Annotated in this window: 45 protein-coding genes (2 of these 45 cut by a window edge); 20 read left to right on the top strand and 25 right to left on the bottom strand. The window is 57.1% G+C overall.

Translation table 11 applies throughout. The features are described from left to right. The 3 genes from DD597_RS18160 to DD597_RS18150 all read left to right on the top strand — a co-directional run. Positions 1-129 carry the final stretch of a transketolase gene (locus tag DD597_RS18160; protein WP_022651707.1) on the top strand. 717 nt of this gene lie to the left of the window's left edge, so the window shows 129 of its 846 coding nt (coding positions 718-846); the start codon falls outside the window, past its left edge; its stop codon occupies positions 127-129. Further along, positions 129-1,127, top strand: a complete 999-nt coding sequence (locus tag DD597_RS18155; protein ID WP_045346167.1) for a transketolase family protein — start codon at positions 129-131, stop codon at positions 1,125-1,127. The genes DD597_RS18160 and DD597_RS18155 overlap by 1 nt, the downstream gene beginning before the upstream one ends. A gap of 74 nt (positions 1,128-1,201) precedes the next feature. Next, positions 1,202-1,933, top strand: a complete 732-nt coding sequence (locus DD597_RS18150) for a bifunctional 2-polyprenyl-6-hydroxyphenol methylase/3-demethylubiquinol 3-O-methyltransferase UbiG (protein ID WP_023314697.1) — start codon at positions 1,202-1,204, stop codon at positions 1,931-1,933. On the opposite strand, the gene DD597_RS18145 is transcribed toward DD597_RS18150, so the two are convergent. Next, positions 1,930-2,532: a short chain dehydrogenase gene (locus DD597_RS18145; protein WP_023314696.1), complete on the bottom strand. Its 603-nt coding sequence runs from the start codon at positions 2,530-2,532 to the stop codon at positions 1,930-1,932. The two genes, DD597_RS18150 and DD597_RS18145, sit on opposite strands and share 4 nt — an antisense overlap. A 97-nt stretch (positions 2,533-2,629) precedes the next feature. On the opposite strand from DD597_RS18145, the gene DD597_RS18140 reads away from it, so the two are divergent. Beyond that, positions 2,630-3,517: a LysR substrate-binding domain-containing protein gene (locus DD597_RS18140; protein ID WP_048241982.1), complete on the top strand. Its 888-nt coding sequence runs from the start codon at positions 2,630-2,632 to the stop codon at positions 3,515-3,517. Between the two features lie 20 nt (positions 3,518-3,537). Next, complete coding sequence (locus DD597_RS18135; RefSeq protein ID WP_022651702.1) at positions 3,538-4,719, top strand: PLP-dependent aminotransferase family protein; 1,182 nt, start codon at positions 3,538-3,540, stop codon at positions 4,717-4,719. A gap of 75 nt (positions 4,720-4,794) precedes the next feature. On the opposite strand, the gene DD597_RS18130 is transcribed toward DD597_RS18135, so the two are convergent. The 7 genes from DD597_RS18130 to DD597_RS18100 form a co-directional block, all read right to left on the bottom strand. After that, the gene (locus tag DD597_RS18130) at positions 4,795-5,142 is read right to left on the bottom strand and encodes a HigA family addiction module antitoxin (RefSeq protein WP_022651701.1); all 348 of its coding nucleotides are present in this window, start codon (positions 5,140-5,142) and stop codon (positions 4,795-4,797) included. A gap of 10 nt (positions 5,143-5,152) precedes the next feature. Further along, on the bottom strand, positions 5,153-5,452 hold the full coding sequence (locus DD597_RS18125) for a type II toxin-antitoxin system RelE/ParE family toxin (RefSeq protein ID WP_032627934.1): 300 nt from the start codon (positions 5,450-5,452) through the stop codon (positions 5,153-5,155). A gap of 250 nt (positions 5,453-5,702) precedes the next feature. Then, positions 5,703-6,902, bottom strand: coding sequence for an HlyD family efflux transporter periplasmic adaptor subunit (locus tag DD597_RS18120; RefSeq protein WP_032609982.1), 1,200 nt, complete (start codon positions 6,900-6,902; stop codon positions 5,703-5,705). After that, a complete protein-coding gene (locus tag DD597_RS18115; protein ID WP_129256486.1) occupies positions 6,883-9,075 on the bottom strand; it encodes a type I secretion system permease/ATPase in 2,193 nt (730 codons plus the stop codon). The genes DD597_RS18120 and DD597_RS18115 overlap by 20 nt, the downstream gene beginning before the upstream one ends. After that, positions 9,072-10,475 carry a TolC family outer membrane protein gene (locus DD597_RS18110; protein ID WP_023295304.1) on the bottom strand — a complete coding sequence of 468 codons (1,404 nt, stop codon included), beginning with the start codon at positions 10,473-10,475 and terminating at the stop codon, positions 9,072-9,074. The genes DD597_RS18115 and DD597_RS18110 overlap by 4 nt, the downstream gene beginning before the upstream one ends. Before the next feature lie 82 nt (positions 10,476-10,557). Next, positions 10,558-21,981 (bottom strand): BapA/Bap/LapF family large adhesin, encoded by an 11,424-nt coding sequence (locus tag DD597_RS18105; protein ID WP_129256485.1) that lies wholly within the window; start codon positions 21,979-21,981, stop codon positions 10,558-10,560. An 893-nt stretch (positions 21,982-22,874) separates the two neighbouring features. Beyond that, positions 22,875-23,792 (bottom strand): LysR family transcriptional regulator, encoded by a 918-nt coding sequence (locus DD597_RS18100; RefSeq protein ID WP_023323641.1) that lies wholly within the window; start codon positions 23,790-23,792, stop codon positions 22,875-22,877. Between the two features lie 98 nt (positions 23,793-23,890). Between DD597_RS18100 and DD597_RS18095 the strand changes: the two genes are divergently transcribed. Then, a complete protein-coding gene (locus DD597_RS18095; protein WP_129256484.1) occupies positions 23,891-24,613 on the top strand; it encodes an SDR family oxidoreductase in 723 nt (240 codons plus the stop codon). Between the two features lie 39 nt (positions 24,614-24,652). Here the strand turns inward: DD597_RS18095 and DD597_RS25230 are convergent, their stop codons facing one another. Genes DD597_RS25230 through DD597_RS18055 form a run of 8 tightly spaced genes read right to left on the bottom strand, consistent with a single transcriptional unit; the run spans position 24,653 to position 36,488 of the window. Then, complete coding sequence (locus tag DD597_RS25230; RefSeq protein WP_050583628.1) at positions 24,653-25,078, bottom strand: SDR family oxidoreductase; 426 nt, start codon at positions 25,076-25,078, stop codon at positions 24,653-24,655. Between the two features lie 35 nt (positions 25,079-25,113). Further along, positions 25,114-27,312: a sugar-binding domain-containing protein gene (locus DD597_RS18085; RefSeq protein ID WP_129256483.1), complete on the bottom strand. Its 2,199-nt coding sequence runs from the start codon at positions 27,310-27,312 to the stop codon at positions 25,114-25,116. After that, positions 27,281-29,989, bottom strand: coding sequence for a response regulator (locus DD597_RS18080; protein ID WP_022651692.1), 2,709 nt, complete (start codon positions 29,987-29,989; stop codon positions 27,281-27,283). The genes DD597_RS18085 and DD597_RS18080 overlap by 32 nt, the downstream gene beginning before the upstream one ends. Positions 29,990-29,991: 2 nt before the next feature. Continuing rightward, positions 29,992-30,426 carry a globin gene (locus DD597_RS18075; RefSeq protein WP_003862244.1) on the bottom strand — a complete coding sequence of 145 codons (435 nt, stop codon included), beginning with the start codon at positions 30,424-30,426 and terminating at the stop codon, positions 29,992-29,994. After that, a complete protein-coding gene (locus tag DD597_RS18070; protein WP_048209491.1) occupies positions 30,423-31,817 on the bottom strand; it encodes a DUF3131 domain-containing protein in 1,395 nt (464 codons plus the stop codon). The genes DD597_RS18075 and DD597_RS18070 overlap by 4 nt, the downstream gene beginning before the upstream one ends. Next, complete coding sequence (locus DD597_RS18065; protein WP_045346151.1) at positions 31,802-33,349, bottom strand: DUF3131 domain-containing protein; 1,548 nt, start codon at positions 33,347-33,349, stop codon at positions 31,802-31,804. Before DD597_RS18065 ends, DD597_RS18070 begins: the two co-directional genes overlap by 16 nt. Beyond that, on the bottom strand, positions 33,346-34,677 hold the full coding sequence (locus DD597_RS18060; RefSeq protein ID WP_003862249.1) for a DUF3131 domain-containing protein: 1,332 nt from the start codon (positions 34,675-34,677) through the stop codon (positions 33,346-33,348). Before DD597_RS18060 ends, DD597_RS18065 begins: the two co-directional genes overlap by 4 nt. After that, positions 34,674-36,488: a glycosyltransferase gene (locus DD597_RS18055; protein ID WP_023323634.1), complete on the bottom strand. Its 1,815-nt coding sequence runs from the start codon at positions 36,486-36,488 to the stop codon at positions 34,674-34,676. Before DD597_RS18055 ends, DD597_RS18060 begins: the two co-directional genes overlap by 4 nt. A 282-nt stretch (positions 36,489-36,770) precedes the next feature. Here DD597_RS18055 and opgC point away from each other — a divergent pair, with 282 nt between their 5' ends. Genes opgC through DD597_RS18030 form a run of 5 tightly spaced genes read left to right on the top strand, consistent with a single transcriptional unit; the run spans position 36,771 to position 40,876 of the window. Continuing rightward, a complete protein-coding gene (opgC, locus tag DD597_RS18050; RefSeq protein ID WP_003862253.1) occupies positions 36,771-37,988 on the top strand; it encodes an OpgC domain-containing protein in 1,218 nt (405 codons plus the stop codon). Between the two features lie 10 nt (positions 37,989-37,998). Then, complete coding sequence (locus tag DD597_RS18045) at positions 37,999-38,898, top strand: hypothetical protein (protein WP_003862255.1); 900 nt, start codon at positions 37,999-38,001, stop codon at positions 38,896-38,898. A gap of 8 nt (positions 38,899-38,906) precedes the next feature. Next, a complete protein-coding gene (locus DD597_RS18040; RefSeq protein ID WP_059370921.1) occupies positions 38,907-40,121 on the top strand; it encodes a PP2C family protein-serine/threonine phosphatase in 1,215 nt (404 codons plus the stop codon). Then, entirely contained in the window at positions 40,111-40,449 is a 339-nt protein-coding gene (locus tag DD597_RS18035) for an STAS domain-containing protein (RefSeq protein ID WP_003862258.1), read from the top strand. Before DD597_RS18040 ends, DD597_RS18035 begins: the two co-directional genes overlap by 11 nt. 7 nt (positions 40,450-40,456) lie before the next feature. After that, positions 40,457-40,876: an ATP-binding protein gene (locus tag DD597_RS18030; protein ID WP_022651685.1), complete on the top strand. Its 420-nt coding sequence runs from the start codon at positions 40,457-40,459 to the stop codon at positions 40,874-40,876. 100 nt (positions 40,877-40,976) lie between these two features. On the opposite strand, the gene DD597_RS18025 is transcribed toward DD597_RS18030, so the two are convergent. The 6 genes from DD597_RS18025 to DD597_RS18000 form a co-directional block, all read right to left on the bottom strand. Next, positions 40,977-42,152 (bottom strand): hypothetical protein, encoded by a 1,176-nt coding sequence (locus DD597_RS18025; RefSeq protein ID WP_059370922.1) that lies wholly within the window; start codon positions 42,150-42,152, stop codon positions 40,977-40,979. 11 nt (positions 42,153-42,163) lie between these two features. Beyond that, positions 42,164-42,955: an HpcH/HpaI aldolase/citrate lyase family protein gene (locus DD597_RS18020; RefSeq protein ID WP_129256482.1), complete on the bottom strand. Its 792-nt coding sequence runs from the start codon at positions 42,953-42,955 to the stop codon at positions 42,164-42,166. After that, positions 42,937-43,680, bottom strand: a complete 744-nt coding sequence (locus DD597_RS18015; RefSeq protein WP_032660003.1) for an alpha/beta fold hydrolase — start codon at positions 43,678-43,680, stop codon at positions 42,937-42,939. Before DD597_RS18015 ends, DD597_RS18020 begins: the two co-directional genes overlap by 19 nt. 8 nt (positions 43,681-43,688) lie before the next feature. Continuing rightward, entirely contained in the window at positions 43,689-44,453 is a 765-nt protein-coding gene (locus tag DD597_RS18010) for an SDR family NAD(P)-dependent oxidoreductase (RefSeq protein WP_129256481.1), read from the bottom strand. Between the two features lie 3 nt (positions 44,454-44,456). Next, the gene (gene hisD / locus DD597_RS18005; protein WP_003862272.1) at positions 44,457-45,779 is read right to left on the bottom strand and encodes a histidinol dehydrogenase; all 1,323 of its coding nucleotides are present in this window, start codon (positions 45,777-45,779) and stop codon (positions 44,457-44,459) included. 75 nt (positions 45,780-45,854) lie between these two features. Then, positions 45,855-47,093 carry an MFS transporter gene (locus DD597_RS18000; RefSeq protein WP_003862274.1) on the bottom strand — a complete coding sequence of 413 codons (1,239 nt, stop codon included), beginning with the start codon at positions 47,091-47,093 and terminating at the stop codon, positions 45,855-45,857. Positions 47,094-47,401: 308 nt separating this feature from the next. On the opposite strand from DD597_RS18000, the gene DD597_RS17995 reads away from it, so the two are divergent. The 5 genes from DD597_RS17995 (at position 47,402) to DD597_RS17975 (ending at position 53,350) form a co-directional block, all read left to right on the top strand. Beyond that, entirely contained in the window at positions 47,402-48,472 is a 1,071-nt protein-coding gene (locus tag DD597_RS17995; RefSeq protein ID WP_003862277.1) for a LacI family DNA-binding transcriptional regulator, read from the top strand. Continuing rightward, on the top strand, positions 48,469-49,440 hold the full coding sequence (locus DD597_RS17990) for a nuclear transport factor 2 family protein (RefSeq protein ID WP_015571630.1): 972 nt from the start codon (positions 48,469-48,471) through the stop codon (positions 49,438-49,440). Before DD597_RS17995 ends, DD597_RS17990 begins: the two co-directional genes overlap by 4 nt. Before the next feature lie 106 nt (positions 49,441-49,546). Then, complete coding sequence (locus DD597_RS17985) at positions 49,547-50,689, top strand: ester cyclase (protein ID WP_015571629.1); 1,143 nt, start codon at positions 49,547-49,549, stop codon at positions 50,687-50,689. Further along, the gene (hisD, locus tag DD597_RS17980) at positions 50,690-51,985 is read left to right on the top strand and encodes a histidinol dehydrogenase (RefSeq protein ID WP_022651679.1); all 1,296 of its coding nucleotides are present in this window, start codon (positions 50,690-50,692) and stop codon (positions 51,983-51,985) included. 54 nt (positions 51,986-52,039) lie between these two features. Then, a complete protein-coding gene (locus DD597_RS17975; RefSeq protein ID WP_129256480.1) occupies positions 52,040-53,350 on the top strand; it encodes an amidase family protein in 1,311 nt (436 codons plus the stop codon). Positions 53,351-53,585: 235 nt separating this feature from the next. On the opposite strand, the gene DD597_RS25225 is transcribed toward DD597_RS17975, so the two are convergent. Genes DD597_RS25225 through DD597_RS17960 form a run of 3 tightly spaced genes read right to left on the bottom strand, consistent with a single transcriptional unit; the run spans position 53,586 to position 56,482 of the window. Beyond that, a complete protein-coding gene (locus DD597_RS25225) occupies positions 53,586-54,824 on the bottom strand; it encodes a hypothetical protein (protein ID WP_100152764.1) in 1,239 nt (412 codons plus the stop codon). Between the two features lie 7 nt (positions 54,825-54,831). Then, positions 54,832-55,848, bottom strand: coding sequence for a site-specific integrase (locus DD597_RS17965; protein WP_064138373.1), 1,017 nt, complete (start codon positions 55,846-55,848; stop codon positions 54,832-54,834). A gap of 1 nt (position 55,849) precedes the next feature. Continuing rightward, a complete protein-coding gene (locus DD597_RS17960; RefSeq protein WP_064138372.1) occupies positions 55,850-56,482 on the bottom strand; it encodes a phage repressor protein CI in 633 nt (210 codons plus the stop codon). Positions 56,483-56,601: 119 nt separating this feature from the next. Between DD597_RS17960 and DD597_RS17955 the strand changes: the two genes are divergently transcribed. The 4 genes in view from DD597_RS17955 to DD597_RS17940 are tightly spaced (at most 32 nt apart) and all read left to right on the top strand, a layout consistent with a single transcriptional unit that may run on beyond the window. Continuing rightward, positions 56,602-56,844 carry a hypothetical protein gene (locus DD597_RS17955; protein WP_029463825.1) on the top strand — a complete coding sequence of 81 codons (243 nt, stop codon included), beginning with the start codon at positions 56,602-56,604 and terminating at the stop codon, positions 56,842-56,844. Positions 56,845-56,876: 32 nt separating this feature from the next. Further along, the gene (locus tag DD597_RS17950) at positions 56,877-57,386 is read left to right on the top strand and encodes a phage regulatory CII family protein (protein WP_048987519.1); all 510 of its coding nucleotides are present in this window, start codon (positions 56,877-56,879) and stop codon (positions 57,384-57,386) included. Positions 57,387-57,393: 7 nt separating this feature from the next. Next, positions 57,394-57,594 (top strand): phage filamentation protein Fil family protein, encoded by a 201-nt coding sequence (locus tag DD597_RS17945; RefSeq protein ID WP_048987517.1) that lies wholly within the window; start codon positions 57,394-57,396, stop codon positions 57,592-57,594. Beyond that, a protein-coding gene (locus DD597_RS17940; RefSeq protein ID WP_032707289.1) for a DUF5347 domain-containing protein crosses the window boundary here: on the top strand, positions 57,558-57,671 show its 5' portion. Its footprint extends 228 nt past the window's final position; the window shows 114 of its 342 coding nt (coding positions 1-114); its start codon is at positions 57,558-57,560; the stop codon falls past the right edge of the window. The genes DD597_RS17945 and DD597_RS17940 overlap by 37 nt, the downstream gene beginning before the upstream one ends.

Below are 57,671 nucleotides of genomic sequence, written 5' to 3'. Positions count from 1 at the left end.
ACGCTGATGGGCAAGGGCGTGCCGTTCCTCGAAAAGCGTGACAAGAACCATTTTATTCGCGTGGATGCTGACGAGTGGCAAAAGGCACTCGCCGTGCTGGATGCCAACAAACCTGAAGGAGTGCTGTAATGAGCCAGACCACGGAGAAAAAACCGCGTTTAACCACGTCGGCGATGATTGCCTCTATCGCGGAAGAGGGCCAGGAGACGCGAGCCGCACCGTTCGGTCACGCGCTGGTGAAGCTGGCGGAACAGCGACCGGAGATCGTCGGCATGACGGCGGATCTGTCGAAGTACACCGATCTGCATATTTTCGCTCAGGCCTACCCGGAACGCTTCTTTCAGATGGGCATGGCCGAGCAGTTGTTAATGGGGGCCGCGGGCGGCATGGCGAAAGAGGGTTTTATTCCTTTCGCCACCACCTATGCCGTCTTCGCCACCCGCCGCGCCTACGATTTTATCCATCAGGTGATTGCTGAAGAGCACCTGAACGTGAAGATCTGCGCGGCGCTGCCGGGGCTAACCACCGGTTACGGGCCGAGCCACCAGGCGACGGAAGATATTGCGATTATGCGCGGTATTCCGGGCATGACGATTATCGATCCCTGTGACGCAATCGACACCGAACAGGCGGTGCCGGCGATGGCAGCGCACGATGGCCCTGTCTATATGCGCCTGCTGCGCGGCAAGGTGCCGGTGGTGCTGGACCAGTACAACTACCAGTTTAAGATTGGCAAAGCTGCGCTGCTGGAAGAGGGGAACGATGTCCTGATCGTCGCCTCAGGCCTGATGACCATGCGTGCGCTGGAGGCGGCGAAGCAGCTGCGTAAGGATAACGTCAGCGTGGCGGTGCTGCACTCGCCCACCATTAAGCCGCTGGACGAAGAGACGATCCTGGCGCAGGCTGCGAAGCCGGGACGGCTGGTCATCGTGGCGGAAAACCACAGCAGCGTAGGCGGGTTGTGCGAAGCCGTCGCGTCGCTGTTGATGCGCAACCGCGTGAACGTGGATTTCGATACCGTCGCGCTGCCGGACGCGTTCCTTGATGCGGGCGCGTTGCCCACCCTCCATGACCGCTACGGGATCTCAACCACAGCCATGGTGGAGAAAATCCGGCGCAGGCTGTGATTTATAAGACGGATACGTTGTCAACGGGCGAGGGGTGCTTTACCCTCGCCACTGTTGCGATAAAGGAGTCCGTTATGGCGCAAAACATCTACGACAACCCGGCATTTTTTGAAGGCTATGCCCAGCTTCCGCGCTCGGTTCAGGGCCTGAACGGCGCGCCGGAGTGGCCCGCGCTCAAGGCAATGCTGCCAGATTTAACCGGTAAAGCGGTTGTCGATCTCGGCTGCGGCTACGGATGGTTCTGTCGCGCAGCGCGCGAGCTGGGCGCGTCTGACGTCACGGGTGTTGATATTTCAGAAAAAATGCTCGCCCGCGCGGCTGAACTGACTGATGACAATCGGATTCACTATCAGCGTAGCGATCTGGAATCTCTGGCGCTGAAAGCGAATAGCCTCGATCTGGTCTACAGCTCGCTGGCGCTACACTACCTGCCGGAGCTGGACACGCTATTCGCCAGGGTTCAGCGCGCGCTAAAACCCGGTGGCAGCCTGGTCTTCTCGATGGAGCACCCGATTTATACCTGCGCCACCCGTCAGGGCTGGCTCACCGACGACAACGGTGAGCGGTTCTGGGGCGTGAACCATTATCAGGACGAAAGCCAGCGCGTCAGCAACTGGCTGGCGGACGGGGTGATTAAATACCACCGCACGCTGGGCACCACGCTTAACGCACTGATCAAAGCGGGGTTAACGATAAGCGAAGTCAATGAGTGGGGACCAACGCAGACGCAGGTTGACGCCTGGCCCGCGCTGGCCGAAGAGGCGGAACGCCCGATGCTGGTGCTGATCGCCGCCCGTAAGGCTTAATAGCCGACTTTATATACCCGCCCGCTCTGTACCCCTTCCACGCTGCGGCGGTAGGCCTGCGCAACGGTCGCAGCGGGAACGCTTTCAAAGCCCGGGAAGAAGCCATCATATGCTTCGACGGATTCCGTCAGCACCGTCGGGCTGATCAGGTTAATGCGGATCCCGCGCGGCAGTTCACAGGCCGCGGCGCGCACAAACCCTTCCAGCGCCGCATTCACCGTGGTGGCATTGACGCCCTGAGCAATCGGCTCGTGAGCCACAATGCCGCTTATCAGCGTAATCGAACCACCTTCGTTCAGGTAGTGCTGGCCGGTCAGCGCCAGACGAATCTGCCCCAGCAGCTTATCCTGTAAGCCCCGGTTGAACTCGCCGTCGGTCATGGTTGCGAGCGGGCCGAAGTGTACCCCACCGCTGGCGGAGACAATCGCATCCACCGGGCCGATCTTTTCGAACAGCGCCTGTACGCTCGCCTGCGAGGTGATATCCACCTGATGGTCGCCCTGCGTGCGACCCACGCTGATCACCTCGTGACGACGGCTTAGCTCATCTGTCACAGCACGACCGACCGTACCGCTGGCACCAATAATGACGATTTTCATAGCAGACTCCTTATGTTGTGAGCCTTCATTCTTTAATAAATAAAAATTCAGATAAACTGGGTTGATGTTAGAAGATTGCTAACCAGAGGTTCGGAATATGGATAAGCTTCGCGGCATGGAGACGTTCATCACGGTGGTGGAAAGCGGCAGCTTTACCGGCGCGGCGGCCCGGCTGGAGATGTCGGCGGTGATGGTCGGGAAGTATATTACGCAGCTGGAATCGCAGCTCGGTACGCGGCTGCTGGAGCGCAACACCCGTCGCCAGAGCCTGACCGACGCCGGACGCGTTTATTTCGAAGAGGCCAGGCGCGTGCTGGAGCAGGTCTCGATTGCTGAAAACGCGGTTGAGCGCCTGCGAGCCACACCCGCCGGCACCCTGCGCGTGACAGCGCCCACCTCGTTTGGCGGCTGCGTTATCGCGCCTCTGACGGCCACGTTTTTGCAGCGTTACCCGGAAGTGCGCATCGAACTGGATCTCACCAACCGAATGGTTGATCTGGTCGAGGAAGGGGTCGATCTGGCCATTCGTATCGGTGAGATCCGTAATGAGGACCTGGTGGCGAAATATCTGTGTCCCTACAACATGACGATCTGCGCCGCGCCGGATTATCTGGCGCGTCACGGTACGCCGCAAACGCCAGCCGATCTGGTGGATCACCTGTGCCTGTCGCACACGGTATGGACGGCGCGTAACGAGTGGCGGCTGCCGGGTGTGGAAGGCGAAGTGCGCTGGAAGCGTGATGCCGTCTTACGATGCAATGACGGCTACGGCTTACGCATGGCGGCGCGAGCCGGGGCGGGACTTCTGCTGCAACCGGAAGTGCTGGTGGCGGAAGAGCTGGCGAGCGGCAGGCTGGTTCGGGTTCTGGAAGCGTTTACGCCCGCGCCGAGGCCGGTGCATTTACTGTGGCGCCAGGATTTGCGGCCGCTGCCTAAGCTAACGGAATTTATTGCCCATATTCTGCTAAGATTGGGCACAATATAAAAAAAGAAGGTAAGTAAAGAATGTCTGCAAACAAACTCGCCAGCAGCGCGCAGGGCCTGCAATCCTCTGCCATCCGTGAATTATTAAAACATAGCAAAATGGCAGGCGTGATTTCGCTGGGTGGCGGTATTCCAAATCCGGACCTGTTCGATCATGAAGGTTTAAAAATCGCCGCTGATGCCGTGCTGTCTCAGCATTTTGGCGAAGCATTCCAGTACGGTCTGACGGAAGGCGTCCCGGGGCTGCGCGAAGAGATCCAACGCATCTCTGAAGGTCGCGGCATCGCCTGTAAAGCCGATGATGTGGTCATTACTTCCGGCTCGCAACAGTCGCTTGACGTGCTGGCGCGGGCGTTAATCAACCCGGGCGATACGGTCGTCGTGGAGCGGCCTACCTACCTCGCCGCGTTGCAGGTCTTTGGCCTGGCGCAGGCGAAATTTGAATCCGTCGGTACCGACGGCGACGGCATGAAAGTGGATGAACTAGAAGCGCTGGTGGCAACTAAAACCATCAAAGCGGTTTATATCGTGCCAACCTTTGGTAACCCGGGCGGCGTGACGCTCTCCGAAGCGCGTCGTAAACAGCTGGTGGAATTATCGAAGCGCTATGACTTCGTGATTATCGAAGACGACCCGTACAGCGAGATCAACTACACCGACGAAGCGTTCCGCCCGCTGATTGCTCATGCCAAAGATATCGGCAATGAGGATAACGTGGTGTACACCTCCACCTTCTCTAAAATCCTCGCGCCGGGCACCCGCGTGGGCTGGGTGCTGGTGCCGGAGTGGCTAAAGCGCGCGGTAGTGAACCTCAAGCAAACCACCGATCTGCACACCAGCACGCTGTCGCAGCTGATGACGTACGAATATCTGAAAACCGGTCGTCTGGCGAATCAGATTAAAATGATCCGCGAAGCCTACCGCCAGAAATACCAGACCTTTGCCAGTGGACTGGAAGCGGAGCTGGGCGATGTGATGTCGTTCCACAAGCCAAAGGGCGGCATGTTCCTGTGGGCGAAAATGAATAACGGCATCAATACGACGAAATGGCTGGAAAAAACGTTGAGCAACGGCGTCGTGTTTGTGCCGGGTGAGTTCTTCTACTGCAACGAGCCGGACCACACCACGCTGCGCATGTCTTTCGTTACCCCAACGGATGAGCAGCTTAAAGAAGCGGTTCGACGCCTGAGAATTTCCCTGTAACCGGATGCGCATAATGGCAGATGCCGTTATGCGCCGTTCCCGTGTCGGGTAAGCGTATTGCGTGGCGCGAGCGGATCAGGCAACGTCCGGCTTGCCGGATTTTCGCTTCGCCATGACTTCCGCAACGGTTTTTATCCGGCTTAACTCCTCCTGCGTGCGGGAGTTAGATTGCGCTTCCCAGATATCAACGTTTAGCTGTAAGTTCAGCCAAAATTCAATAGTGGTATTAAAGGCTTTTGCCAGTTTGATCGCCATATCGGCAGTAAGTTTGCGATTGTTATTGACCAACGCGCTTACGGTATTGCGGTGTACATTTAGCATCTCTGCCAGATCGTTGATTTTCAGATTGAGCGGTTCAAGATACTCATACTGCAACACCTCGCCCGGCGTGGTGGGTTTGCGGAGTGCCTGTTGAAGTGTCATAGGTGATGCCTCACTTGTGTTGCGTGTACTTGTGTGGAGAGAGATAGAGATCGTCTGCTTTTCCCTCTGACCAGCGAAATACAAGCCTGTATTGTCTGTTTAACCGGATAGAGGAGTATCCCTTCAACGGAGGACTCAATGCTTCATACATATTGCCCGGTGGCGATCGTAAATCCAGGTGCGACATAGCCGCATTGATGATGTCGAGCTTTCTTGCAAGCGCTGTTTCCAGATTCAAAGGAATAACATTGCTCGATCTCCCGTAGAGAAAAAAATCCTCAAGCCATTGATCCCGAAAATGATTAATCATAATGCTGGTAAGCTCCAGTCCTTGAAGCTGAGTGGATAGTAATGCACTCCTGCACTGTGCGCAAGTGCGTTTTGTCTGCGAGTAATATTACCCTGGTCATGGCTGAAGGGAAGTGTGATGCATGACTAAAGGTTAATTCTTCGAGGCGGATTCCACGTCTTGCGTGCGGATTAATGCCCGGCGGCGCTGCGCTTGCGCGGGCCTGCGAGAATGTAGGCCGGGTAAGGCGCAGCCGCCACCCGGCGTTTGACTACCGCTCCCTCAGCGCCTCCTTCGCCCGGTTAAACGGTTTGATCATATAATCCAGCACCGTTTTCTCTCCGGTCTTAATATCCACCGTCGCTATCATCCCCGGCACGATCGAGAAGTGCCTGCCCGCCTTATTCACCAGATAATCCTGGCTGGTACGGATAAATACCCGGTAATAGAACACCTCCGGCTTCGCTTCGTCCTGAATGGTGTCCGGCGAAATGGTCTCCACCACCCCGTGCAGCCCACCGTAAATCGCGTAATCGTAGGCAGTGATTTTCACCAGCGCCTCCTGATTAGGGTGGATAAAGGCGATATCCCGCGGCGAGAGGCGGGTTTCAATCAGCAGGTGATCGTCCACCGGCACAATCTCCATTAACTCGCCGTTGGGCGGTATGACGCCGCCGATGGTGGTCACCTTGATGTTTTTCACGATCCCGCGCACCGGAGACTTCACCGTCAGGCGGGTAACGGAATCCTCGCGGCCTTTCAGGATCGCTGACACCATATCCACCTCGGCGTTGGCCTTCGACAGCGCTTCACGGGCCTGCACGTAATACTGGGAACGGACGTCGGTGAGCTTCAGCTCCAGGTCGCTTTTCTGCCGTTGCAGGCGCAGCACTTCCACGTGGCTGGCGGCCCCGGTTTTCACCAGCCGCTGGGTGATCGCCAGCTCTTTATTGGCGAGCGCCAGGGCGGAGCGCAGCTCACGCTGCGTGTCCTCCAGCTGCGCGCGCCGCGAGTTGTAGAGCCGCGTTTCGGCGGCGGTCAGGTCGGTCCATTTCGCCAGGGACGGCGGGAATTTGAGCGGCAGATCGTTCACCTCGGCATACAGACGCGCGCTGGAGGCCAGCGACGCGCGGTAACGCGCCGCGCTTTCGCCGACGTTAGATTCCGAGCGGGTAGGATCCAGCCGCGCCAGCACCTGTCCGGCCTGCACCTGATCCCCTTCGTGCACGTTCAGCTCGGTGAGGATCCCCCCATCCAGCGACTGCAACACCTGCTCGCGTGAGCTGGGGATCACTTTTCCGGTGCCGGTTGAGACTTCGTCCAGCACGCCGAACCACGCCCAGACGCCGAGCACCACAAACATCACCAGGGAGAAGAAAACAATGCGCCGGGCGCCGGTATAACCGCTTTCGGAGTCGAGCGCGTTATCCAGATCTTCTACTGCGGCAACGTCACGCTGACTGATTTTCATTTTTCCACTCCCGTCCGGTTGCCTGCTGCTGTTGCTGCATACGGCTGTTGTTCAGCGCCTGGGCTTTTGGCGCGTCCATCACCAGCATGCCATCTTTGAGTACCACCACGCGCTCCACCAGCTCCAGCACCGGCACGCGGTGGGTCGCGACAACCAGCGTGCGGTTGCCGAGCCACGCCCCGAGACGTTGAATAAATTCCCGCTCGGTATGTTCATCAAGGGAGGCGGTCGGTTCATCCATCAGCACGATATTCGGGTCGCGCAGCAGCATCCGCGCCAGCAGAATAGACTGCCGCTGCCCGCCGGACAGCCCGACGCCGTTCTCCATAATCGGGTAATCCAGCCCCTTTGGCAGCTTCTGCACAAAGCTGGCCGCGCCGCACATCTCCAGCACCTCGAAGATCTCTTTATCGGTGGCGCGCGGCATGCCGAGCGTGATGTTCTCGCGCAGGGTGCCATAAAACAGCCGGGCGTTTTGGGTCATAAAGCCGACGTTTCTCCGCACGTCAGCCACGTCCAGATGCGGCAGGCTGAGGTTGTCGAGCCGCAGTTCACCACCCGCCAGATCCATCCCGCCCGCCATCGCCTGCAACAGGGTTGATTTGCCCGCGCCGTTGCGCCCGAGGATCGCCACTTTTTCGCCCGCTTTGATCTCCAGGCGGTTAATGCGCAGCGCCATGCGGGGATCTTCCGGGTGATAGCGGAACTGCGCCTGCTCGAAAAGATAGTGGCCGCGCAGCACGTCCTGGCGGATCGGCGTCTCTTCGCGCTGGTTCTCGGTCGGCAGCTGCATAATGCTGTCCAGCCCCTCTTTGGCCGCCTTCACCTGCTGCCAGCGGGCCAGCACGCCGCATAGCGTCGCCATCGGGGCGATCATCCGTGAGGCGAGCATCGAGGCGGCCACCACCGAACCGGTGGTTAAGGTGCCGTCGATCACCATCGGCGCGCCCACCACGATCACCCCGGCATAGACCAGGCTCTGAATAGTCATCCCCCAGCTGATCAGGTTCTGCGTCAGTTCGCGGGTGCGCAGGCCGGATTCGGCGGTGATCTGGATATAGCTGTTCCACTGCTGCAAAAAGCGGTTCTCTGCCTGCATCAGCTTGATGTCCTCCAGCCCCTGCACGCTTTCCACCAGCACCGCGTTGCGCAGGGTTGATTCATGCGCCGACTGCTTCGCCAGCTCCGCCAGCTTCTTTTGCAGCAGCAGGCCAGGCAGGACCATGATCACCGCCGCTACCGGAGCGATCCACGCCAGCTGCGGGGCGATGATCGCCAGCACAATCACAAACAGGATAAAAAACGGCAGATCGACGATGGTGGAGATGGTGGAGGAGGTGACCATCTCGCGGATCTGCTCCAGCTCGCGCAGCTGGGAGATAAAGCTGCCGGTGGATCGCGGAATGGCGCTGTGGCGCAGCCGCAGCGCGTGGCCGAACACCCGATCCGAGACGCGCAGATCCGAGCGTTTGCCCAGCAGATCCATAATGTGTCCGCGCGCCACGCGCAGCACAAAGCCAAACAGCGTGGCGATCAGCACCCCGATAGTCAGCACATAGAGCGTCGGATAGGACTGGGCGGGGATCACCCGGTCATACACCTGCATGGAAAAGACGATGCCCGAGAGGGAGAGCACGTTAATGAACAGTGCAGCCAGCATCACCCAGCTGTAAGGGCGAAGGTCGCGCATCACCAGCCGGTAGAGCCAGTCCGGGCGGTATTTTGATATATAGGCATCCACGCGGCTGTCCTTCAGCGCCGCCAGCGGACGCAGGGCGATGACGTGGCGGATGGCAGGCAGCATCGCGCTCATCGACAGGCGGTTGGTGTGCGTGCTGTCGTCGAAAAAGCTGACCTCAAGCGTATCCTCGCCGTCGAAATTGTCGATGACGCCGATTTTACCGTCGTTCAGCTCCACCACCACCGGCAGACGCCAGCTGTTGATAGCGTGCTGATTGGCCGTCAGCAACTGGAATGTCAGCCCGGCTTCACGGGCGAGCTGCGTCAGCGCGGGCACCATCGGTTTGCCTTTCAGCCACGGTGCGCCTGCGACGAGCGAGCCTGGCGAGCAGGCAACGCGATAGCGCGTCGCCACGTAGCCAAACGCCTGCGCCCACTGCTCCAGCGCCTCATCCGTCATGTTTTCACCCTGCGGGATATCGCGTTGCTTCATGGCTGGATCTCCACGGTCTGGATGGTGCGGTTTTCAAGATCGAACGCGTGACGCAGGCGCCCGGTGTTGTACAGACAGTTGAGCTGAAGCTGATGCAGCTGTCCGGCGGTTTGCTGTTGGGTAAAGCGCGCCTGATACACCTCCTGCTCGGCGTTGAGCACGTCGAGTAGCGGGCGGGAACCAAGATCGAGATACTGCTGCTGATACAGCTCGCGGGTGCGGGCGCTGAGCGCTTCCTGACGGCCCTGGATCTGAAGCGTGCTCATCAGGCTCATCACCTGGCTGCGCGCTTCCAGCAGTTTTTGCCGCACCTCAAGACGGGTGCGCTGGATGGTGGACTGGGCGGATTCCACCGCGTGTCCGGCGGCGTTACGCCGGGCGGTGAGGCCGCCACCCTGATAGAGCGGCATTTGCACTTTAACCCACGCGGAGTACTGGGTGCGGTCCCGCGTTTCGTTGCCCGCGTAGCGGTCGTTCAGGTAGTGACGAACTTCCGGCTCCAGAGAAACGGTAGGGGTCATTTGCGCGTTGGCATAATCGAGATTAGCCTGCGCGACGTTGGCCTGCGCCCAGGCCGCTAATACCGAGGGCACCAGACGATCGTCCGGCTCGGCGATGTCGCAGCTGCGGGCCAGGCTTTGCGGAAAGTCATTGCTGACCGCGTTCAGGCTGTCCCAGCCCAGCAAGCTCATCAGCGTGGCGCGCGAGCTGTCGAGGCTCGCCTGATACTGCATCAGCTGCGCACGCGCCCCTTCGATACGGGCATCGGTCTGGACCACGTCAGAGAGTGACGTTGCGCCTTCATCATTACGTTGTTTCGTCAGGGTGCCGATGGAGGACAGGGCATCCAGCTGTTCTTTGGCGGTCTCGACCATCTGCTGCCAGGTCTGCACCTGCACCATGGCGATGGCGGTATCGTGGGCGATGGTGTCGATGCTCACCAGCACGTTGGCCTGCTGCTGGGCGACGCCCGCGTTTTCGGCGCGCACCTGGCTTGCGACTTTGCCGAAGTCGTACAGCATTTGCGAAAGAGAAAGCACCAGCGAGGGGGTAAAGCCATTATCGTCGCCGTCGTGGCTATAGCCGTTATCCATGCCAGCGTTAATTTGCGGATAATATTTCGATTTAGCGACGTCCACATTTTCGCTCTGCTGATAAAGTTTGCCGACGGCTTCACTGATGGCCGGATGCCAGGTCACGGCGCGGTTAACCGCTTCATTCAGCTGTAGCGTGCCGGGGGCGGCTTTGCTGGCTACGGGCGCCACGCGGCCATTTAAAGAGGGGAGTTCCTGCGTTTCGCTTAATTGTCCGGTATTAATCATCGCCGCAGGGTTTGCCGCGATAGCGGGCACAGATATCAGGCAGCACGAGAGCCACCAGTAAGGCATCTTCTTTCCCATGTCTTGTCCCTAATAAAAAAGTACTGCTTTTTTGTTTATGCCCGGGCGCTGCGCGCGCCCGGGTCATTTCTTGCAGGTGCTATCAGGTAATGATGTGTTGCTGGTTTACAAGCTCGTCGTAGGTGGTCTGAACATTGTCCAGCGTAACGAGTGTAGATTTAGTGTAGGCGGCTCCCGTGCCGTCACGGTCGATGGAGATCACAGTATTGTTACCGCTTTGTGAAACAGAGACATAGTTCCCCAGCGTCGACGCGCTACCGTTCCACCCCACCAGCAGATCGCCAATGTCGATCTTGTCTCCCTGCGTGAGGGAGAAGTTCGTCCAGTGGTCGCCCGTGCTGTTACCTGCGGTGGCGTTACCCGCCGTGTTGTTCAACACCTGATAAATCAACGTGTCGCCGTAGGCCGTACCGCTAATCACATCGTTATGCTCCGAACTGACAAATTTCGGCGCCATGTCAATGGTCAGCGACGCGGTATCTTTAACACCGTTGGCATCGGTCAGTGTGTAGTTAAAGACCTCCTTGCTGGTAATGGTAGAGAGCGAAATACCCGGGTTGAGGGTGTAGGTGTAACTGCCGTCAGCGGCAATCGCCAGCGTCCCGTAGTGGCCCGTGATGTTTGACATCGTGCTGCCGGTGTACGGATCCAGCGTAGTGGTAACGCCGTCGTAGCCGGTAATGCTCACGCGGGTATCAACCGAGTGGAGCTGGTCCATCGCCCCTGCGGAGTCGGTGCCGTCGAAGATATTGCCGTCAACGGTGTGGGTACCCGTCGCGTCGAACTGCGACAGCGAGTAGCTGGTGCCGGTCACGCTTGGGGTGATGGTGATATTTCCTACCCCCAATGGCCCCATTTTGCCCGTATAGCTCAGCGTATAGGTTCCCGCCTCCAGATCGAGACCCGTCAGGTTGATGGTCGCCGTGCCGCCCAGCAGTAACCCACCGTTAAACGAGCCGGTTCTGACGGTGGTTGCGCCGTTGGACAGCGTCCAGTCCACCGTTAACCCGGTAAGCGTCAGCAGCGAGGCGACGTTAAACGACAGAACCACGTTATGCAGCGCGGTATTAGGATCCACCACGAAGGTCCCGCTCCCGCTGCCCTGGGTTGAGGCAAGCAGCGCAGCGTTCCAGCTCGCCGACCCGACCGTCGTATCGGAATAGGCGGCCGTATGGTGAACCGACGTGACGTCCATCGCGGTGCTGACATCGTTTACCGCATCCATTGGGCGCGCGGTTGGGGTGATGTTCAACGATGCCGTGTCTTTCGAGCCGTCAGGCGCGGTGATGGTGTAAACGAAGGTATCCGGCGTGCTGATATGGTCCGCGCCGACCCCGCTGTTCAGGGTGTAGGTGTACTCTCCGGCCGCGTTGATCCGCAGCGTACCGTACTCGCCGGTGATCTCCGTCAGACCGCTGCTGTTCACCGCCACGCCGTTAACGTCGGAGACTACGGTACCCGCTGGCGCAATATCATCCGCCAGCACATCGCCGGTGGTGCTCTCGCTCACGCTTGCCACGCTGTAGACATGATCCTGCAAGACGTTCAGCGTGTAGGCCGTCAGCGCGGTGATCCCCGCCGCCGTATTGAGCAGGAACAGGTACTCGCCAGCGGGCAGGTTCAATGTCAGCTGCGGGGAGGTGCCGCCCAGCAGCGGCGCGCGCAGCCAGCCGGGTTCAACGCGCATCTGCTCGAAGGTCTGTGTCGCATTGTTGAACTTATAGATGTAAAGGTCGAACACCGAGGCCAGCGCGACGCCGCCCACGGACGCCTGAACGGTCATGGTGCGGGTGGTGCCTTCTTCCACGTTATAGATGATCGGGTTGGCCAGATCGTCCAGCAGGTTCAGCCCCAGCGTATTGCCAAGGTTGATCCCCACCAGGGTAAAGCCGCCCTGCGACGAGGTGCCGTTGTTGATCGCCTCCACGGTGGTATCGAAGGTCAGCGAGGCGGTATCGTCCACGGCCACGATACCGCTGCTGCTGGTGCCTTCGCCCAGCGACAGCACCAGATTTGCCGAGGCGCTGGTGCCGTTGTGGGTGATGGTGTAGGTAAAGTTCTCCGTGCGGCCAATGACGGCGGCGCTGGTGTTGGTCAGGTTATAGGTATAGCTGCCGTCCAGGTTGATGGTCAGCGTGCCGTACTGCCCCTGAATCACTGTGCCGTCAGCCGTAACGCTGGTGGTGGTGCCCTGGGCGTTGGTGACCGCAGTGACGGTGGTGCCCGCCGGGGCGTTGTCGCTGCCTGCGGTTGGATCCACGTCGGTGATGACGTTACCGACAATGTTGGTTTCGCCGGACACGGTGCCTGCGCTGGTCTCTTTCACCGCCACATCGAGGCTGGTGTAAGAACCGGTTGCCAGCAGGTTAGTGTTGTAGCTCAGGACGCGATACTGACCATCCGCCAGACCGGTCAGGTTCAGCGACACCCCCGTCGCGCCGAGGGTCAGCAGGTCAGCGAACTGCGGCTGTCCGGTATCGACCACGGTGGTCCAGGTGTTGTTGGCGGCGTCAAAGCGCTGTACCACCAGCTCAAGGGTATTGAGCAGGGAAAGAACGGCACCCGTGGCGTTGGCGTTCACGGCAATATCCGCACTGCCGCCGTTGCCGACGGTGAAACCTACCTGCGCGGTGTCGTTGCCGAGCAGCGTCAGCACGTTACCTACGGCACCCACCAGCAGGAAACCATAGTCGCTGTACTGCGAGTTGGTCACCGTTGCGGTGGTCGTCAGCGCCAGCTCTTCAACGTTGGTGCTGGCAGAGAGCGGCACCACCGGCGCAAGGGCTGAGCCGGGCAGCGAGACGTTCCCTGCCGCATCGGTGGCGGTGATTTGCAGCGTCTGGCCTTCCGTCTGTTTATTGAGGAAGGTGTAGCTCCAGGATCCGTTGCTGTCTGCCGTGGCGGTGACCGTTGAATTGTCCGCCAGACGGATGGTGACGGTGCTGCCCGCTTCGGCGCTACCGGTCAGTACGCTGCCGTCTGCGTTGAAGGTCCCGGTTGGAGCCGTTGGCGCAGTGAGATCGACAATGACGGTGGTCGACGTGGAAATCGGGCTGGTGCCCGAGCCGTTGCTCGCCGTGGCGGTGAAGGCATGTGGCCCTTCGCTCAGCACCGGCGTGGTGAAGCTCCAGTTGCCGCTGGCATTCGCGGTGACCGTGCCCATCAGCACCCCGTTGTTATAGAGGGTGATGGTCGCGTTCGGCTGCGCCGTGCCGCTCAGGGTTGGCGTGGTGTCATCGGTGGTTTTCCCGTTGGTCAGGTTGCCCGTCACCGTGCCGACGTTATCGTCGATGTTAGCGATAACCGGCGCGTTCGGGATCGTGGTGATCGGGGCAATCACGGAGGTGGTGATACCCGCGTTACCGGCCTTATCGGTAGCAAAGACAATCAGTGACTCCCCGCCGGTCTGTGGAGGGGTGAGGGTGGCGCTGAAGTTTCCGCTGCCGTCCGCAACGGCTGTGCCAAGCACGGTTCCGGTGCTGCTGGTGATGGTGACGGTACTTCCCGCTTCCGCCGTACCGGTAACCTGCGTCCCGTTGGTGATCACCGCCAGCCCGGTTGGGGCTGCTGGCGGCGTCAGGTCAACGTTGATCGTGATAATCGGCGATGGCGCGCTGGTATTGCCCGCGGCATCGGTGGCGGTGGCGGTGAAGCTATGCGCGCCTTCGATCAGCGTGGTGCTGGTTTGCGGCAGCGTCCAGTTGCCGTTGGCATCGGCAGTGACGGTTCCCACCAGCGTCGTGCCGTCGTAAATACGTACGGTGGCATTGGCTTCCGCCGTACCGTTTAAGGTCGGACGGGTGTCGTTGGTTGGGTTGGTGCCGGTGACAGGGCCGGTGACGGTTCCCACATCATCCACAATCGAGGTGATTACCGGTGCGACAGGGGCGGTGGCATCCACATTGATGGTGTAACCCCCGGTCTGTGCGCTGGCGTTGCCCACGGCGTCGGTGGCGGAGAAGGTCAGATTATGCGGCCCGTCAGCCAGCGGGGTGGACGGCGTAAAGCTCCACGCGCCGCCGGTGGCGACCGCGGTGCCAATCTGTACCCCATTGTCGTAGATGGTTACCGTCGCGCCGGCTTCTGCCGTACCGGTGAGCGTTGGTCGTGCATCGTTGGTTAACCCGCCGTTGGCGACAGGCGTCGCAGCATTACCGACGTCGTCGGTGACACTGGTCAGCACCGGTAGCGCTGGCGGCGTGGTGTCAATGATCAGGCTGAAGTCGGCGGACGGCGCGCCGGTGTTACCCGCCTGATCCGTTGCTTCTGCGGTAAAGGTGTGTGACCCGGTGCCCAGCGGCACGGTGATATCGACGGTCCAGTTGCCGTTAGCATCGGCAGTACCGGTGCCCACCAGCGTAGTGCCCTCGTAGATATTCACGGTGGCCAGCGGCTCGCTGGTCCCCACCAGCCGCGGGAGAGGATCGTTCGTGGTCTGGCCGGAGCCAATCGCCCCGGTGATGGTGCCAACATCGTCTATCGCCTGGGTGATAACCGGCGCGGCAGGCACAGTTGTATCCACAACCAGCGTAAAGCCCGGTGAGGCAGGACTGATGTTGCCCGCGGCATCGGTTGCCGTGGCGGTCCAGGTGTGGCTGCCGTTTGCCAGCGTGCCGGTGGTGAAGCTCCATACGCCGTTGGCATCCGCCACGGCGGTGCCCACCTGCTGACCATTCTCATAGATGGTGATGGTCGCGTTGGCTGCCGCGGTGCCGTTCAGCGTTGGCGTGGTGTCGTCTGTGCTTTGTCCCGAGGCGACCGGGCCCAGCACGGGACCGGCATTGTCGGTGGCGGGGGTAAAGACCGGTGCTTCGGGCACCGACGTATCCACCGTCAGGTTGAACGGTGGCGAGGTGACCCCGGTATTGCCTGCGGCATCGGTGGCGTTAAAGGTAATGGTATGCGGCCCTTCACCCAGCGCGGTGGTCGGCGTGAAGGTCCAGTTACCCTGGGCGTTGACGACCGCCGTGCCGATTTCCACATCATCGACAATAACGTGCACCGTTGCGCCCACTTCCCCCGTACCGTTGAAGGTTGGACGGGTGTCGTTGGTGGAACCGTTGCTGGCGATGATTCCCGTTCCCGGGCTGACATCGTCTATCACCGTGGTGACCACCGGGGCCGCAGGGCCAGTGGTATCCACCGTAAAGGCGAACACTGGCGAGTTGGCGGAGACGTTTCCAACATCATCGCTGGCGTTTACGCGCAGGTTATACGTCCTGTCCGTCAGGACCGGATCCGGCGTAAAGGTCCAGTTACCGTTGCCGTCGACCGTAGTGGTACCAATCTCCACGCCGTTATTCAGAACGTGAATAGTGGTGCCCGCCTGGCCGGTGCCGCTCAGGGTTGGCGTGGTGTCATTGGTCACCTGCCCGGCGGTAAGCGGGCCGGTTACACCACCCGGGGCGTTGTCGCTGACCGTAACGATCGTCGGCACCTGTGGCGCAGTAAGATCGATTTCGACGCTCCAGGCGTTGGACGGCTGGCTGACGTTGCCCTGCGGATCCGTGGCTCTGACGGTAAAGTCATGCGTCCCTTCGCCGAGGGCGGTTTCAGGAGTAAATGTCCAGACGCCGGTACCGTCTGCTGCCACGGTACCAATCTGCGTGGTGCCATCAAAAATGGCGACGACGCTGTTCGGCTCAGCGGTACCGGTCAGGGTTGGCGTGGTGTCGTTGGTTGGATCGCCGCTTGGAACAGGCGTTGCCGCATTGCCTGCGTTATCCGTCACGCTGGTAATCACCGGCGTGGTGGAGACGGTGTCGACCACAATGGTGATCCCGGCCGACGGGGTGCTCTCATTGCCTGCCGGATCGGTGGCGGTCACGGTCAGGGTGTGGCTGCCGTCGTCCAGCGCAGGCGGCGTGTAGCTCCAGGTGCCAGTCGGACCGACAATAACGGTGCCCAGCGGGTCGCCGTCATCGTACACCGTAATGGTGTCCCCGGCCGTGCCTGTCCCGGTCAGGGTAGGACGGTTGTCGTTGGTGCTCTGCCCGTCGGCGATTGGCCCGGTGATCGGACCTACGTCATCGGTCACCGCACCGATGGCTGGCGCTGTCGGGGCGGTAAGGTCGACGGTGACGGTCGCGACAGGCGACTGCCCGCTGGTCGCGCCGGTGGTAGTGTTTGTAGCGGTCACGGCGAAGGTGTGTGGCCCTTCCGTCAGCGGCAACAGCGGCGTGTAGCTCCAGTTGCCGTTGGTATCCGCAACGACAGTGGTCACCGGAACCAGCACCCCATCCTGATAAATGGCGATCACGCTGCCCGGATCGGCGGTGCCGGTAAGGGTAGGCGTGATGTCATTGGTGGTTTTATCTTTCACATCGCCCGTGACGGGATCGACGTCATCGTTGATCGCCGTAATCACCGGCACCGCAGGCAGATCGAGCGGGGAGTCCGGCACGTCAAAGGTGGTTGACGGGCTGGCATTGCCTGCGGGGTCCGTGGCGATCAGCGTCAGCGTCGCGGCATCCAACTGGGCCGGGGAGAGGGCAATGGAGAAGGAGCCTCCCGTCGCGACCCCGGTCCCGATGATATTGCCGTTGGCGTCACGAACCGTCACCGTGGTTCCGTCATCCGCCGTCCCGGTCAGCGGGGTGCCCTCCGCGGCAATGGTCATATTCGTTGGCGTTGCAGGCGGCAGGGTATCCACCGTCACGCTGAGATCGCCGGAGCTGGCGGAGGTATTCCCCGCCGCGTCACTCGCGACCACTGAGAAGGTATGCGGCCCCTCGGTGAGCGCAGGGTCGGCGGTCCAGGACCATGTCCCGTTCGGCTGAACCTCCACGACCACCGGCGAGGCGACACCATCAACGGAGACGGTGACGCTCGAACCCGGCTCGCCAATCCCGGTGAGGGTTGGCGTACCGTCGCGGGTGTAAAGCACGCTGTTGGTCAGCTGGCTGTCAGAGACGGCGTCAATTTGCGGCACGGTTGGCGCCTGCGTATCAACCTCCACCGTAAAGACCGGACTTACCGGGCTAACGTTACCGGCATCGTCCACCGCGGCGACGGTGATATTCAGCGGGCCGTCGGTTTGTGTCGGCAGGGTATAGGACCATTCATTATTGACGACCTCTACGCGCGCGACTTCCACGCCGTTGTTGTAGATGATCACCGTCTCGCCGGTGGTGCCGGTTCCGCCGATGCCTGGCGTAGTGTCGTTGGTAGACTCGCCATTCTGCACGCCACCAATGGCACTGATAACCGGAGTATCCGGGGCGAGGGTATCGACCGTTATCGTGATACCGGCTGATGGCACAGATTCATTCCCGGCTTCATCGGTGGCGGTCGCCGTGTATTCGTGCGTCCCTTCGCCAATGTTGCTCTCAGGACGCCAGCTCCAGTTACCGTTACCGTCCACCGTAACGCTGCCCACGGCCTGCGGCTCGCCTGTACCCACCTGGTCATAGATGGTAATGACGTCATTCGGCGTACCGGTGCCACTCAGGACCGGACGCGGATCGTTGGTGGATTCGCCATCCAGCACGGGTCCGGTGATCTGGCTTACGCTGTCTGTCACCGTTGGGGTTCCCGGTTGGGCAGGCGCGTCAGTATCAATGGTAATGGTCACCGGCGTGGACGGCGCGCTTTCGTTCCCGGCGCTGTCCTGGTTAGTGACCGTCAGGGAGAGATCGTAGGTGCCGTCAGGGAGCGGATCATCCGGCGTCCAGCTCCAGTTACCGTCGCCATCGATCTCGGCTTCACCAATTTTAGTAGCGCCATCGTAAATGTTCACGATATCCCCCGGCGTGCCCGAGCCGCTCAGGGTTGGCGTGGTATCCCGGGTGGTCTCCCCTGGATTCAGGGCCGTCCCCGGCGTGCCGCCGTCCGGGTTGACGGTGATCTCAGGAATATCCGGCGTTGCAGGCGCGGTCGTGTCGATCGCCAGTTCAAACGGCGGCGAAATGGTGGTGTTACCCGCCTCATCCGTTGCGTGGACCGTCAGCGAGTGCGGGCCGTCCGTCAGCGGCGTGGTTGGCGTAAAGCTCCAGCCGCCGCTGCCGTCGAGCACCGCCGTGCCGAGCAGGGTGGTTCCGTCATAGATCGTGATGGTGGTGCCGTCCGGTGCGGTTCCCTGCAACTGCGGCAGCGTGTCGTCGGTGGTGTCCCCGCTGTTAAGCGGAAGCTGCACGGGCCCCACGTTATCGGAGACGGTGTCAATGGTGGCCGCTGGTGGCGGGGTGGTATCGACGGTAAGGGTAAAGCCGGCTGATGGTGCGCTGGCGTTACCGGCCGCATCGCTCGCGACGACGGTGAACGTATGCTGCCCGTTCACTAATGGGGTAGCAGGTGTGAATGTCCATGCGCCACCGCTGTTAACAACGGCAGTACCAATATCCTGTCCGTCCAGGCGGATCGTCACGGTGGAGCCCGGCTCACCGGTACCGTTCAGCGTCGGGAGCGTGTCGTTGGTAGTTTCATTGGTGTCGAGCGCACCCGTGCGGCCCGGTACGTCATCAATGACCTGCGTAATGGCCGGCGCGCCCGGCGCGGCGGTATCCACCGTGATGCTCCAGGTGTTCGATGTCCCGCTGAGGTTATTATTGGCGTCAACCGCCGTCGCCGTCAGCACGTGCCCGCCGTCCGGTAGCGCGGTTTCCAGCGTGATGGACCACTGACCGTTCGCCGAAACCAGCGTGGTGCCAAGCACGGTAGTACCGCTGTAGAGGGTAATGGTGGTGCCAGGCTCGCCCGTTCCGTTGATGGTTGGCGTGTTGTCGTTGGTGAGACCGTTCTGGCTGACAGGACCGGTGACGCCTGGGGCATCATCCACCACGCCCGTGATGACCGGGGTTTGTGCCGCGGTGATGTCCGGCGCGTCAAACGGCGCGGTCGGGCCGGTGTTTCCGGCGGTATCGGTGGCATCGGCGGTCAGGGCTTCGCCGTTGGCTTTCGGCGGGATCAGTTCAACGCTGAAATTCCCCTGATCGTCGGCGACCGTTTCCCCGACCTTCACGCCATTTTCACGGATGGTGACGGTGCTGCCCGGCTCGGCTGTACCGGTTACGGTGGTGCCGTCGGCAGAGATCACCACGTTTTCCGGCGCCAGCGGTGGGGTGCTGTCTGGCGCGTCGGCAAAGCCAGACGGGCTGGTGTTACCGCTGCCGTCGGTGGCCGTCACTTCAAGGGCTTCGCCGTTGGTCTGGGCTGGCGAAATCGGGATGGTGAAGGTGCCGTCCGGGCCGGCGGTGGCCTGGCCGATGATCGTACCGTCCGGCGCTTTAATGATAATCGTGCTGTTTGGCTCGGCGGTTCCGCTGACGCTGGCCCCGTCTTCCGCCACCACCAGGTTGCCCGGTGCGGCAGGTGGGGTGATATCCGCTGCGTTGACCAGCGCCGGTGAGCTCTGGTTGCCTGCGGCATCGGAGGCGACCACGGAGATAATCTCGCCGTTGGTCTGCGCAGGGTTCAGGTTGACGACATAGTTGCCGTTGCTGTCGGCAGTGGCGGTCCCGATTTGCAGCCCGGCATTGTTGGTGATGACGATTTTACTGCCCGGCTCGGCGGTACCGGTGATCTGGGTGCCTGCGGAGTTGAGCGTCGCAACCGGCATGTCTGGCGGCGTAAGATCGACGGTAAAGTTGATCGGCTGAGACAGACCGCTCTGGTTGCCTGCCGCATCGGTTTCCCGCAGGGTAATCGAGTGTGCGCCTTCTGCCAGTGGACTCGTCGGCGTGATGCTCCAGGTGCCGTTCGGCAGAACGGTGGTGGTGCCGATAACAACGCCGTTATCGTAAACCGTGATCGTGCTGCCCGGTTCGCCTCTGCCCGTCAGACGTGGCTCTGAGGCATCGGTAAACTGCCCGGCACCGATCGCTCCTTTCAGTACGCCCGTGTCGTCGTTAATGATAAACCCGGAAGGCGTTTGCGGCGCGGTGACATCTACCGTGACGGTAAAGACCGGCGAGGCCGGGCCAGTGTTACCGGCGACGTCGGTGGCGCGCACGGTAAGCTGGTGGCTGCCTTCGCTCAGGTTCACCGACGGCGTAAAGCTCCAGCTTCCGTTACTGCCCACAACGGCTGTGCCAATGGCAATGCCGTTATCATAGATGGTGACCGTCGAGCCCGCTTCCGCCGTGCCGGTGAGCTGTGGCCGTGGGTCGTTGGTGCTGCTTCCACTCCCGAGTGTGCCGGTGCCAGGCGCAACATCATCGGTGATGCTGACGATCGCTGGCGCGCCAGGCGCGACGGTATCGACCACGAAGCTTACCGCCGTGGACGCCGGGCTAGTATTGCCTGCGGCATCGGTCGCGGTGGTGGTAATGGCGTGGTTGCCTTCAGACAGGTTGGTCGACGGGGTAAAGCTCCATTTCCCGGTGGCATCGGCTGTGGCGGTGCCAATCGGTTTCCCGTTGTCATAGAAGGTAATGACGGTGCCGGCTTCACTGATGCCGCTGAAGGTCGGGCGGGCATCGTCCGTGCGTTGTCCGTTGCTCAGCGGGCCTGTTTCGGCGCCTACGTTATCATTGACGGTGACAATCTCCGGTACATCCGGCGCGGTTAAATCCGGTGCCGTGACCTGAACGCCCGGGCTGGTATTGCCGGACGGATCGGTGGCGGTAGCGGTGATCTGTTCCCCGTTGGTGAGCGGCGTACCCAGATCAATCGTAAATTTCCCGTCGCTACCCGCTTTGCCCGTTCCGATGGTGTTGCCATCGGCATCTTTCAGGGTAACGGTGCTGCCCGGCTCAGCGGTACCGGTGACGGTTTTGCCGTCAGGGGAGACCTCCAGATTGGCCGGGGCATCCGGTGCGGTGAGATCCGGTGCCGTGACCTGACCGCCCTGGCTGGTATTGCCGGATGGATCGGTGGCGGTGGCGGTGATCTGTTCCCCGTTGGTGAGTGGCGTACCGAGATCAATCGTAAATTTTCCGTCGCTGCCCGCCTTGCCCGTTCCGATGGTGTTGCCATCGGCATCTTTCAGGGTAATCGTGCTGCCCGGCTCAGCGGTACCGGTGACGGTTTTGCCGTCAGGTGAGACCTGTAGATTGGTGGGGGCATCCGGAGGCGTGGTATCTGGCTCGGAAGGATTTCCCGGATTGCCGGGATTCGGGCTGTTGTTATCGTCATCTCCGCCACCTCCACCGCCAGTTCCCGCCGCAATGGCAATCCCACCTGCGACGGCCAGGCCACCCAGCACCCAGGGCCACGCTGCGGCGCCGCCGGTATCACTCCCTGACGCCGCCAGTAGGGCGTCCGTGGAGGCGATGGATTCATAGGTTGCGGCACCGGTTGGATCTTCAATCCACCACAGCGCACCGTCGCTCTCCTCAAGCACCAGCTGGCTCACGCCCTGCGCGTCGGTGACGTAGAAATTCTTGAGGGTAATCACTTCGCCCGAGTTGAGGGTAATCACCAGATCGTTTCCGCTGCGGGAGTAACCTGAGATGTCGGCGCGATCCACGTTAAGTTTAACGATTGAGGAGTGATCGAGTGTTATCTGTGTCCCTTCCGTGGTCGTTTCCACGCCAGTTAATTTAGATATAACAGATATTTGGCTCATACAATTATTACTCCAGCTGAGTGATTGGTTACGGCGTGTAAAACAAAGCCATCGTTTCTGAAGAGACGAACGCGCTCCCGGCGAAAATACTGTTTAATAAACAGGATTTACCGTTACTTTCTTTAGCGCGACCGATGCCCGCCAGGATTAAAAGTGGCAACCTCAGGGCAAAGCTAATTATTTACACAGGAAATAGTTGTTTATTTATATGTTTGCGATTTATAAGCCTTATTATTTGTGCAGGTATTGATTTATTTCGTTATGAAAATGATATAGCTATAAATGTCTGAATATGCAAATTAAGTGTTCGTAAACCCAGTACGGCTATTGCAGGGGCGATTAATTGATAGCGTTAATATATTTCGTTAGCTATGAGGGCACGTGGGTAAAGGGTTTTGGCGTTAAAGGTGCAACCCTTAAAACGCTGCTGGTGGGGCGATAATAATAATTAAAATGTGCGGTAAATATTTAATTTTGGTTATGTTTAATTTCTGCTTAATAGTAATTTAAGTTAGGGTAAAATTTCTGGTGTATGATATATTTTAAATTCTCTCATTTATAAAATATATTTTTGCGTGCGGGTTAATTTCTGCTACTCCAAAAATAACGTGATTTCTTCTCATGTTTTATAAATAAAAGGCCGCAAGCGTGGCCTTTCAGAGGCAATCGGTATTAGCCTAAAGAAATTAAGCCGATTTCCACGAGGGCGGCTAATGTCAAAAGAATAAAAAGGATAACAATTATTGGTCTGTACATTTTTAAGGTTCCATCCTTGTGTGAAGTCCTGCCCATCGTGTCCGTTGTCATTTTCCATGGTAATGACGTGCTGTCGTTGATGCTCATCAAAGGGACGCAGCAGATTGAGGAAAATCTGCATTCAGGGTTGGAACCATTCAACGCTGTGTGGGTTGCGTGGCGGGGAGCTGTCGCCACTGGCGGATGTGCTCGATCAGGGCTCTGAGCTTGGGGGCCATATTGTGGCGCTGGGGAAAATAGAGATAAAAACCAGGAAAAGATGGAAGAAACGCATCCAGTAAGGAAACCAGCTGTCCTGATTCAATGTACGGTGTGAAGGTGTCCTCGGTGGCAAAGGTTATACCACCGCCGGCCAGCGCGAGGCTGAGCATAAGACGCAGATCGTTAGTGGTGATTTGTGGTTCAATTGCCACATCGAAAGGGACGCCTGCTTCCTCAAACTCCCAGCGATAGGGGGCAACGTCCGGGGAAGGGCGCCAGCCGATACACCGATGAGCGACCAGCTCACGGGGATGCGCCGGTGCGCTGTGTGTCGCCAGATAGGAAGGTGAAGCCACCACCCGTTCACGCTGCTGGCCCGTAAGGGGAATCGCGATCATGTCTTTTTCGATAACTTCGCCCAGTCTCACCCCAGCGTCATAGCCCGCTGCCACGATATCGAATTCCTCATCTGACACGAAGACATCAAGCGATACCGCAGGATGCGCTGCCGCAAACGAGGCGAGCAGTGGGCCAGAAAGAAACGCTTCCGCTATTGAGGTGACAGCGATCCTGAGCTGTCCGCGCGGCATGCTGTCCGAGGTGACATCGTCAAAGGCCGCCTCAATGTTGGCGATGGGCCCCAGCAACGATTTATGCAACCGTTCACCCGCTTCGGTGAGCCTTACCGAGCGCGTGGTGCGCATCACCAGCAGGGTCTGAAACCCATCTTCGAGACGTCTTATCCCCTGGCTGACAGCGGAACGGGTGATGCCCAGCCGCCCGGCGGCCGCGCTGAAGCTGCGCTCCTCGGCGACCGCCAGAAAAAGCGGTAACAAATTAAGATCAATTTTCATTGTTTAACATTGCTAACCAGTGAGTCCAGTAAAGGCAGGATACAAGAAACAATGTTGAGACTCTATGATTGCTTTGAACTCAACTGAAGGAGCAAAACATGAACAAAGTGATCTTAATTACCGGTGCCTCCAGCGGTATTGGAGAAGGTATTGCCAGAGAGCTGGGAAAGGCAGGCGCAAAAGTTTTCCTGGGGGCACGCAGGCTGGAGCGCATCCACGCCCTGGCTGATGAAATCCGCAGCGCAGGAGGAGAGGCAGAGGCTCAGGTATTAGACGTTACCAGCCGCCAGTCTATGGCCGCCTTCGTTGAGGCAGCACGGGAAAAGTGGGGCCGCATTGACGTTCTTATTAACAATGCGGGCATTATGCCTCTGTCTCCGCTTTCGGCTGGCAAGCAGGATGAGTGGGAACGCACCATTGACGTGAATATTAAGGGGGTACTGTGGGGAATTGGCGCGGTTCTGCCGATTATGGAAGCCCAGAACTCGGGGCAGATCATTAATATTGGCTCGATCGGTGCCTTGTCCGTCGTGCCCACGGCCGCCGTCTATTGCGCGACCAAATTTGCGGTCCGGGCCATTTCCGATGGTTTGCGTCAGGAAAGTTCAAACATCCGCGTGACCTGCGTCAACCCCGGAGTGGTGGAAAGCGAACTGGCCTCGACCATTACGCACAAAGAAACCATGGCGGTGATGGATGCGTACCGGGCTATTGCTCTCAAACCAGCTGATATCGCTCGCGCCGTGCGCCACATCATCGAGGCGCCTGAGAGTGTCGATACCACCGAAATCACCATCAGACCTACGGCCACCGCAAACTAACGTAGCGGGTCAGGCATCAGCCTGACCCGCTTCACTCTCTTACCACGGCTGTTCGGGCGGCATAATAAACAGCTCTGCCACGTTCACATGTTCCGGTGCCTGCAACACGTAAGGAATCGAGTCGGCGACATCATCGGCTTTCAGGAACGTCATCTTCTCCTTCAACTGTTCCATCGGTGCACGATAATTTTTGTCACTGATATGCTCGAATAATTCACTTTCAACGGCACCCGGCTGAAGCGAGGTGACGCGAATGTTGAACTGAGGCGCCAGCTCCACGGACGGGGGGGTTATATGCCGCTGCCAATGGTCGAGGAAACTTTCGCAGCGGGAAAACGGGTTACGCTGAACGTGCAGATGCAGCCCGACGTCGGGACCGGTTTTTCCATGCGGGCAGTGCACCTGGAAGAACATGCGCCCGGCCAGGCCAGATGCTGGTTCGTTAACACGCTGAAAGGCTGACATGCCGGGTATCAATAGCATCGTTGGGTAGCCAGCATTCATTGCTCAGGAGGGCTTTCCACTCTCTCATTGCGCTGGTTGGAACCCACGGTGTTACCGGCGCGATCCGAAATCTCATACTCAATGGTAACGTTATGCCTGGTGGTCGGTGTGACGGTGATGTCCTTGATCCTGCTGCCCGAATCGGGGGGAAGCGTGAGGCTTGTATTGCCTTTAGCCAGCACCCGACCATTTTGCTTCACCTGCCACTTCAGACGACACGCCTCACAGGCGGACCAGGTGTCATTGATCGCCCACAGGCGAACCGTTGCTTCGCTTCCCTGACGCCACACCGCCGTCACGGGTTCAATCGACGGCAGAATGGGCTGATAGGCTTTTTGCAGGGCGTAGTAGCCCGCTTTCGGCTTACGCAGATAATCCACGACGCCCCAGTTGATGGAGGGCCAGGTTTCTACAAACATAAAGTGGAAGAGGGCAGTTACCGGCTGGTAGCGCTGCCGACGATAGCTCTCTGCCGCCATTGCCACCAGCTCTGCCTGGTAACGCTGGGTGTTGGCAATCATCTCCTGAATGGTATTGCCCCGCGGAATATTGGCAAATCTAAAGGTCTGGAAGGGCTGGAAGTTATGGTATTTCCAGTGCGTCCAGCCGGGATCGTCGGCGGCGGTGCTTTTCGGCCACATCAGGCGGGCGGGAATGATGGTTTTCAGGGTTGAGAGTCGCGGTAGCGCCTGAGCGCCAAACTCCGTGATGATCGCGGTTTTGGCGGGGCCAAGAAGATCGCGCATGGTGCCAAAGTACCATCCGGCCCAGTAGTGTTCTTCCACCGCAGAAAAACGATGCACTATGCGCGAGGTATCTTGCGAAAGCGCGTCTCCGACGCGTTTCGTCAGCGTCTGGTTCAGGTTTTTATTCCAGTCGGGAAAGCGTTTTTCCATCCACGGTGAATTCCATGGCGGCTCGTTATGACCGCCCCAGACGATAATGGCCGGGGAATTACCAAACTGTTCAACCATCTCGCGGGTCTGTCGCGCGGCATTATCCGCGAAGGCGTCGCTGTTATTGTAACCCCATTGCAGGGGGACATCCTGCCAGATCATCAGCCCCATTTCGTCAGCCACATCGTAAAGTGCCCGGCCTGCCACATGCGAGTGAACGCGTATCGCGTTGGCGTTCATTGCCTGCACCAGCCTGAAATCGCGGCGATATTTTTTGCGTGTCATGGTGCTAAGCCACGGGGAGCCGATGTAATTACTCCCTTTGATAAACAGGCGTTTGTCATTAAAGAGCCAGCCCTTGTTGTCAGGCTGCTTCACTATCTTGCGTAACCCGGTACGGGCAACTGCGGTATCCATCACTCCTTGCTTATCCGTCAGGGTTGCGCGCACTCGGTACAGGTTTGGCCTGCCATAGCCCACTGGCCACCAGAGCCTGGCGCCTTGCATTGGCAGCGTGACGCGAAGCGATTGCGGCTTTCCGTCCGTTCTCGCAAGGTTTACAGGGAATTTCTGCTTTACAGGCGGGCCCGTAAAATTGTCTGGCGTGGCCGACAGGCGCAAAGTTACGTCACCGGCAGACAATGCCCGGTAGCGGATCTCGGCGTGCAGCGCTGGTTTGCTCAGCCCTTCACGCCAGTCCGGACGCAGTATTACCTCGTCGATGGTCACTCCGCGGCTCAAATGTAGCTTTACCGGCGACCAGATCCCCCCGGAGTTGGCATCCTGGCCGTCCTCTGACCAGGCCCCGCCAGGGCGGGTATCGTGCTGGTTAAGTACGCCTTTAACCATCGTTTTATGCAGCGGCCAGATTGTTTTCGGATCTTCCCAGGGACTGTCCACCCGCACGGCGAGCTTATTGTGTCGCTGCAAAGCATCGCTTATGTCTACCGAGAAGCGCTGAAAATACCCCTCGTGATGGGCAAGATGCCTGCCGTTGAGCGTGACGTCGGCAAAATAGTCCACGCCATCAAAGACCAGGGTGGCCATGGTATCGGGCGCGCGCCTGGGCAGGGTAAATTCGTGCCGATACCAGAGGGCACCCTGATGATCGTATCCGGCGCTGTACCAGTTGGCCGGAACCGCAATCGATCGCCAGTCGCGGTCAGGCGCGCTGGCGCCATCAAAGGTGCTGAGGTTGGCGTCATGCACGCGCCACATTCCGGCCAGTGACCAGGTTACGGGCTGGCTGGCCTGGGCCAGCAGAGGGCTAATTGCCAGCAGCAGAAGAAGCCTGATCATCTTTAACCTCCTGTGCTCTGCGGCGCAGCCAGGCCGCAGAGCGTCTGGCCTCCTCGATAAGCTCGCCATGTAAAACGCTCAGCCCCGTCTGGTTCAGCGAGACCGCCTGACTCTCCAATTGCTGGAGCACTTCTGAAAGACGAATGAAACCGAGGGTGACGGCTTCGCCGCGAAGCTTATGAGCGGCCCGCCGTAGGGCATCGCGGTCATTATGCGCAATGTTCAGCGCCATGGCTGCCACCGCCTCGTCAAGACCGTTGCCGAACAGCGCCAGCAATTCATTAACCAGTTCAGGATCGTCCGCGCACTGTTTTAACAGCTGTGCCTCATCCGGCAGACCCTTATCTTCTCCGGCGAGAACATGGGCTATCTCCTCCCTGAGCGCCTCCTGACTTACCGGCTTGGCAATATAGCCGTCGAAGCCCATTGCCAGACAGCGCGCCTTGTCACCCTGCATGGCATGGGCGGTCATCGCGATGGCGGGCTGGTGGCTACGCCCCCGCGTCAGTGTCTCCTCACGAAGCAGGCGAATGGCCGTTTCACCGTCCATTTCTGGCATTTGCAAGTCAACCAACATCAAATCCCAGGACTGTTCACGCCAGCGTTCGAGGGCCTCCCGGCCATTGGATACCACTTCGCAACGGTGGCCGAGCTGCTCCAGCAGGCGTCTGGCGACTTTCTGATTCACCAGGTTGTCCTCGGCCAGAAGAATGTGAAGTCCGCCCTGCGCCGGTACAGGCGAGGTGACGGGAGAGGGAGAAAGAGAAGGGGGCGATGCCAGATGTGGAGCGGGTGCCAGGACGCTGGCTATGGTTTGATAGAGTTCACGTTGGGCAACCGGCTTATGCAAATAGTGGGCAACCCCGATGCGCTTGAGCATATTGGCATCGAAATGGCGGCTCATGGAACTGAGCATAATGATGTGGCTTTGCTCGGCCTGCGGCATAACAGAGAGCTCAATGGCCAGCGATACACCGTCCATATCCGGCATCTGGGCATCCAGCAGGATCAGCGGCCAGTATCCCCTTTTTGCGGTCAGGCTTAACGCTTCCCCGGCGTTGTTAACACAGGTCGGTGTCAGACCCATCTGGCGAAGCATGGTGTCCAGCAGCCGCAGGTTGGTACTGTTGTCGTCTACCACCAGTACCGATTCGCCGTTAAAGCGTGCTACAGGAGCATCGGTTGCTGAGACAGCCAACTGACCTTCCAGTGGCAACGTAAAAGCAAATTCACTGCCTTCACCCGGCTCGCTCTGAACCGTTAGCTCTCCGCCCATCAGACTTACCAGGCGGGCAGAAATGGTCAGCCCGAGGCCAGTACCGCCGTAGCGGCGGGTGGTAGAGCTATCGGCCTGGCTGAACGCCTCGAAAATGGCTTTTTGTTTCTCCATCGGGATGCCAATGCCGCTGTCGCGTATGCGAAAACGCCAGTGCCCTTCACTTTCTGTAGGCTCTATTGCCAGCATAACCTCACCGTGATGGGTGAACTTCAGCGCGTTGCCCAGGAGATTAGTCAGAATTTGACGTAGTCGGGGACCATCAACGATGAGCACTTCCGGCACCCCCGGAGCGATATCCACCAGCAGTTCAATGCCTTTTTCGCTGGCGGAGGGCATATGCGGGCGGATGAGCGACTGCACAAAGGGGCGGATTTCCAGCGGCTCTGTATCGACGGTCATCTTACCTGACTCAATGCGTGAGAAATCGAGAATGTCATTGATGATATGCAGCAGTGACTGCGCTGAACTCATCACCAGAGAAAGATATTCACGCTGTTCGGGGGTGAGCTGTGTATCGAGGCAGAGCTGAGTCATGCCCAGAATGCCGTTCATCGGGGTGCGAATTTCGTGGCTCATGTTGGCGAGAAATGCACTCTTCGCCTCGTTGGCCTCCCGGGCCACTTTCGCCGCTTCAATGGCTAACAACTCGGCCTCCTTGCGGCGGGTGATGTCCTGTAGGGTGCCGATCACCCGTTCGGCCTGCTGCTGCATACTGAGGGTGACCACCTGTCCCGAAACCAGCATCCAGCGCCAGCCCTGCGTCGCGTGTTGCACGCGAATCTCACTTTCAAACACCGGCATGTGCTCCTGCCTGGAGGCGATCATCGCGTTGCGCAGGACGGCACGATCCTCTTCATGGACCAGATTCAGTAAAAAGCGCAGCGGGTAGTGCAGCTGCGTACGCGACTGACCCACCATCGCCAGCAACGTATCGTTCACCTCCAGGCTGTCGTGAGAGACCTGCCAGTTCCAGATGCCGATCTGAATGGACTCTGCGGTCAGTAAAAAATCATCGTGCAGCTGCTGGCGCGAGCGCTGGGCGTCGTCAAGCTCGGTAATATCGGTATGCAGGCTGAGAATGCCGCCATCGGCGAGACGCTGGTGCTGCACGTAGAGCCGCCGGTTTCCCGACTGCCGCACCTCTCGATGGCTTGACTGACGGCAGTTGCGAACGATCGCTTCACGCAGGGTCCGGCGGCGGGTGGAGTCGATGTTATAACCCGCATCAATAAATTTCTCCGCCAGGCTCTCGAGGGAAGCGCCGGCGATCAGCCAGGGGGCGATCACCGGGTAAAAGCGCGATATCTGGTCATTCCAGGCCAGCAGATGCTCGGCGGGATCGTAAATCATCACCCCCACAGGCAGCGCGTTGAGATCGAAACGGGATGTGGCTCGCATGTTTACTCACCTCTGGCCTTATAGTGCAGCTCCGCCTGGCGGCGCAGATACTCCAGCCCGGGGGCAATTGCCATCGCCCAGGCTGTGAGGATCTCTTCATCGCAAAGTGGATCGCAGGCGCGCACGGTCCTGAGCATTGCCTCCCGCCAGAGGCCGAAAAATCGCGGTGGCAGGCCTAGTCCTTCATCACTCTGCTCCCGCGCCAGGCGTTCCAGAAAATCGGGTACAAACAGCGCACCGTCAACGGCAAGCATGGCGAAAAAGCTCTTGAAGATCGTCTGCTGGCCATCTCCGCCCTGGTCCCGGGCAAAGTGCTGTTCTGTCTCCGGTGACATATGGATAAACGTTTCCCAGAACGTTTCAAAAAAGTGCCGTTTATCATTCTCCGGCAGGACGCGGTTCAGGCTGGCGTCAAAGAGATCGCGATAAAATTTCATGGTGCGGCCCTCAAGGCACGTTCGCCGGGCAGACAGAGGCCGGGCGGATTGAAAGGATCCGACGTGCGGCGGGCAAAATAGCCATCATTCTTCACAAGGCCGTTTTCAAACAGCGGTCCGGCGTTGTGTTTGTACAGCAGCGCTTCCAGCACCATGGCGTTCGTCGAGAGGGTTAGCGTCGGGTTGATATCGCCGGTGGCCTCAACGCGGCCCTCAAACCAGCCCTGTTGCGGGTTATTCAGGTGTCGGGTTATAGCCATCAGGGCATCGGTATATTCGTTTTCCCACAGCGTCCAGAGCATGAAGACCGCTTTGGTGGTCACCTGTGCCAGCCGGGGATAGCTTTTACCGTCATCGCCCAACGTATTCCAGGCGTAACCATTCCCCCAGACGGTGTCCTCGACGTGCCATGGCGCCTGAGAGAGGTAAAAATCGGCGCGTGCGGTGAGTATGCCGTCGTGCTCCCAGCGCGTTTTTTGGCTGAGCCATACTCCTTCGGCCCGGGCGCGCAGCCTTTTTTGAATATCGACGGCCACTCCGGGGGCCTGCCAGCCAAACTCCAGACCCGGGAGCATCGCGGGGAGGGTGGAGAGCAGCGATGGCTGCCAGGTTGTTCTTGGATCGCGCGCGTCAACGGCGAGGCTGCGCTGGTACATGATGACGTTCTGGGAAGGCGGGGAAAATGCCTTGCCCGCCGGGAATCCCCACAGCCGAAACGCGCTGGCGGCATATTCGCTTTCACCCAGCCGCAGTTCGTCGCGTACCAACAGCTGTTCGTTCTGCTCGGACGCAGACCACAGCTCCCCGTCTTTATCCATCACCGGACAAAAATTCCAGCGCAGGATGATTTTTTCCAGATATTCGCGGTACTCAGGTGCTCGCTCGGCAGTGAGACGCAGGGCCAGCATCAGCCGCGCCATATCTTTCGCCGACCATCCGCGCTGCGCCGGTTTTCCTGTGAAATCGATGGGCGTGGCCGTACGGCTGGAATAGAGTCTGCCTGGCGTGCGGGTTTCGGTCAGCGTCAGGCGATTGAGTGTTCCGAGCAGGCGCGTCAGCCGTGCATCAAACTCGGCCGCCTGGATCAGACCCAGCTCGCGGGCTGCCAGCAGGGCGATAAGCGTATCGCCCATTTGCCACAGCGTAACGCGTGGCTGTTTATCGCTACCGTTGACCAGCCCTGTCTGAGGTTGGGTGTTATTCTCAAAATAGCGCCAGGCGATACCCGCCCACTCCCGCTCCTGTGGGGTCAGGCTACTGATGCGAGCGGTGGTGTGCCAGCCGCCTTTGGTCAGCCAGCGCCACCCTGCGCTTTCGCAGCTGAACAGGGCGAAGGCGATAATAAGAATGAGGACGGCGGCAGCCAGCCAGCGGGCTAAGGTCTTAAGCATTGTGCGGTCACCGGCGGCAGTTTCACAGGCTCGTCCGTATTACAGGTAGCACATTGACAGGCCTGGCAAGCGGGTTTGGTGCGCAGAGTGGTCCCGGTTTGTTCACACCATGTCTTCACTGCGGGCGTACTGTTCAGGAATGGACGGTTGCGCGAGGCATTATTAGGCTCAAAGAGATCCACCAGCTTTTTTTCCCACAGGGAAGGGGCAAAGTGGGGATCTTTGGGATTATCGCTGTTGAACTGCATCAGCTTGCCCTCTTTTTTGAACAGCAATGCTTCAAGCATGATGCCGTTGTTATTGGCCGTGAATTCTTTGATGGGGCCGTCGCCGTTTTCGTACAGCCCTTCATAGTAGCCTTTGCCCGCCTCGTTGGCGTTTTCAATGGCGTCCAGCAGGCGGTCGGTATAAGGCGAATTCCAGAGAACCCACATCCCGAGCGCCGCTTTCAGAGAGACGGCGGCCGTATTGGGAACGTACACGCCTTTATCGGTGATGGTGTTCCAGTTGAAGCCGTCGCTAAAGACGGTGTCGTAGACGAAGTAGGGTGACTGATCGAGTTGATGCTCAGAGCGAGCAGATAAAATACCGGTGATGGCGTAGCGATTCTCCTGAGCCTGGTAAACCCTGTCGGCGAAGTTTTTCATCCACGGATGGGTGTAGTCACGCGGGCTGTTTTCCCTGTCCGTCGGTTTGTCGAAACCAAATTCGAGGCCGTAAAGCACATAGGATTCGGTTACGACGTAATTATGCTGGCTGGTAAGGCGCGGATCGCGCGAGTCATAAGGCACCATTACGCAGTAGATCTCAGCCAGCTCGTAGGGCTGAGGCTGGCTGGCCTGACAGGTGCCAAAGCCCCACAGCGCAAAGCCCGCTGCACCATACTCTTCGTAGCCCAGCCGCCCCTCCTGCACGTACTTTGGCTGGCCATTTTCCAGGTAGGCTCCGTACATCATTCCACAGGGGTTGATGACGTTGGTGAAGTTCCATCCCAGCAGCACGTTATCAATGCTGTTGCCGTATTCCGGATAGCGCTCCTTAATGACCTTCAGCCAGATCAACATCCTGCCGATGTCCAGCGCCGAGAAGCCAATCTCGCCAGGTTTGTTCTGGTAGTTAACCTTCTGACCTGTGATGGTGTTATAGGCTTTATTGGGCAGTTCGTTGCGGAATAAATCCAGTTTGTTCAGGGTAGCGAGTAATTTCAGCATTCTGCGATCGAACTCAGCTTTATCAATAATCCCCAGCTCCCTTGCGGCCGTCATCGCGGCCATATAAGAGGCGCTGTCCCACATGGTGGTTGAGGGGTATTTATTAACGGCATTTACCAGGCCGGTTGTGGGCTGATAGTTAGCAACGAAATATTGCCAGGCGTTTTTGGCAATAGCCATCTCGCGAGGCGTGAGTTCGCCGCTACGCGGTGGGTAATCAGAAGCGGGAAGTCCAGCCGCTGCCTGTGCCGCAGAGAGTGAGAGCCAGCACGCCACAAGCCCGGCCAGAAGAGGAAAAAAGAGTATTGATTTCAGCTTCATGGCTTCGCTCCTGCTGAAGAGGTTTGGGGAGTGGCGGGGCCAGGGCAGGCCAGACAAAGCATCTGACCGTGGGCAATGTACGCCAGGCTTTCGAGGACGACCGCATTGGTATCGGCATCAACGATCTCGTTCACGCTGCTGTTGAGGTTAAGCCCGCGCTGCCAGCCCTTGCCCGGTACCTGTAGCTTTTGCACCTGCTGGCGCAGTGCTTCGCTCCAGCCGTTGCGGAACAGGGCGTACCAGGCAAAGGCGGTGCGGGTCGAAGTCATCGCCGTTTGCTCCGGCGTGGCGTCAAGCAGAGCGCTATTTTGCAGCGGCTGGCGATTGGGCAGATCGTTGACGTAATCCGGCGCGGGCTCGGCGTAATCGGTGCTGATCGGCGGCTTGCGGACCCGAAGGCTATGTCGACGCTGTTGGATCTGCATTATGCGCCATGTGATTTCTGCGCTCTGCGCATCAAAACCCAGCTCAAGCCCCGTTAATAAATAGGGAAGGCTGATAAGCGAAGGTTGGCGACCCCACGGCGTGCGCAGCCCCTCGTCAGGCACCATTATTCCGTCGATGTCGATCATCTGCTGCCCTTCTGGTGGATTCGTCACTGCCAGTCCCGCCGCGCTGTCGATCAGCCGAAGCGTATGGCTTGCATAAAGACGATAGCCGAAGCTGTTTCTCGGCTCGTCCGTCGCCAGCGCCCAATGGTGGAGCGGGACCGCGGCCTGGCTGGTGGTGTTATTGGCAATCAGGGCGCCCATCTTCCAGCGATCGAGCAGATTGCGTACGGCGCCAGCGTGCTGAGGATAGCGCCACAGCAGAGTTTGCAGGGCGTTAAGCAGGCGGCCCATGCCGATAGCCGAGGCGTCCGGTTTGCCCAGGGTCTCCAGCGTGTCGGCATGGTAATAGGCGGCGGGCAGCCCCTGAGGATTGAGTGGAAGGCTTGCGAGGGCCGCCAGTGCGGCCGCGATGCGTTCATCAAACTCCTCGGAAGTAAGAACGTTGAGCTGCCTGGCGGCTGCAACCGCAAAAAGATAGCTGCCGGTGCTCCACAGGCTGAGCCAGGGTTCGCCGTCGTGCGCGTTGGCCAGGCCATTCGGCTGCGTGTTGTTCACATAATATTGCCAGGCCACCCGCGCCCAGATGGCTTCTTCGAATGTCAGTTCACGCGGAGCGGGCAAGGGTGGGAAATCGTTACTCAGCGATATCCCTGCGCTGCTCTCAACGCGTGTCGGCATCTGTTTTTCAACCCAGACGACAATAGCGAATCCCAGCAGAAAGCCGAGCAGAATGGTGAGGTAGCTGCGGGCTGACAAAAGTGCGTCGCGTTTTCTCATTCGCTCACCTCTTCTTCAGCCGGGGTCCACATGGCGGCGAAGATCAGCGGCAGCATGGCGGCAATGTTGACTGCACCCCAGAAGATATTGATAACGTAGCCGGACGGATCGTCAACCTGCCCACGTGCAACCTGAATACCGCCCCAAATCAGCCCCGCCAGCGTGAGCACGACGATGGCGATTTGCGGTTTCACCAGGTATAGAAACCGTCCCGTCTGCCTCTCTTTGGGGGTAACGTGGAATTTGATCTGCTCTCCGCGCAGGACTGTGTTGAGCGCGCGCAAATTCATGGAGAAGAATGAGAGATACGATGCTCTGCCATCCCAGGCTGATATTCCCCAGGTGCCGAACATAAACGCCAGCTCCGAAACAATAAAAAAGGGCAAAAAATGAAGATAAAAGGGTTCAGACCAGGCTGATACAGGCGGAATGCCGGTAAACAGGTAAACAATGGGCGATATCAGGAAAACAGTGTTCCACACGCAGGCCAGATAGGACCAGAAGGTGGTGGCGTACATCAGCGTTTGCGGCAAAGAGAGCTTAAAACGGCGGCGGCTGAAAATATTGTCATGGAACAGAATATCCAGTGAACCCGCGGCATATTTGAAGCGCTGGATCATCCACGTCAGCATATCCTGCGGTGAGAGCATTTTCGATTCGATCCGCGGGTGCATTACCGAGCGCCAGCGGCGGGCGGCATCGCCGTGGAGCAGGATGGAGGTATAAATATCTTCTGAAACGTGAAATTTATAGGGCGTGAGTTCCGTGTCGAAGGCCACGTGGGGACGCATGGCGTCCTGAAGGGTTTCACGCATGACGGGATCGCGAATGTCCCGCGTGTGGCGATCGATCTCTTCTTCTATCGTCCAGACGTAGCTGCGCAGCGCTGCCTGCATTACCGCTTCGCGCCTGTGTACAGAGGCCGCACCGCAGCAGAAGGCGGCGTTGGCCCAGTTTCGCCGTCGCAGAATGACGTCATAAAACATGCGCGGATCGTTAAAAAAGGGATCGCGGCCGATGGTTACTGGCCCGATGAACTTCTGGGCGAGCCATCCTAGCCCGTATCCCGTTTTGCCTGCTTTTCGCCCAAGCCAGCGCGCGAGGTTTTCCCCCTCCGGCAGGTCGAAGAACCACTGCGGTGTCTGAACCCAGGCCACGTCAGGGTCACGAAAGTAGCCCAGCGTGTGGCTGAGCAGAGTGGGGAAGACCCGGGTATCGGCATCGCAAATGATCAGGAAATCACCGTCGGTTTGCTCAAGTCCGTTTCGCAAGTTACCGGCCTTAAAGCCAATATTGGTCTGGCGGGAGATGTAGTTTGCGCCTTCCTGATCGCAGACGGCTTTCATCTCCGGACGCCGGCCATCATCGAGCACGTGCACCTTGTAGTCCAGCGGGCCGGGGTAATCCATCTTCATGGCGTCCCGAATTGAAAGCCTGACCAGCTCAACATCTTCTGAATAGGTTGCGATAAAAAGATCGACCTTGATGGGTCTTGAGGCTTCCGCGTCTTCGGAGCGCAGGCAATCATTGATCTCAATCGGGGGCGGATTTTGCGGCGGATCGTCTTCTTTCCACAGGTTTATGGTGAATAGCACTGTGCCGATCCAGGCCAGGGTTTCAGCCAGCACTAATGGAATGGCATACCACAGCGCGTCGGTATTTAAGGAAGCTGTCCAGCGCCAGTAAATATAATTAGCGCCTAAAATCAGCGAGGCAACCGCCAATACCTGCCATGTTAACATGACCCATCGCGGTGTCTTAAGCGGTTCAGGCGGCTGGCGATGTTCAAAACGGGTAAAATAAAAATCCATAGAGAAGGATATCCTGTTTCCACGATAGTTATTAATTACAGACCCGTTACTGACAGGGAGCGCAAAACGGAAAATAACGTCCGTAAACAAAAAGTAAAGTAAGTGTAGATGGCGGAGGAAATAATTCCAGAGAGGTTAAAACTCGATTGTTTACACGCGCTAAAATAACTGTTAACTACGCTTAATAATATTTGAAGCGTTATCAAAAATTGCCAGATGCTTTTGTTTACGCTATCTAAATAAAATACAAGAAACTTTTTAGCATGGAGAACGCGACGCCCCATGAGCCAGATTGCGCCTGTGCTTATAAATAAAGACGTTGAAAAACCAACGACATGGCGTTACATCGCGTCGGATAAACGTGATTTACGTATTGATTTTATGCGCGGTATCGCCTTAGTGATGATGGTGGTGGCGCACACGGAAGTGATGTCGATATTTAATATATTTACCTGGGAAAGGTTTGGTCTGGTCACCGGCGCTGAGGGTTTTGTGATCCTTTCAGGATTTATGCTGGGAATGTTAAACCGTGTAAGATTGCAAAAAGCAGTATTGTTGACTATATCCTGGGGACTTTATCTGCGTGCATGGAAAATATATCGGATAAATATCATCATTATTCTTTCATTTTTACTGTTAGGATATCTGCCGTTTATTAATGTCTTTGAGGTGACCCATTTTACCGATCGTTACTCAGGTACAACCTGGTCACTGTATCCGGTGACGCCGCAAATTAAAGAAACCTGGTTTAACATTGTCCTCTACCTGCAAATTGGCCCTCATCAAACGCAAATCCTTGGGCTCTATATTTTTCTTCTGCTGTTAAGCCCCCTGTTTTTGGGGATGCTCCAGAAAGGATACGTCTACTGGCTGCTGGGTTTATCGTTGCTCGTCTACGGCGGCTGGCAGATGTGGCCGGTACGCGCTACGCCGTCTCAGTTTGAATTCGCGTTTCCGCTGCTGGCCTGGCAGTTTATTTTCGTGCTGGGTATGTGCAGCGGTTGGTACAAAGAGGATTTGATCTCTTTTGCCCGTACGCCCGCCGGTAAGGTCGTGCTCGTGGCGCTGGTGATAATTGCGCTGCTTCTTGGCTTTATCGCCCAGAACCATACCAACCCGTTTATGCCGCCCGCACTGCTAATGCACAGCCTCTCGCCGGAGGACTTCAACGCTTTTTATCATACCTGGGCGGCAAAAAATGGCCTTGGGCCCGTCAGGGTACTTAACGATATCTGTCTGATGGTGACCGTCTATTTGGTGCTGACCTGGTGCTGGCTGCCCCTGTATCGCCTCGCAGGCTGGTTTCTTATTCCGCTGGGTCAACATTCGCTTTATACCTTTATTTTGCATGTCTACGTCGTATTTCTGGTAAGCCAGTTCGTCACGTTCGATCTGTGGCGCCAGGACTGGATAGTGAACACCTTCATTCACGCTGCGGCGCTGGGCGTGCTGTGGCTGATGGCGAAATATAACGTCGCCGCGCGCTGGATACCTAACTAAGGAAGGGCTGATGCGGGATAAATTTTTGCTGACCTGCGCACTGCTGTGCGTTGCCACTGGCGCAGAGTCGGCGCCGAAGGACGATGCGGATTCACTACGTGACAAGAACGGCGAGCCGGTGCAGGCTGGCGTGTTCACCAGCCGCTGGGGTCGCCTGTTCTCCGGTAATGAAGACGTCTTCTCTGGCGCGCTGAGCTTTAGTTCGGGACTAAAAGAGCAGTGGATGACTATCCCTAACAGCTCGGACACCGCAGAGCAGAAACGTAAATACAACCAGACGCTTAATCTCAGCCTGCAATACTCACCCTACAGTTACTGGTTTGCGAACGTGACATCGCGTTTGCCGGTGACGGACACCAGCCGCTACACGGCCGATTTTCGTTACAGTTTTGGCTATGATGACTGGCATGCCAACACTTTCAGCCTGGTGTACAGCAATTACGGGGATAACCGCTTCTGGACGTCAGGAAACCGTCGCCACACCTATTTTGAGCAGGGGGCCGTGACGCTGGCGTATAAATTTTCACTGCCGAAACCGATAGAGAATACGCTCCTGATTAACAAAGGCGACTCTATCATTTGCCAGATGGGCTACAGCTGGGTTCCGCGTTATTACGATCTGGACAGCAACGATATCCGCAAAAACAAGAACGTGGTATTGGGCGGGTGTGGTTATACCTTTAAGCAGCACTTCTTCGTGCGCGCCACGGCGTTCTGGTTTCCGGACAGCAGCCAGCAACAGCCCTGGAACGGCGACTACAGCTATAGTTTTGGCTATGCGGGTTATACGCCAGGTTCATTCTCTGTTCAGTATGCTAACTACTCCGGCACCCGTTACCCCGGTCACCAGAGCGGCAGCGGTAAATTCCGGGAAGGCACCGTCAGCGTCATCTGGTTCTTACCGCTTTAGGAGGGCGTATGTTGTCACAGCACGTCCTGATAGTTGAAGACTCACTGGTTTATCGTCGCCTGCTTAGCCGAATGCTGACGCAGTGGGGGTATACCGTCTACGAGGCGGAGAACGGCGTTGCCGCGCTTGAGATCCTCGAAAACCAGCCAGTCAGCCTGGTGATCAGCGACTGGGATATGCCGGAAATGGATGGCCTGACGTTGTGCCGGGAGGTTCGCAGCCGTCAGTTCGGACATTATGTTTATTTAATTTTGCTTACCGCACGCGAAGAGCCGGGCGATCTGACGGTGGGGTTTGACGCCGGTGCGGATGATTTTCTCAACAAGCCGGTCGAGCAGAGTGAGCTGCGGGCGCGATTGCACGCGGGGGCACGGGTTCTGTCCCTTGAGGCCACGCTTGCTACGCGTAATGCACGCCTCAGTGAGGCGTTAAGGCAGATAGAGCAAGACCTTGAAGTGGCGGCGCGGATCCAGCAGTCGGTTCTGCCTGCGCATCAGTTGCGTTACCGGGATTACTTTGCAGACTGGATTTTTTTGCCGTCAGCCTGGGTGTCCGGCGATATTTTCAATGTCTTCCCGCTGGACAATCACCTGGGATTCTACTGTGTAGATGTGTCGGGGCACGGCGTTGGTGCGGCGATGATGTCACTTGCCGTGGCCCGTCAGTTTCTGCATGGCAGGGCGGTAGAGCGTTTTCTGTTTGCGGACGATAGCGACGTTGCCTCCCCTGCGGAAGTCGTTCGGATCCTGAATGGTCGCTTTTGCAGCGAAGAGGTTGAGATAATGAGTTATTTCACCATGATTTACGGTGTTATCGACCTGACAACAGGTGAAGGCAAGCTTTGCCAGGCCGGGCATCCTACGCCGTTCATTGTGAACCCTGGCGGCGAGGTCAGGACGGTCGGTGAAGGCGGCGCGCCGGTAGGATTGATGCCGGATCTCAGCTGGTCAGACGTAAGCTTCTCGCTGGCGCCGGGTGAGCGCCTCTGCCTGTTTAGCGATGGCATCACCGAGTGTGAAAATCCTGACAACGAACAGTTTGGTCAGGCTCGTTTGCAGCGTCGGCTTCAGGATGACGCCACGCTCGCACTGGAACGGCTCTTACCGCAGTTTGCGCAGCATCTTATACGCTGGCGCAGCGGAAAATGCCGTGAACAGCAGTCCATGGCAGACGATGTTTCCTTATTAGTGATTGAGCGTACAGGAGTAAACGATGAACATTGATACAGACCGACTGGACGACGTAAACATTATGACGCCTTCGGTGCGCCGACTGGACGCCTCGGTGGCGGCGGTATTTAAGGAAGCTATTGCCCGGGAGATTGGGGTGGATCGTAAAGCCCTGATAGTCGATTTCAGCAAAATCGATTTTATCGACAGCAGCGGCCTTGGCGCACTGGTTTCCCTGCTGAAGATGATGAACGGTAAAGGTGAAATGATGCTGTGTGCGCTGAACCCCGGTATACGCAACATGTTCACCCTGACCCGTATGGATCGCATATTTCGCATTTGCCCGGATCGCGCTACGGCACTTTCGCATCTAAATCAGTGAGTTGACAGTGGCTAACGACATTACTTTTCCCGCCACGTTAACCTCCGTCTCGCCGCTTGCGGCATGGCTTGAGCGTCAGATGGCTTCGCTGTCCGTTAGCGATGACTGGCGCTTTGCGCTCGATCTCGCCGCCTGTGAAACGGCTACCAACATTATTCGTCATGCGCTACATGAGGATCCGGAACGTTGCTTCACCGTGGAGTTCATCGTTACCGTCTCGGACGCGGCGCTGCGTTTTACGGACGATGGCGATAAATTTCCCGCTGAACGTCTCGCGGCGGTGCGTGACGACGCGACGTTCGATGCCTCTCTTTTGGCTGAAAGCGGCAGAGGACTGAAACTCATTTTGTTGTATGTGGATAATTTCACGGTAGAAAATATTGCAGGGAAAAATATCACCGTTCTGGAGAAGAGGATGGTCGGATAATTGTGACGTTTAAGAAGGTCCGATCAGGGCTGTATGTGGGTATTCACAATGGCGCAGTGATCAATCTGCGCCAGTATCGTGATGACGAGCACAAGCCCAGTCAGGCCTCCGCCTGCCATTTTGCCAGTATCGCACCGGCCCGACGGGCCGTGGCTGGCAGGATGTCGGCATCCGCCACGTAGCCATCAGGATCGATACAGCGATTGTGTTCTCTCGCCTCGTGCAGGATCGCCTCGTCCCAGTAGAGGCGCTTACGCTGATCGCCCCGGGTCGTCAGAATAAACTCCACATTGCCATCAACCGCGCGGTAGCGGCGCCAGCTGTTTGCCGGAATGGAGATCACCGAACGTTCCGGGGCGATAATGCTGACTTCCTTACCCGCCTCGTTCCAGGTCACCTCCAGCTGGCCTTTAAATACCATGATCACCTGAATATCCGGGCAGAGATGGCGACCGACAATGTGGTCGTCAGCAAGACGCAACCATTCGACGGAAAAACCGTGCGGGCTCAGGATAGCGGGAGCGGAATCCCGATCCTGTGAAATGCCGAAACCGATAACCGGCGCAATTTCGCCGCCGTGTCCCGGCAGCACCGAATCCAGCAGTCCCTGTGCTGACCAGCGGCGGTCATCGCCGGTTACCGCACGCTGGCGCATCTCCTCAACGCTGTAGTCACGCAGACCGGCAATATATTGCTCTGACAGCGGCGTCAGCAGCGCGGCGGGATCGGGCTCTGGTTCACCTGGCTCCTGCGCAATCAGCATATTATCCTTGCTGAGATACATACCGTATTCGCTGGCGGCCGCCAGCACTGACGGGTGCCAGATGATGCCGCCCGTGTTGTCCCCGCCGAGCACGGTAAATACCATGCCGCAGGTATCTTCTTTACTGACGTTGGTGAAACCGCGGAAGATCCAGGTCGGTATTGAGAGGATGGTGGGCGCGCTAAATTCAGCTTCATGCTCGCCGTTGGCGCCCCAGCGAAAACGCCACGTCCCTTCATGGATCAGGAACACTTCTGCGGTGAAATGCAGATGCAGGTTATTCGTCACCCCTTTTGGCATAGCCGCCGCGCCAATGTTAAAGCCGTGCGGCTCGGGAATATTGACGACCTGCTCGCTGGACTGGGTTACACCCGGGCCGATGAAGGAATAGTTTTGTTTGAGATGCGAGCCGGGCAGCTTGCAATCAATAAAAGCAAGATTGCAGGAGACCATATCGTCGGGGGCGATTAACCGTGTTCGTGCCTGGCTCTGGGTAAGATGGATAGTTTTCATCATTTCTCCTTTTAATAACCGGATGCACCGGTGGTAGGGATGGCGTTGCCGCGGGTGAGGGCAATGGCTTCACGTGAGGCGCGACCCAGCTGCATAACGTCGTTTGCAGGGGTAACAAACTGGAAACCCTGAGCAATACGCGCTGCCGCGGCCGCACCGGAAGTGCAGAAAATACCGGCAATCTTTTGCTGCTGGCGGCAGCAGTGAATCACCCGCTCAATAGCAGCAAGCATTTCGGGATGTTGGGATTCGGCGCTGGCACTGCCGGTCAGCGTCAGCGAGAGATCGTTGGGGCCAATAAACACACCGTCCAGCCCTTCGGTATCAAGGATGGCGTCAAGATCCGCCAGCCCTTGTCGGGTTTCGATCATTGCCAGCGTCAGGATCTCGTCGTTGGCGTGCTGTGGATAATCGCTGCCGCCATAGAGTAGACCTCTGGCCGGACCAAAGGAGCGAACCCCCAGTGGTGGATAGCGACAGGCCGCGACAAAACGGCGAGCCTGTTCCGCGCTGGAGATCATCGGGCAGATTACGCCGTAGGCTCCTGCGTCTAATACGCGCATGATTTGCGCCGGATCGTTATCTGCCACCCGCACCAGCGGCACGGCAGGCGTGGCCGATAGCGCCTGTAGCATCGACAACGCGCTGGCAAAATCAATCATGCCGTGCTGCAAATCGACGGTGACGGCGTCGTAACCCTGATGGCCCATAATTTCCGCGCTATACCCGGAGGGGATTGCCAGCCAGCCGTTAACGATCGGAGTATTTTCCAGAAATACGGTCTTTAAACTGTTTTTGCGCACTGTATGCACTCCGTTATCCACTGACGCAGCAGCGGCGCGATCTCATCCGGGGTTTCCAGCGGAATAAAATGCCCGCCAGCCTCCACCGTATGCCTGGTCACGTTCGCATTGCCTGCTGCCAGTAGTTGATGATGATGAGGCGTGCAGATAACGTCCTGCGCGCCGTTTAGAAGTAATGTGGGGCAGGCGAGGGCGTTAAACGCAGTCCGGTTGTCCTGCCGGTGAATGGCCATTTCTGTTTGCCCGGCAAAGGTCTCAATGCCGCACTCTTGCGCCATTCGGCAAATAGTCTCTTGCAGGATCCGATCGGACAGACGTGACGGGGCGACATAGCTCTGCCACAGCGAGGAGACCAGCCAGTCGGCCAGACCCCGCGCCTGTGCGGTGTGTACCGCTTCCCGGCGTGAAGCGAGGGTGTCTGGCGCAACGGGCAACGGATTAACGGAAATCAGCGTCAGCCCGTTCACTCTTTCTGGCGCGTCGGCGGCCATTTGCAGCGCGACAATCGCGCCGAGCGAAAAGCCCGCCAGCAGAAAGCGCGGCGGCAGAACCTTTAATAACCGCCGTGACGCCTGCGGCGCGGACTCTGCGCCCGTCAGCGTGATGCACAGCACCGCTGAGATGTTCAGCCTTTCAATGACGGGCTGCCAGAGCCGGACGTTACACAGGGTGCCACCAAGCAGCACCAGCGGCAGATCGGTATTGTCCAGAAGCGGATATTCCATTGCATCCCTCACGTAGCCGTCCAGCCGCCGTCAACCATCAGGGCACTGCCGGTGATCAGCCCGGCGGCGTCTGAGGCGAGGAACACCACCGGCCCCATAATGTCCTCCAGCCTGCCTAACCGGCGCAGCTTGATATTGTCCAGCACGTAGTGGCGGAACGCCGGATCGGCAAGCGACGAACGCGTCAGGTCGGTTTCAATGAAGGTCGGGCACAGCGTATTGACGCGGATCCCCGCATCGCCCAGCTCCAGCGCCATCGTTCGGGTTAACCCTTCAAGCGCGAATTTGGAAGCGCAGTACACGCTACGCTCGGGGCCGCCAACGTGTCCCATTTGCGATGAGATGTGAATAATCGATCCCCCCTTACCGCCCGCCCGCATTCTGCGCGCCACGCGCTGGCTGACAAAAAAGGTGGCGCGCAGGTTAAGCGCCATCACCGCATCGAAATTTTCCTCGTTTACCTCAAGAAACGGCTGGTGGCGGGCCAGCCCGGCACTGTTCACCAGAATGTCGGGCGTGGGCAACGTCGCCAGCACACGCTCCACCTCCTGAGCGTCGGTAATATCCAGTTCCAGCGGGTGGAATGCGAGGCTGTGTTCCGCTGCCAGACCTGCGGCATGCGCAAGCGCCTCGCGGCCCCGGGCGGCAATCCAGACCTCTGCCCCTGCCTGTGCGAGGGCGACGGCGGCAGCGAAGCCAATCCCTCTTGACCCGCCGGTCACCAGCGCGCGTTTGCCGTGCAGGGTGAAAGAGGGCGTTTGCAAAAGCGTCATGGCTTACACCTTTTCCCTGACCGGGGCCGGTGTGGCGTAGGGAACTTCCGTCTGGCCATAACGGCGCACGCGAATATTGGCCTGCTCGGCATGTCCGGCGAACCCCTCCAGGAGCGACAGACGCGAACAATAGCTGCCGATTTCGGCGGTGGCTTCGTCGCTGAGGACTTTCTGGAAGGTGCAGGTTTTCATGAACTTGCCCACCCACAGGCCGCCGGTATAACGTGCGGCTTTCTGCGTGGGCAGGGTGTGGTTGGTGCCGATCACCTTATCGCCGTAGGCCACGTTAGTACGTGGTCCAAGGAACAGCGCGCCGTAATTGGTCAGGTTAGCCAGGAACCAGTCGTCCCGGTCGGTCATCACCTGAACATGTTCGGAAGCGATACGATCTGCCTCCAGCAGCATCTCATCGTAGCTGTCGCAGACGATGATTTCCCCGTAGTCCTGCCACGACTGGCGGGCAATGTCGGCGGTAGGGAGCTTTTCCAGCAGCCGTTCCACTTCGCTGAGCGTCTCTTTGGCAAGCTGGAGCGAGTTCGTCAGCAGGATGGCAGGGGTGGTGACGCCGTGTTCGGCCTGGCCCAGCAGATCCGTGGCGCACATTTCCGCGTCAACCGTGTCATCGGCAATCACCAGCGTTTCCGTCGGACCGGCAAACAGATCGATACCTACCCGGCCGAACAGCTGTCGTTTGGCCTCCGCGACGAAGGCGTTACCGGGGCCTACCAGCATGTCGACCGGTGCCAGCGAGTCCGTGCCCAGCGCCATGGCGCCTATCGCCTGAATGCCGCCAAGGGCATAGATTTCCGTTGCGCCAGCCATTTTTTGCGCCGCGACGATCGCCGGGGCAGGCTGACCGTTAAACGGCGGGGCACAGCTGATAATTCTTGAGCATCCCGCCACGCTGGCGGTGATGATCGACATGTGCGCGGAGGCGAGCAGGGGATATTTTCCGCCAGGCACGTAACATCCCACGGCGTTAATCGGAATATTTTTATGCCCGAGAATAACGCCGGGACGCGTTTCAATTTCCAGGTCCCGCAGACATTCTTTCTGCGCGCGGGCAAAATTCGCGACCTGCTGTTGGGCGAATTCAATATCCTGAATATCCTGGCGGCTTAACTGTTTTATGCAGCGGTCAATCTCCGCGGACGTCAGACGATAATCCTGACGGTCATAACGATCGAATTTAATGGATAATTCGCGAATGGCTTTATTTCCGCGTTTTTCAATATCTGCAAGTATTTGTTCAACCGTTTCTCTTATTTGCTGGTTGGCTTGCTGGCGCTCTTCGGTAGATTTACCGGTTTTTAATTTCCAGGACACTCGCTTCTCCTTACATTTTTCAGATGTCAGTTGTCCTCCCGGCGAGCCGGGAAAGGGTATTTACTTCAGAAAGGGTTATTGATCCGGCGCGGCAGCGTACGCACCGTTTTTTAATAATTGGGCTGAGGTTTGCGATTTACGGGCATATACCCATCGAGCGGACAGCGGCGTGGCAATAGCGGCCACAACGGAAAGGGCTGCAATCAATATATAACCGGACGACAGGTTAATATGTTGCATCATTACGCCCATCATTACCGGCCCGACAAACATGCCGCAGGAATAAATGGTCTGGAATAGCCCCATTCGCGTGGATTGTTCATCAGACGAGGTATTCACTACGCTGAGCGACATGAATGCTGCAAAGGCCATACCGAACGAGAACCCCGCCAGCGCCTGCCACAGGTAAATAACATAGATATTGCTGGTGAAGGGAATGCCGAAAGTGGATATCACCTGTAAAACGATGCCGAGCACGGCGGTTTTTACCAGCCCAAGTCGCTGATAAAACACCGAGCTGCACAGGGCGATGGCCAGCCCGTAAAAAAGAAGGTGAATGTTACCCAGCAGCGCGAGGATCCCCGCCCGGGCGCCAAGCTGCTCGGCATAGACCGGCGTCAGCGTGTCGCGGGTGGCGAAGGGCACCAGAATGACGACGGTCGCCAGAATGCCAATCAGCCAGACGGAACGGTCGGCCAGCTGCTGGCGCGCGCCGGTAATGCAGGCTTTAAGCGTGGGGGCCTGAACCGGGTCGTGCACGTCCTGAATGCGGGTCGTCAGGATCAACGCCACCAGGGCGGAGATGCAGGAGACAAAAAAGGCGATGTTATTGGCGAAATAGTGAATCAGCACCGCGCCAATACAGTTGCCGAGAAACACGCCGATGGGCCCTGCAAGCGCCAGCAGCGCGACGGCGGCAGGGGCTTCGTTGCGACCGAAGTAACGCATGAACAGGATGTTGTACAGCACCCAGGTCGCCGCCGTGACGCCGTCTGCCGCTTTCGCCAGATACAGCGTAATGGCATTGGGTTCAAGCCAGGCAATCGGCCAGGCGATAATTGGCAGCAGCAGGCCAATCTGGATGAAGATCCTGCGGCTTTTAACCACGTCGGAAATAATGCCTAACGGGAAGCGTATCAGAAGGGTTGCCAGACCAGACGCGCCCATAATGATGCCCATGATCTGTGGCTCAATGCCCTGGTTGATCATCATGGGGGCCAGGAATGCATCAATGCTATGGATGCAGATAAAGAACAGGATGCTGATGATAAAAAAGAGCCGGGCTTCCCGACGGCGTAACAGTGCTTGAAACATGGTTTTGAACCTCTTGAGAATTAATGGGTTATAACCAGTCAGGGACGACGTTTACCGGTTCAATCCTTTGGGCGACTCCTGTTCTCTCCGGTACCATTGACGGTATGAAAACTCTTTGCATACGTATTCAAGTTTTGAAGTTACGAAAAGGTTTCATGTTTGTAAAGTGATCTCGATCTTGTTGTGAGAATTTTAATTTTTTGTGTTGCATACGCATGCAAAGGTGGTGTAAGTATAAAAAACACCCACTTGCTGAGGCGTTTGAAGCACGCGCAAATGGGCAGGACGTTGATAAGGAATCAGGGGTAATGAAACGTAAGACTTTTGCAGCAGTCACATCCCAACAGGTCGCTCAGCTGGCGGGGGTATCGCAATCTGCGGTGTCGCGAACGTTCACGCCGGGGGCCAGCATTTCGCCGGCAACGCGTGAAAAAGTGCTGAAGGCAGCGCGCGAGCTGGGTTATCGCCCGAATGCGATTGCCCGTTCGCTCAACACGGCTCGTTCGCGCATTATCGGTGTCGTCATTTCTTACTTTGATAACCCCTTTTACTCGCAGGTGCTGGAGGCGCTGGCGCAAAAGCTGGATACGCTGAACTATCATCTGCTGCTGTTCGTTGGCGACCGGGAAGGCAACGTTGACCGTATTTTTGACCAGATTATGCAGTACCGGGTGGATGGTATTGTGCTGGCCTCGGTGACGCTGTCGCTGGAGTTATCTGAAGAGTGCCTTGCCGCCGGGATCCCGGTAGTGCTGTTTAACCGCAGCGAAGAGAGTGGCATGGCCTCCAGCGTCAACAGTAATAACGAAGCGGCCGCGCGGCAGATTGCCGAGTTTCTGCTGGCGGGGGAGCACAAGCGTTTTGCCTACGTGGGCGGCGTGGCCGATTCCCCGGTCAATATTGCCCGCCAGCGCGGGTTCATCTCCACGCTGGAAGAACATGGCATCACCGATGTGCGGGTGGTGCACGGGAATTACGACGCTCAGCAAACCACCCGGGCAGCCTATACCCTGTTTTCGACGTCGCCAGCGCCGGATGCGGTCTTTGTCGCCAACGATCATATGGCCGTCACGGTAATGGATGTGGCGCGCTATGAGTTTGGTTTGCGCATTCCGGAGGAGGTCTCCGTTGTCGGGTATGACGACATTGGCCCTTCCGGCTGGCCCTCTTATGCGTTGACCTCGGCGTCGCAGCCGGTCGGCGCGATGGTGGATGCCACGGTGGAACTGTTAATGAAACAAATTGACAGCGGAACCATAGAGCCTGAACAGATTACGGTGCCCGGTACGCTGGTGATACGCCACTCGGCGCGTCGCCCACGCAGCGGCGTTATCGAAACCAATGGTTTAACGCTATTCCAGTCTAAGGAGCGCACATGACCAGATTGCGGGGCTTCAGCCCTCAATTCGACTCTATCCAGCAGTTCATTTTGACGCTGACGCACGTGGTGTGGGAGCAGAAAGATATCGGCCAGCTGGCGGATTTTTACGCCACGCCGGTGGTTTTCACTACCCCCGAAAAACAGCTGCATGAGCTTTCCCAGTTTATGCGCCTGACGCTTGAGGCGATGCACAGCTTCCCGCAGCGAGCGGTGCTGACGGAGGATATTCTGTGCAGCCAGAACCCGGGGGATGAGTACTATGCGGCGCAGCGTACCGTAGCCCGCATTCAGCACCAGGGGGAGGGATTTTTTGGCCCGCCGACGGGGAAAAATGTCTGGGTCCGCACCTGGGCCGATCGCATCTGTGTTGATGGTGCCGTACGCCAGGAGTGGCTGCTTCAGGATCGTGCCGCGATTGTGGCGCAACTGGGGCTGGATGTCCGCGATTTTGCTTTTAACCTGGCGACCATGCGCCAGCAGCTTGGGCTGGAATCTGTGTCTGCTGAGACGCTGGACGCCCGCTGGGCGGGCGGGCCCGAGGGCGACGACGTGGAAGGGGCGCTGGCCGGGGTCGTTGAGCGCTACTTAACGATGTGGGCGGGCGGTAACAGCGGCGTGGTGCCCGGTCTCTATCACCCGGCGGCGACGCTGTACGCGCCGGGGCACTGCCTCTGCACCGGCGAACAGGAAATTGGCGCACAGCTTTCCGGTTATCGCGCTTCATTTGCCGACAGCGAAACGCAACTTCATCACCTGATTGTGCGTAAAGATCCTAATGAGCCGATTCGACTTTCATTGCGCTGGTCGTTGTTAACCTGGCATGACGGTTACGGCAAATTTGGTGCGCCGACCCGTAAACCCATATCAATTACCGGTATCAGTCAGCTTGAATTACGTGATGGTTTAATTTTCCGTGAATACCTGGGGATCGATGAATTAGCGATTTGGTCGCAAATATTTAATTAATGGGGCGGCAGCCCCCCTTATTCCGGCTGCAAATATTAACCGTGTTTAATTCACCCTCACTTACGGGTGCGGGTTCTTATTGTCTGAAAACAGAGCAGGAGTTTATATGTCTTCCACCGAAGCAACAAATAAAGCACCAGCCGTACCCGAAAAAAGCAGCGTGAAATCGCTGAAAGAGGAACCTGTATTACAGGTGGAGCGTCGTGATTTTGTCGATCTGGTACCGGAAAAAAGACCGCGTGTGCAATCATTACGCGGCTTTGATGACTGCTATACCGATATTGTCGATTATATCGTTCGCTGCACCCATAAAATATGGGATGAGCGCGATGTCGGCTTAATTTATTCTCACTATACCCATAACTGCGTGCTGTATAACGCGCTGGGGACACTCTATAACCGTGAACAGGTGGTACAGGATACGCTGCAACGCTTAATTGCCTTCCCGGAACGGCGCGGAATGGCAACCCAGGTTATCTGGAACGGAAATGATGTTGACGGTTTTTATACCTCTCACCTGGTGACGGGAAGCGGGCGGCATACCCAGCACAGCCATTTAGGCAAGCCGACCAACCGCACCTTCGTTACCCGGACCGTGGCGGATTGCATGATCCACGAGAATAAAATTTATCGGGAGTGGGTGGTCAGCGACAACATGTCGTTAATGAAACAGCTTGGCCTGAACACCGATCAAATCGCATTTAATATGGCAAAAGAGCAGTTCGATAAAGGCTTCCGCGTGATGGACATCGGCGAAAACGGCCGCATGCTGGGGCAATATCCGCCGGAGATGGAGTGCGATGTTTCCATTGCGCACACCGATACTGAGGAGCAGTGCCTGCGTTGGCTGCATGAGATCTACAACCGCCGGATGTTTGGCAAGATCAAAGAAGTGTATGCGCCTAACGTACAGTGGCACGGTCCGCTGATGAAAGAGCTGTACGGCACCGCGGCGGTAACCCATCAGACGCTGGCGCTGGTGGGGATGATCCCTGACGGCGCGTGGCTGCCGCAGCATATTTGTTCCAACCCGTGCGATGAAGGCGGCGTCAAAGTGGCCGTTCGCTGGATCATCGAAGGGCATCACCTGGGTTACGGCGAACTGGGCAAGCCGACCGGAGAACGACTGTTTGTGATGGGCATGTCGCACTACCACATCGTCAACGGAAAAATTGTTGATGAGTGGGTGGTTTACGACCATCTGGCGCTGCTGGCGCAAATCAAACTCGGCCAGATGGAGGACGCGTAAATGTTAAATAAGGTGAGCTGGATTAAGCGCCCGCAGGGGCAGGATGCGCAGGCCGATCGTTCCCTGACGGAGAAGGTCAGCGCCATTATTGAGCGCGTGAAAACCGAAGGCGATACGGCGCTAAGAGCCTTTTCGCAGCAGTTTGATAAGGTCGTGCCCGCGCAGTTTGAGGTGAGCGAGCAGGAGATCGCCGAAGCACTGGAGGGGATGGATGCCCAGACGCGCCGCGACAGTGAGTTTGCGATTAATCAGGTGCGTCGTTTTGCGCAGGCGCAGCTGGCGACCATGCAGCCGCTGGAGGTAGAGACGCTGCCTGGCGTGCATCTCGGTCACCGGATCATCCCGGTGCAGACGGTGGGCTGCTACGTGCCGGGCGGTCGGTATCCGATTCTCTCCGCTCCCGTGATGTCGATTGTTCCTGCGACGGTGGCGGGTTGTGAACAGATTATCGCCTGTCTGCCCCCGGGCGCCCATCCGGCGATGATTGCAGTTTGCCATCTGGCAGGCGCGCACCGCATTTTCAAAGTTGGCGGCGCGCAGGCCATTGCGGCTATGGCCTGGGGAACGGAGAGCATTCCGTCGGTGGACAAAATCGTTGGGCCAGGCAACGCCTTCGTTAATGAAGCGAAACGCCAGGTTTTTGGTCGGGTCGGCATTGATGCCCTCGCCGGGCCGAGCGAGATTTTCACTATCGCGGACGACAGCGCCGACCCGCGCATTCTGGCCGCCGATATGCTGGCACAGGCAGAGCACGATATTCATACCCGCGTCGGGCTGGCGACAACCAGCCGGGATATCGCTGAGCGTACCCTGGCGGAGGTTGAGCGTCAGCTCGCCAGCCTGCCAACGGCGGCAACGGCGGGGGAGGCGTGGCGCCGGCAGGGTGAGATTGTGCTCTGCGAAGATGAAGCGCAGCTGATTGCTTTTGCTGACCATATGGCGACGGAGCATTTGCAGGTGCATACCCGCGATCCGCACGCGACGGCGGCGAAGATCCGCAACTATGGCTCGCTGTTTATTGGTCAGAACGCCAGTGTGGTGTTCTCTGATAAATGCTGCGGCACCAACCACACGTTACCGACGATGGCGGCGGCACGCTATACCGGCGGTCTGTGGGTTGGCGCGTACGTCAAAATCTGTACCCATCAGTGGATTGACGAGCAGGGTATCCCGGCAATCGCAGAACCGGCGATCCGCCAGAGCCGTACCGAGGGGATGCAGGGGCACCGACGGGCGGCGGAAATTCGTCTGCGTCCGCAGGACATTGATGCCATTACTACCGGCATGCGGGACTAAAACGTATCCCGGGCAGCCTTCTGCCCGGTTTTCATCACTAGGGAGCCTGAGACTATGAAGCGCCTGATACCGCCAGACGACTGTCCGGAGGAAATTGCCCACCGTCTCGACGTCATACAGCAGCACCGGGCGCTCAACGCGATCCTCGGGGTTAACCCTGACGCTACGTCTCAGGCGGAACAGCATCAGCAGCAGCGGCGACGTGGAGAACCGATCGGCACCCTGCACGGCGTGCCGCTGATCGTCAAAGATAATATTGCCTGCGCGCCGATGCCCATTACTCTTGGCTGCCGGGCGCTGGCCTCACTTAACGCGACAGCGGATGCACGGGTGGTGCAGCGATTGCGCAGCGCGGGGGCGATTATTCTCGCCAGGGCCAATATGTCCGAGTTCGCGTTCGATGTGCGCTCGCGAAGCTCGCTGGGGGGCGATGTGGCGAATTCACTTTGCCCGACACTCACCGCCGGAGGTTCCAGCGGAGGATGCGCTGCGGCCGTGGCGGCGGGAATGGCGGATGGCGCATTGGGTACCGATACCGGCGGCTCTATCCGCATTCCCTGTAGCTATACCGGGCTGGTGGGGCTACGGCCTGCCTTTCGCCGTTCACAGCTGGACGGTGTAGCGCCGCTCTCGCCCAGCAAAGATACCGTTGGGCCAATGGTACATAGCGTTGAAGATGCCGCCTTGCTGCATGCGGTGATCCATGGCCTGCCGCCGGTTGCGCTTCCTGTGCGTTCGCTGAAAGGCGTTCGCTTTGGTGTGGTAACCGCGTTACAGGGAGAGGATGAGGTACAGCTGGAGGTCTGGCAGTCGGCGCTGCACACGTTGCGCCGTGCCGGAGCGACGCTGGTGGAGGTTTCACTCCCTTTCCTTGAAGAGGTGAGGCAGGCCACCTGCCTCAGTCTGTATGAATTTCGCGTGGCGATTGACGACTGGCTTAGCAAACAGCCTGGCGCTCCCTCCGGACTGACGAGCATTGTGGACTCCGGCGCTTTCCTGCCGGAGTTTGCGCCGTTTCTACGTCAGATGCTGGCGAGTAACACGCTGAAAACCCCGCTCTGGCTGGCGGGGCGTCGCTTTCAGCGCCTGTTGCGGCAGAACCTTTGCCAGGTGGCGGAGGCGCAGCGCATCGACGGATTTGTGTATCCCACCGTACAACGATTACCAGAAAGTATGGCGAAGATGCCGCCAGGCTGCGCGCCGGAACTGGCCGCCATCAGCGGCCTGCCTGCCATTACGTTGCCCTGTGGCGTAAGCCGTATCGGTCTGCCGGTGGGGATGGAGATGTTATCGGTGCAGGAGGATGAGGCGGCACTGATGGTGCTGGCGCTGGCGTGTGAGGGGGCGCTGGGCGAGAAGGGATAGATACAAAAAAGCCCGCAGGGCTTGTGCCGTGCGGGCTTTCTGTACTTCACCGGACATATCCGTATCATTATTTGGTGGAGCTGGCGGGAGTTGAACCCGCGTCCGAAATTTCTACATACCATTTATATCATAGGCAAAACAATAATTTGCGTTGAAAAACAATGTTTTATTGTTATGTTGTGTTTATGGGTTTTATGTATTTTTAATGCTCTGCCGCCAAATTGTCGCCAATTCTTTATGCGTTTATATCGTCATAGACTTGAATTTCATCCATACACACTTCAAGCTTGTAAAAGTCTGATAATTTATAAATGCTCAAAATTTCGTCATCAAGATTGCCCATTACATCCCAGTCCTTTTTACTCCTGAGGCTATCACTCAATCTCTCTCTATCAGAGAAGGATTGACGCAATGGTACATATTCAAGAGTTTTTAGAACCTGCCAGGATACTGGTGGGGTACAGTGAAATAAGGCGGATAGCTCTGGGCAGAATTCGTTAACCTTCATGTCTTCGTAACGAACTTTTGGAGGAAGAACGACATTGACCCCTCTCTCACTATCAGCATTTGCAGGGAGTTTTGTTGAACGATAAGCAATTCCTACTATATTGTAATCGTTAATATCCCTGCTTATCCACTGCATAAGTAAGTTTGGTATTATGTATTCCTGAATGAAAGATGCGTTGCTATATTTTTTTAAATAGTTGCAAGCAATTATTAATGGCCATAACGCGAGGTACGATAACATGGTAACAGAGGAAAACTCTTTTGCCGATGAAGAGTCCTTTTTAGTTGTAAAGAATAGCTTTGTTCTATAAAGGAAATCAGCGCTGAAATCTAACAATAGCGAATCATCACTCTCTGAACTTGTAGTAAATGATGATATATACAACTTATCAAAATCGGGTTTGTCCATTTCGCGCCAACAGATATATAATGAGGTGCCTAAATAAAGGCACGGTAGACCTGCAACTGAGTAGCGTTGTGCATTAACCAGATGGCGTTGATTGAAAGGTATGTGAAAGATATCTTTTCTTGTTGATAAAGGACGTTCAGATTTCCTAACTCTAAATAGACGCTTTTCATTACCACATATCTCTGATAAGGGTATGCAGATATTTTTAATATGCCTTGATACAAAATCTGGCTCGAGCATTTCCTCAAAAGAATCATAGGCTGACTTGATATCTCCGGAGAGATAGCACTCTAAACAATTTATGATGCCTTCTTGCACGGACTCAATAACTTTTAATCTGCTCTTAACTCTACTGGCTAAGATATCATCATTATTGTTATCGATGTATTCTTTCAAGCAGTCTTTAAATCTTTCACATTTTGTAGAAAAATCAGTAATGAGGTCATTATTTTTACTGACTTCTATCGGAGGACGAATTGAAGATTTTTTTAATATTGTGTTGAAAAGTTTTTTTAAGGCGATTTTTGATATTTTCTTGTTTTTAGTTTCGATAACCATTGAGTTATTACCTTAAACTAGTTAAAGGATTTTTCAGGACGGCATCTTCCAAATGGTCCGGAGAAAAATGAGCATAAATCATTGTCATCTTTATATCGGCATGCCCCAAAATTTCTTTAAGAACCAGTATGTTTCCTCCATTCATCATGAAGTGACTGGCGAATGTATGGCGCAGCACATGAGTACATTGTCCCTCAGGAAGAACGATACCAGCCCGCTTTACTGCGCGCTCAAAAGCTTTTCTGCATGGCGTGAATAGCCTCCCCCTGTTTTTGGGAAGTTCGTCATACAGCTCCTGAGATATCGGTACAGTTCGGTTTTTCTTGCCTTTGGTTTTGGTATAGGTGATCCGGTATTTTGATAACTGATGGCCTTGAAGATTTTCAGCCTCACTCCAGCGCGCGCCGGTAGCCAGGCATATCTTTGCGATCATCATTAGACTAGGGCTTTGAGAATCAGCGCAGGCATCAAGCAAGCGTTTAATTTCGTCCGAGGCCAGGAACGCCAATTCACCCTCTGTGATTTTGAATGTTGGTAGCCCAGCTAGTGGGTTGGGAGCTGACCAGTGGCCCAGCTTTTTCAGGGTACCAAAAACGGATGATAAGTTACGCTGTTCAAGGTTCACCGTACGCGGTTTTACTGGTGACATTAACGCGCCTTCTTCGTTACGCACCTCACCTTTCAACCGTGCTTCACGATATTTCGTAAATTCACCGGCGGTTAACTCAGAGGCGACCGGATCGCCCAGCCCATTGCAGATAATGTTCAGTTTCGCCATCAGGCGTTTTGGGTCTGCGAGGGTCTGGCCATAAAGAGAGTGCCACTGCTCAATCAGTTCTGACAAACGCCGTCGATCTTCCTTTTCACCCAGCCATGGCTTTTTGTTTACTTCCTCCATGGTGAAGTTTTCAAATGCTACGGCCTCGCCTTTAGTCGCAAATTGCTTACGCACGCGCTTGCCGTCACGCCCGTTCGGGTAGCACTCACACAACCATTTTCCATTCGGCTGCTTTCTGATCGTCATATCAAAGACTCTTAATGATTTTCAATGCGCGGCCAACTACCTCGATATCATCCAGGCTGCATTCAAACGAAGAGTCATCTTGATGCACGACTAATCTGTTTCCCGGAAGACGAGTTAACTTAACAATGCTTTTTATCCCGTCGATATCGACCAACCACATCCCATTCACTGGTGGTGCCTGGGTACGGTCAACTAAATATGAATCGCCAGCGGTATTTACTAGAAGCAGCTCGCGTGAGTCAGGTGGAAGTAGGCTGCTATCAATGATGGCCTTCCCGGCTTCGACCAGCGAACCTCCCATGAGATTAACCTTGTCGATCTCAGGCGATACAAGTTCAGAAAGAGGTTTTACCTTGCCAGAGTTCACGAAATTGATACTTTTTTTATCATCAATTTTTGCTCCGGGTTCACCTTGACCTGTGGTAAGCCAGAGTAAAGACACGCCCGTTTCGAGAGCACATTGGATCACCCATTCTGCAGGGAAACTGTCTCTTAAGTATCTGTTAGCCATAGTGCTTTTAGATGCGCCTAGGTGATCGCATAGCTGCTGCCTGGACTTAAAATCATAGGCAGCCATTAACCTATGGATAGCTTCTCTACCCCCTGTATTCTCGCCAGCTTTCACCTGTATCATTTCTTAATCCTATTGACGTATCAAATATTGGATCGTAGTATCTCGATTGTTCAAGTATTGAATCGCATAAAACAAGATAAAACGACATAAACCAAACCTTAACTGAGAGATACTGCACTATGAGCACCGATATTTCAATTCGTGTACCAAAAGAGATGGCTACACCTGCAGAGTTCGCGGAATGGGAAGGCATTTCTCGCGGCTCTGTTTATCAAAAAATCCACCATGGCCAATTGGCTAAGTACATGGTCAAAAAGGAGAAAAATAAGGGGCGCGTATGTCTTCGTTACTTGATGTACAAAACCGATCAGGTTCGTGAGTCCCTTGGTCATTCCAACTTCCGCGTTGTTGTTGGTCAGTAAGTTCAATTATGAGAACTTTCCAAGAGGTTCGCATGTTTGATTATAAGATTTCCAAACATCCACACTTTGATGAAGCATGCCGCGCTTTCGCACTGCGTCACAATATGGCGAAGCTGGCCGACCGCGCAGGCATGAACGTCCAGACGCTGCGCAACAAACTGAACCCGGAGCAACCGCATCAACTCACGGCGCCGGAAATTTGGCTGCTGACGGATATCACCGAGGACTCCACGCTGGTTGATGGGTTTCTGGCGCAAATCCATTGCTTGCCATGCGTGCCGCTGAACGAAGTTGCCAGCGAGAAAATGCCTCATTACGTGTTGAATGCTACAGCAGAGATTGGCCGTGTTGCAGCAAGCGCTGTTTCTGGCGAACACCAGACAACAACGGAACGTCGGCAGGTTATCGAAAGCATCAATTCTGTCACTCGCTTAATGGCACTTACAGCTGTTTCCATGCATGCGCGCCTGCAGTACAACCCGGCAATGGCAAGTGCTGTTGATACAGTGACGGGCCTCAGCGCGTCTTTTGGTCTGATCTGAGGTGCTCATGCTTAATAAAGAACCCTCATTCGCATCGCTTTTGGTTAAACAAAGCCAGGGTATGCACTGCGGACATGGCTGGATTATCGGGAAAGATGGCAAGCGCTGGCACCCGTCCCGCTCTCAGGAAGAACTACTGGCAGGGCTGACCACTACCAAACAGGTGAAACCATGGCTATTGAAGGTACTTCTGCGACTGTTCCACTAAGCCCGGGTCAACGGCTTGAAGGACTGAACCATATAGCTGAATTAAGGGCCAGTGTGTTTGGTCTGAATATTGAGCCA

It is taken from the genome of Enterobacter cloacae complex sp. 677-3DZ2D5B (assembly GCF_004136695.1).
GTDB classification, from domain to species: Bacteria; Pseudomonadota; Gammaproteobacteria; order Enterobacterales; family Enterobacteriaceae; genus Enterobacter; species Enterobacter hormaechei_C.
This window is presented reverse-complemented; position numbering and strand designations above follow the sequence as displayed.

What these genes read in the sequence shown, in the direction of transcription:
- DD597_RS18155 (WP_045346167.1), top strand. Translation starts at nt 129, where the DNA reads ATGAGCCAGACCACGGAGAAAAAACCGCGTTTAACCACGTCGGCGATG.
- DD597_RS18150 (WP_023314697.1), top strand. Translation starts at nt 1,202, where the DNA reads ATGGCGCAAAACATCTACGACAACCCGGCATTTTTTGAAGGCTATGCC.
- DD597_RS18145 (WP_023314696.1), bottom strand. Translation starts at nt 2,532, where the DNA reads ATGAAAATCGTCATTATTGGTGCCAGCGGTACGGTCGGTCGTGCTGTG.
- DD597_RS18140 (WP_048241982.1), top strand. Translation starts at nt 2,630, where the DNA reads ATGGATAAGCTTCGCGGCATGGAGACGTTCATCACGGTGGTGGAAAGC.
- DD597_RS18135 (WP_022651702.1), top strand. Translation starts at nt 3,538, where the DNA reads ATGTCTGCAAACAAACTCGCCAGCAGCGCGCAGGGCCTGCAATCCTCT.
- DD597_RS18130 (WP_022651701.1), bottom strand. Translation starts at nt 5,142, where the DNA reads ATGACACTTCAACAGGCACTCCGCAAACCCACCACGCCGGGCGAGGTG.
- DD597_RS18125 (WP_032627934.1), bottom strand. Translation starts at nt 5,452, where the DNA reads ATGATTAATCATTTTCGGGATCAATGGCTTGAGGATTTTTTTCTCTAC.
- DD597_RS18120 (WP_032609982.1), bottom strand. Translation starts at nt 6,902, where the DNA reads ATGAAAATCAGTCAGCGTGACGTTGCCGCAGTAGAAGATCTGGATAAC.
- DD597_RS18115 (WP_129256486.1), bottom strand. Translation starts at nt 9,075, where the DNA reads ATGAAGCAACGCGATATCCCGCAGGGTGAAAACATGACGGATGAGGCG.
- DD597_RS18110 (WP_023295304.1), bottom strand. Translation starts at nt 10,475, where the DNA reads ATGGGAAAGAAGATGCCTTACTGGTGGCTCTCGTGCTGCCTGATATCT.
- DD597_RS18105 (WP_129256485.1), bottom strand. Translation starts at nt 21,981, where the DNA reads ATGAGCCAAATATCTGTTATATCTAAATTAACTGGCGTGGAAACGACC.
- DD597_RS18100 (WP_023323641.1), bottom strand. Translation starts at nt 23,792, where the DNA reads ATGAAAATTGATCTTAATTTGTTACCGCTTTTTCTGGCGGTCGCCGAG.
- DD597_RS18095 (WP_129256484.1), top strand. Translation starts at nt 23,891, where the DNA reads ATGAACAAAGTGATCTTAATTACCGGTGCCTCCAGCGGTATTGGAGAA.
- DD597_RS25230 (WP_050583628.1), bottom strand. Translation starts at nt 25,078, where the DNA reads ATGTCAGCCTTTCAGCGTGTTAACGAACCAGCATCTGGCCTGGCCGGG.
- DD597_RS18085 (WP_129256483.1), bottom strand. Translation starts at nt 27,312, where the DNA reads ATGATCAGGCTTCTTCTGCTGCTGGCAATTAGCCCTCTGCTGGCCCAG.
- DD597_RS18080 (WP_022651692.1), bottom strand. Translation starts at nt 29,989, where the DNA reads ATGCGAGCCACATCCCGTTTCGATCTCAACGCGCTGCCTGTGGGGGTG.
- DD597_RS18075 (WP_003862244.1), bottom strand. Translation starts at nt 30,426, where the DNA reads ATGAAATTTTATCGCGATCTCTTTGACGCCAGCCTGAACCGCGTCCTG.
- DD597_RS18070 (WP_048209491.1), bottom strand. Translation starts at nt 31,817, where the DNA reads ATGCTTAAGACCTTAGCCCGCTGGCTGGCTGCCGCCGTCCTCATTCTT.
- DD597_RS18065 (WP_045346151.1), bottom strand. Translation starts at nt 33,349, where the DNA reads ATGAAGCTGAAATCAATACTCTTTTTTCCTCTTCTGGCCGGGCTTGTG.
- DD597_RS18060 (WP_003862249.1), bottom strand. Translation starts at nt 34,677, where the DNA reads ATGAGAAAACGCGACGCACTTTTGTCAGCCCGCAGCTACCTCACCATT.
- DD597_RS18055 (WP_023323634.1), bottom strand. Translation starts at nt 36,488, where the DNA reads ATGGATTTTTATTTTACCCGTTTTGAACATCGCCAGCCGCCTGAACCG.
- opgC (WP_003862253.1), top strand. Translation starts at nt 36,771, where the DNA reads ATGAGCCAGATTGCGCCTGTGCTTATAAATAAAGACGTTGAAAAACCA.
- DD597_RS18045 (WP_003862255.1), top strand. Translation starts at nt 37,999, where the DNA reads ATGCGGGATAAATTTTTGCTGACCTGCGCACTGCTGTGCGTTGCCACT.
- DD597_RS18040 (WP_059370921.1), top strand. Translation starts at nt 38,907, where the DNA reads ATGTTGTCACAGCACGTCCTGATAGTTGAAGACTCACTGGTTTATCGT.
- DD597_RS18035 (WP_003862258.1), top strand. Translation starts at nt 40,111, where the DNA reads ATGAACATTGATACAGACCGACTGGACGACGTAAACATTATGACGCCT.
- DD597_RS18025 (WP_059370922.1), bottom strand. Translation starts at nt 42,152, where the DNA reads ATGAAAACTATCCATCTTACCCAGAGCCAGGCACGAACACGGTTAATC.
- DD597_RS18015 (WP_032660003.1), bottom strand. Translation starts at nt 43,680, where the DNA reads ATGGAATATCCGCTTCTGGACAATACCGATCTGCCGCTGGTGCTGCTT.
- DD597_RS18010 (WP_129256481.1), bottom strand. Translation starts at nt 44,453, where the DNA reads ATGACGCTTTTGCAAACGCCCTCTTTCACCCTGCACGGCAAACGCGCG.
- DD597_RS18000 (WP_003862274.1), bottom strand. Translation starts at nt 47,093, where the DNA reads ATGTTTCAAGCACTGTTACGCCGTCGGGAAGCCCGGCTCTTTTTTATC.
- DD597_RS17995 (WP_003862277.1), top strand. Translation starts at nt 47,402, where the DNA reads ATGAAACGTAAGACTTTTGCAGCAGTCACATCCCAACAGGTCGCTCAG.
- DD597_RS17990 (WP_015571630.1), top strand. Translation starts at nt 48,469, where the DNA reads ATGACCAGATTGCGGGGCTTCAGCCCTCAATTCGACTCTATCCAGCAG.
- DD597_RS17985 (WP_015571629.1), top strand. Translation starts at nt 49,547, where the DNA reads ATGTCTTCCACCGAAGCAACAAATAAAGCACCAGCCGTACCCGAAAAA.
- hisD (WP_022651679.1), top strand. Translation starts at nt 50,690, where the DNA reads ATGTTAAATAAGGTGAGCTGGATTAAGCGCCCGCAGGGGCAGGATGCG.
- DD597_RS17975 (WP_129256480.1), top strand. Translation starts at nt 52,040, where the DNA reads ATGAAGCGCCTGATACCGCCAGACGACTGTCCGGAGGAAATTGCCCAC.
- DD597_RS25225 (WP_100152764.1), bottom strand. Translation starts at nt 54,824, where the DNA reads ATGGTTATCGAAACTAAAAACAAGAAAATATCAAAAATCGCCTTAAAA.
- DD597_RS17965 (WP_064138373.1), bottom strand. Translation starts at nt 55,848, where the DNA reads ATGACGATCAGAAAGCAGCCGAATGGAAAATGGTTGTGTGAGTGCTAC.
- DD597_RS17960 (WP_064138372.1), bottom strand. Translation starts at nt 56,482, where the DNA reads ATGATACAGGTGAAAGCTGGCGAGAATACAGGGGGTAGAGAAGCTATC.
- DD597_RS17955 (WP_029463825.1), top strand. Translation starts at nt 56,602, where the DNA reads ATGAGCACCGATATTTCAATTCGTGTACCAAAAGAGATGGCTACACCT.
- DD597_RS17950 (WP_048987519.1), top strand. Translation starts at nt 56,877, where the DNA reads ATGTTTGATTATAAGATTTCCAAACATCCACACTTTGATGAAGCATGC.
- DD597_RS17945 (WP_048987517.1), top strand. Translation starts at nt 57,394, where the DNA reads ATGCTTAATAAAGAACCCTCATTCGCATCGCTTTTGGTTAAACAAAGC.